The 41,792-nt window shown below is 62.5% G+C and carries 36 protein-coding genes and 2 riboswitches; of the genes, 9 read left to right on the top strand and 27 right to left on the bottom strand.

Annotated features, from left to right (window positions below):
* The first annotated feature begins 69 nt into the window (after nt 1–69).
* Nucleotides 70–921, top strand: coding sequence for a KPN_02809 family neutral zinc metallopeptidase (gene ypfJ / locus OB03_RS12315; RefSeq protein WP_461344342.1), 852 nt, complete (start codon nt 70–72; stop codon nt 919–921).
* A 4-nt stretch (nt 922–925) separates the two neighbouring features.
* On the opposite strand, the gene OB03_RS12310 is transcribed toward ypfJ, so the two are convergent.
* The gene (locus OB03_RS12310; RefSeq protein ID WP_461344341.1) at nt 926–1,861 is read right to left on the bottom strand and encodes an aspartyl protease family protein; all 936 of its coding nucleotides are present in this window, start codon (nt 1,859–1,861) and stop codon (nt 926–928) included.
* A gap of 143 nt (nt 1,862–2,004) precedes the next feature.
* Between OB03_RS12310 and thrC the strand changes: the two genes are divergently transcribed.
* Nucleotides 2,005–3,387, top strand: coding sequence for a threonine synthase (gene thrC / locus OB03_RS12305; protein ID WP_461344340.1), 1,383 nt, complete (start codon nt 2,005–2,007; stop codon nt 3,385–3,387).
* A gap of 3 nt (nt 3,388–3,390) precedes the next feature.
* Here thrC and OB03_RS12300 read toward each other — a convergent pair whose 3' ends face one another.
* Genes OB03_RS12300 through OB03_RS12290 form a run of 3 tightly spaced genes read right to left on the bottom strand, consistent with a single transcriptional unit; the run spans nt 3,391 to nt 5,273 of the window.
* Complete coding sequence (locus tag OB03_RS12300; protein WP_461344339.1) at nt 3,391–3,885, bottom strand: NUDIX hydrolase; 495 nt, start codon at nt 3,883–3,885, stop codon at nt 3,391–3,393.
* Nucleotides 3,882–4,826, bottom strand: a complete 945-nt coding sequence (locus tag OB03_RS12295; RefSeq protein ID WP_461344338.1) for a hypothetical protein — start codon at nt 4,824–4,826, stop codon at nt 3,882–3,884. The genes OB03_RS12300 and OB03_RS12295 overlap by 4 nt, the downstream gene beginning before the upstream one ends.
* Before the next feature lie 51 nt (nt 4,827–4,877).
* Nucleotides 4,878–5,273, bottom strand: a complete 396-nt coding sequence (locus OB03_RS12290) for a MerR family transcriptional regulator (RefSeq protein WP_461344337.1) — start codon at nt 5,271–5,273, stop codon at nt 4,878–4,880.
* Between the two features lie 72 nt (nt 5,274–5,345).
* Here OB03_RS12290 and OB03_RS12285 point away from each other — a divergent pair, with 72 nt between their 5' ends.
* Nucleotides 5,346–6,089 (top strand): MauE/DoxX family redox-associated membrane protein, encoded by a 744-nt coding sequence (locus tag OB03_RS12285; protein ID WP_461344336.1) that lies wholly within the window; start codon nt 5,346–5,348, stop codon nt 6,087–6,089.
* A gap of 12 nt (nt 6,090–6,101) precedes the next feature.
* Here OB03_RS12285 and OB03_RS12280 read toward each other — a convergent pair whose 3' ends face one another.
* From OB03_RS12280 to OB03_RS12270, 3 genes are all read right to left on the bottom strand, one after another.
* Nucleotides 6,102–7,049, bottom strand: a complete 948-nt coding sequence (locus OB03_RS12280; protein ID WP_461344335.1) for a homoserine kinase — start codon at nt 7,047–7,049, stop codon at nt 6,102–6,104.
* Between the two features lie 5 nt (nt 7,050–7,054).
* Nucleotides 7,055–8,785 carry an amino acid kinase family protein gene (locus tag OB03_RS12275; RefSeq protein WP_461344334.1) on the bottom strand — a complete coding sequence of 577 codons (1,731 nt, stop codon included), beginning with the start codon at nt 8,783–8,785 and terminating at the stop codon, nt 7,055–7,057.
* A gap of 125 nt (nt 8,786–8,910) precedes the next feature.
* On the bottom strand, nt 8,911–9,036 hold the full coding sequence (locus OB03_RS12270; RefSeq protein ID WP_461344333.1) for a hypothetical protein: 126 nt from the start codon (nt 9,034–9,036) through the stop codon (nt 8,911–8,913).
* A gap of 196 nt (nt 9,037–9,232) precedes the next feature.
* A riboswitch (SAM riboswitch) is annotated at nt 9,233–9,349 on the top strand.
* A 153-nt stretch (nt 9,350–9,502) separates the two neighbouring features.
* On the opposite strand from OB03_RS12270, the gene metX reads away from it, so the two are divergent.
* Together metX and metB are read left to right on the top strand one after the other, a co-directional pair.
* Entirely contained in the window at nt 9,503–10,507 is a 1,005-nt protein-coding gene (metX, locus tag OB03_RS12265) for a homoserine O-succinyltransferase MetX (protein ID WP_461344332.1), read from the top strand.
* Nucleotides 10,504–11,682, top strand: a complete 1,179-nt coding sequence (metB, locus tag OB03_RS12260) for a cystathionine gamma-synthase (protein WP_461344331.1) — start codon at nt 10,504–10,506, stop codon at nt 11,680–11,682. Before metX ends, metB begins: the two co-directional genes overlap by 4 nt.
* 83 nt (nt 11,683–11,765) lie before the next feature.
* Here the strand turns inward: metB and OB03_RS12255 are convergent, their stop codons facing one another.
* The 12 genes from OB03_RS12255 to cyoA all read right to left on the bottom strand — a co-directional run bounded on the left by OB03_RS12255 (nt 11,766) and on the right by cyoA (nt 26,638).
* A complete protein-coding gene (locus OB03_RS12255) occupies nt 11,766–13,532 on the bottom strand; it encodes a methyl-accepting chemotaxis protein (protein ID WP_461344330.1) in 1,767 nt (588 codons plus the stop codon).
* Between the two features lie 216 nt (nt 13,533–13,748).
* Nucleotides 13,749–15,458 carry a methyl-accepting chemotaxis protein gene (locus OB03_RS12250; RefSeq protein WP_461344329.1) on the bottom strand — a complete coding sequence of 570 codons (1,710 nt, stop codon included), beginning with the start codon at nt 15,456–15,458 and terminating at the stop codon, nt 13,749–13,751.
* A 183-nt stretch (nt 15,459–15,641) separates the two neighbouring features.
* The gene (locus OB03_RS12245) at nt 15,642–16,469 is read right to left on the bottom strand and encodes a sulfite exporter TauE/SafE family protein (RefSeq protein WP_461344328.1); all 828 of its coding nucleotides are present in this window, start codon (nt 16,467–16,469) and stop codon (nt 15,642–15,644) included.
* Nucleotides 16,466–17,488 (bottom strand): tRNA dihydrouridine(20/20a) synthase DusA, encoded by a 1,023-nt coding sequence (gene dusA, locus OB03_RS12240; protein WP_461344327.1) that lies wholly within the window; start codon nt 17,486–17,488, stop codon nt 16,466–16,468. Before dusA ends, OB03_RS12245 begins: the two co-directional genes overlap by 4 nt.
* Nucleotides 17,489–17,572: 84 nt before the next feature.
* Complete coding sequence (gene thiC, locus OB03_RS12235; protein ID WP_461344326.1) at nt 17,573–19,381, bottom strand: phosphomethylpyrimidine synthase ThiC; 1,809 nt, start codon at nt 19,379–19,381, stop codon at nt 17,573–17,575.
* A 105-nt stretch (nt 19,382–19,486) separates the two neighbouring features.
* Nucleotides 19,487–19,606, bottom strand: a riboswitch (TPP riboswitch).
* Nucleotides 19,607–19,662: 56 nt separating this feature from the next.
* Nucleotides 19,663–20,199: a response regulator transcription factor gene (locus OB03_RS12230; protein WP_242914943.1), complete on the bottom strand. Its 537-nt coding sequence runs from the start codon at nt 20,197–20,199 to the stop codon at nt 19,663–19,665.
* Between the two features lie 5 nt (nt 20,200–20,204).
* Complete coding sequence (locus OB03_RS12225; RefSeq protein ID WP_461344325.1) at nt 20,205–21,515, bottom strand: ATP-binding protein; 1,311 nt, start codon at nt 21,513–21,515, stop codon at nt 20,205–20,207.
* A 1-nt stretch (nt 21,516) separates the two neighbouring features.
* Nucleotides 21,517–22,287 (bottom strand): SURF1 family protein, encoded by a 771-nt coding sequence (locus OB03_RS12220; RefSeq protein WP_461344324.1) that lies wholly within the window; start codon nt 22,285–22,287, stop codon nt 21,517–21,519.
* A gap of 8 nt (nt 22,288–22,295) precedes the next feature.
* Nucleotides 22,296–22,673: a cytochrome o ubiquinol oxidase subunit IV gene (cyoD, locus tag OB03_RS12215; RefSeq protein WP_461344323.1), complete on the bottom strand. Its 378-nt coding sequence runs from the start codon at nt 22,671–22,673 to the stop codon at nt 22,296–22,298.
* Entirely contained in the window at nt 22,670–23,317 is a 648-nt protein-coding gene (gene cyoC, locus OB03_RS12210) for a cytochrome o ubiquinol oxidase subunit III (RefSeq protein ID WP_242914935.1), read from the bottom strand. The genes cyoD and cyoC overlap by 4 nt, the downstream gene beginning before the upstream one ends.
* Before the next feature lie 4 nt (nt 23,318–23,321).
* Nucleotides 23,322–25,334: a cytochrome o ubiquinol oxidase subunit I gene (cyoB, locus tag OB03_RS12205; RefSeq protein ID WP_461344322.1), complete on the bottom strand. Its 2,013-nt coding sequence runs from the start codon at nt 25,332–25,334 to the stop codon at nt 23,322–23,324.
* 8 nt (nt 25,335–25,342) lie between these two features.
* Nucleotides 25,343–26,638, bottom strand: coding sequence for a ubiquinol oxidase subunit II (gene cyoA / locus OB03_RS12200; protein WP_461344321.1), 1,296 nt, complete (start codon nt 26,636–26,638; stop codon nt 25,343–25,345).
* A 148-nt stretch (nt 26,639–26,786) separates the two neighbouring features.
* Between cyoA and OB03_RS12195 the strand changes: the two genes are divergently transcribed.
* Nucleotides 26,787–28,115 carry an MFS transporter gene (locus OB03_RS12195; RefSeq protein WP_461344320.1) on the top strand — a complete coding sequence of 443 codons (1,329 nt, stop codon included), beginning with the start codon at nt 26,787–26,789 and terminating at the stop codon, nt 28,113–28,115.
* Between the two features lie 78 nt (nt 28,116–28,193).
* On the opposite strand, the gene OB03_RS12190 is transcribed toward OB03_RS12195, so the two are convergent.
* The 3 genes from OB03_RS12190 to OB03_RS12180 all read right to left on the bottom strand — a co-directional run bounded on the left by OB03_RS12190 (nt 28,194) and on the right by OB03_RS12180 (nt 31,981).
* Entirely contained in the window at nt 28,194–28,745 is a 552-nt protein-coding gene (locus OB03_RS12190; RefSeq protein WP_242914928.1) for an NADPH-dependent FMN reductase, read from the bottom strand.
* A gap of 74 nt (nt 28,746–28,819) precedes the next feature.
* Nucleotides 28,820–30,130 carry a nicotinate phosphoribosyltransferase gene (pncB, locus tag OB03_RS12185; RefSeq protein WP_461344319.1) on the bottom strand — a complete coding sequence of 437 codons (1,311 nt, stop codon included), beginning with the start codon at nt 30,128–30,130 and terminating at the stop codon, nt 28,820–28,822.
* Nucleotides 30,131–30,136: 6 nt separating this feature from the next.
* Entirely contained in the window at nt 30,137–31,981 is a 1,845-nt protein-coding gene (locus OB03_RS12180; protein WP_242914924.1) for a monovalent cation:proton antiporter-2 (CPA2) family protein, read from the bottom strand.
* Nucleotides 31,982–32,123: 142 nt separating this feature from the next.
* Between OB03_RS12180 and OB03_RS12175 the strand changes: the two genes are divergently transcribed.
* The 3 genes from OB03_RS12175 (at nt 32,124) to OB03_RS12165 (ending at nt 35,718) form a co-directional block, all read left to right on the top strand.
* On the top strand, nt 32,124–32,534 hold the full coding sequence (locus OB03_RS12175) for a CBS domain-containing protein (protein WP_242914922.1): 411 nt from the start codon (nt 32,124–32,126) through the stop codon (nt 32,532–32,534).
* A gap of 122 nt (nt 32,535–32,656) precedes the next feature.
* Nucleotides 32,657–33,247 (top strand): hypothetical protein, encoded by a 591-nt coding sequence (locus OB03_RS12170; protein WP_242915131.1) that lies wholly within the window; start codon nt 32,657–32,659, stop codon nt 33,245–33,247.
* A gap of 86 nt (nt 33,248–33,333) precedes the next feature.
* Nucleotides 33,334–35,718 (top strand): PAS domain-containing sensor histidine kinase, encoded by a 2,385-nt coding sequence (locus OB03_RS12165; RefSeq protein ID WP_461344318.1) that lies wholly within the window; start codon nt 33,334–33,336, stop codon nt 35,716–35,718.
* Between the two features lie 6 nt (nt 35,719–35,724).
* On the opposite strand, the gene OB03_RS12160 is transcribed toward OB03_RS12165, so the two are convergent.
* The 5 genes from OB03_RS12160 to OB03_RS12140 form a co-directional block, all read right to left on the bottom strand.
* Entirely contained in the window at nt 35,725–36,207 is a 483-nt protein-coding gene (locus tag OB03_RS12160) for a periplasmic heavy metal sensor (protein ID WP_461344317.1), read from the bottom strand.
* On the bottom strand, nt 36,207–36,653 hold the full coding sequence (locus OB03_RS12155; protein ID WP_461344316.1) for a hypothetical protein: 447 nt from the start codon (nt 36,651–36,653) through the stop codon (nt 36,207–36,209). The genes OB03_RS12160 and OB03_RS12155 overlap by 1 nt, the downstream gene beginning before the upstream one ends.
* Before the next feature lie 4 nt (nt 36,654–36,657).
* On the bottom strand, nt 36,658–37,233 hold the full coding sequence (locus OB03_RS12150) for an RNA polymerase sigma factor (RefSeq protein ID WP_242914915.1): 576 nt from the start codon (nt 37,231–37,233) through the stop codon (nt 36,658–36,660).
* A gap of 231 nt (nt 37,234–37,464) precedes the next feature.
* Nucleotides 37,465–40,368: a bifunctional [glutamine synthetase] adenylyltransferase/[glutamine synthetase]-adenylyl-L-tyrosine phosphorylase gene (locus tag OB03_RS12145; RefSeq protein ID WP_461344315.1), complete on the bottom strand. Its 2,904-nt coding sequence runs from the start codon at nt 40,366–40,368 to the stop codon at nt 37,465–37,467.
* Complete coding sequence (locus tag OB03_RS12140; protein ID WP_242914911.1) at nt 40,365–41,786, bottom strand: sensor histidine kinase; 1,422 nt, start codon at nt 41,784–41,786, stop codon at nt 40,365–40,367. Before OB03_RS12140 ends, OB03_RS12145 begins: the two co-directional genes overlap by 4 nt.
* Between the last annotated feature and the right edge of the window lie 6 nt (nt 41,787–41,792).

The raw sequence follows: 41,792 nt of genomic DNA, 5'->3' as shown, positions 1-41,792 counted from the left end.
AAAGCTTTGCTTGGCGAGCGGCGTTTGTCTGCCCTAGGCTAAAGCAAAGGTCGAACAGAGGACGGGCCAATGAAGTGGGAAGGCGGACGCCGCGGTGGCGGTATCGAGGATCGTCGTGGCGTGGGCGGCGGTGCCGTCGCGGGCGGCGGCATCGGGGCGCTGGTGCTAGCCGGCGTTCTATACTTCGTGTTCGGCATTGATCCGCAGACGACCCAACAGGTCGCCGGGCACCTCGGCGGTCTGGGTCAGGCAGGCTCGCAAGAAGGCCGAATGGGCACTCCGGCCGACGATGCCGGTCAGTTTGTCGACGTCATCGGCACCAACATCAACGATGTCTGGGCGCAAAAGCTGGAAGGCTATCGCCCGCCTGTGACGACCCTTTATGAGCAAGGCACCCAGACGGGCTGCGGTTATGGTCAGGCCGCCATGGGTCCGTTCTATTGCCCTGCGGACCAGAAGGTCTATCTGGACCTCGGCTTCTGGCAGGACCTGCAGCGCCTCGGCGGCTCAGGCGCTGACTTCGCCAAGGCCTATGTCATCGCCCACGAATATGGCCACCACGTCCAGCGCCTGATCGGGGCAACCGAACAGGTGCAGCGCGCCCAGCAAAACGCCCGTTCGCAAGCGGAGGGCAACCGCTATTCGGTGGCGCTAGAGCTTCAGGCCGATTGCTTTGCAGGGATGTGGGCGCGTAACGCGGGACTGGTCTCCAATGGCGAGGTGACCGTCACCGATAGCGATCTGGCCGAGGGCATGAAGACCGCTGCCGCCATCGGCGACGATGCGCTGCAGGGTCGCGGTGGTGGACGCGTTTCGCCAGAGAGCTTCACCCACGGTTCCTCGCAAGAACGTATGCAGTGGCTGCAGCGCGGCTATCAGACGGGCGATCCGGCCTCCTGCGACACCTTCGCCAACCTGTAGGCCCTTAGCCGATCGTCAGATCGAGCGGGCGGCTGAGATAAAGCTGGTTCTGACCTAGGTTCAGGGCCAGCTTTTTATCTTTGAACGCCGCCATACCCAAGAGTGCGTCCGGATAACCGGGCAGGTTCGACGCGGGGAAGACGGCAACACGCGCGTCGCGCCACTGCTCTTCGCCAAGCGCCACAGAGGCCACCCGCACCCAGCGCGCCTGCGTCACCCCGCCCAGCACGAGACTGGTCCCCGCCTCGGCTGCACGTCCGTCGTTCAAGCCCAGCGCTTGGGCGGAAGGTTCGGTCATCGAGAGCAAGGAAGACGCCCCCGTATCGACCACAGCCTTCAAGGGCCGTCCCTCGACCGAAACTATGGCGGCCATGGCATCGCCGGACAACTCGACGGGCACTGCCCAAAGCTCTGGTACAGGACGCCAAGCCGAAGGATCGGAGAACCGCACGCGCTTACGCTCCCAATCCAGTTCGATCACCGCCTCGCGCATAAGATCGCGACCGATAATCAAGCCAACGCCCAGCGCCGCATCCCGCGCCAGCGGACCAAGGTCCAGCAAGGCCGTCTTGAGCTTGGTGACGCGCACGCCCGGCAAGGCGACTTCGATGGTCATGCCCCGCCCGACCTGAGGCTGCCCCCCGACACCATAGGCAACGACCGGCATGTTGAATGGCGTACGCGATAGCCGCTGTCCCAAGGCCTGATCCAGCACCGAATATTGCGCACCGGAATCGATCAGCGCCCGCACGGGCCGTCCGTCGATCTGCACATCGATCACGGGCACATCGGCGATGGTCTGAAGCAGCGGATGCCAGACCTCGGCCCCCTCAAACGTCAGCTTGGGCCGCCCCCAGACAAACTGGTCCTTTAGCCAGTAGCCCGCGCCAACGGCACTGGCCGCAAACGCTCCACGCAACAGAAAGGACCGACGGTTCATCCCCCACACTTGGCCCGAATGTGCTGCGAAATCTACCACCGATGTCTGCGAGGCAACTTCTTGCGTCAAATCGCGATTTCGGGCCTTCGCAGCGCAACATAATCCATGACGCGCGCCTTCTATCAGTCTAGACATGCAGGGTGATGACCCAATCGCCTGACCAATATCTGTCGACGCGCGGCCACGCCGCAAACGAAACCTTTGCCGATGCGCTGCTGCGCGGGATCGCCCCGGATGGCGGTCTGTACATGCCGACCGCGTGGCCGACCCTTTCGAGCCTGAAACAGACAAAGGACGCCGACTATTCGGTCATTGCCCGCGAGGTTCTGACGCCATTCGTGGGCGACAGCCTCCCGGAAGGCGCGGTAGAACGTGCCGTGGCCCATCTGGTCAAAGGCTTTGACCACCCACTGGTCACACCGCTGGTTGAACTGGAATCCGGCCTGTTCGTGCTGGAGCTGTTCCGCGGCCCGACCGCCGCGTTCAAGGACCTGGCCATGCAGTTGGTCGCGGCCCTTTCTGACGAGGCGCTCGAAGCCTCGGGCGAGACGCTCACCCTACTGACCGCCACCAGCGGCGACACCGGAGCCGCCGCCGTTCGCGCCTTTGCTGGCAAGAAGCGCATCAAGCTGATCGTCCTGCATCCGCTGGACCGCGTGTCGCCCATCCAGCGCAAGCAGATGACGACGGTCGAGGCCGACAACGTCCTGAACCTCGCCGTGCGCGGGGACTTCGACGACTGCCAGCGACTTGTGAAACAGCTTCTGGCCGATGAGACTTTGCGCGAACGTGGCCGTCTGTCGTCGGTCAACTCCATCAACTGGGGCCGTCTTGCGGGTCAGATTCCGTACTATGTGTCGGCGACCCTGCAACTGGGTCAGGCCGCACACTTCGTGGTTCCGACCGGAAACTTCGGCGATGCCTTTGCCGGTATTGCGGCCCGCAAGATGGGCCTGCCCGTTGCGGGCATGACCGCCGCCGTCAACCAGAACGACGCTCTCGCTCGTGCCATTAACGAAGGCGTCTATGACCGTCGCCCCGCCGTCGAGAGCGCCAGCGTCTCCATGGACGTACAGGCCCCGTCGAACTTCGAGCGTCTGGTGTTCGAGGCCTCGGGTCGCGACGCCGATCAAACCCGCAAACTGTTCGAGGACTTTGCCGCCAACGGCACCGTCACTTTGCCCGACGACCTGCGCAAAGCCCTGACCGCAGAGACCCGCGCCGTGTCGGTTGATGAAGCCACCACTGCCGCCGAGATCCGTCACGTCTATCAGGCTTGGGGTCGCGTCGTCTGCCCGCACACGGCGGTCGCCCTGCATGCCGCCCGCAAGATGGATCGCAACGGTGCGCCGGTTGTGGCCCTGTCCACGGCCCACCCGTCTAAATTCGGTGGCTATGTCGAAAGCGTGTTGGGCATTGCGCCTGAACCGGCTCCGGTCATTGCCGCCCTTGGTGACAAGCCCGAGCGACTGTCGGTTATTGATAGCGACTATGCCTCGGTCCGCGATGCCGTTGGTAGCTTTTAACGCCTACCCCTCGGCTCTGGCCAGAAACAGCGCTAGGGCCGACAGGGTAAAGCCGTCCTCGATCATCCCGCTCGACAGGGCCGCGTTCAGTTGCGCGAGGGGTAAAAGCCTGCGTCCCGCAGCTTCCTGATCCGGCTCGGCATGCGGGGTATCAGGCGCAATACGCGCCACAAACAGCGCGATACGCGACGACATAATCCCCGTATTGGGCCGCACATGACCCAGGGGGCTAAAGGCCTCTAGCGGCAGGTCGTAACCGGTTTCTTCTTTCAGCTCGCGCTGTGCGCAGGTGAGGGCAACCTCGCCCGCCTCGCCAAAACCGCGCGGGATTTCGAGGGTCAGTTCACGCCCCTGCGAAGGGCGCTTCATCTCCAGAAGCAGGATGTCGTCGCCGACGAGCGGGAGCACCGCTGCCCCCTCGCCTCCCGTGTTTTCCTCAACGATGTGGAACAGCCCGTCCTTTACGACGCGGAACCACGGGTTTTCATAGACGATCATCGTATCTCTATCCCCATGGACTGGGTCAGGCGCGGATACAGGCCGAACCAGTTCCGGCGTGTCGCCCAGTTAAACGATGTATCCTGAAGTTTGTTCTCGACAAAGCTGGCGGCTTCCTCGGTCAGGAACTCCACCAACTGACCTGCGCCGAAGGCGGTAATCAGGTCAAAACCCTTGAGGGCATAGTCGAACAGCTTCTTCTGCTCGCTGAACGCCACCGCCCCGACGCCGAGGTTCAGCAAGGCGGGCGGCAACCGGTCCAGAACCCCGATCCGATCCATCACAAAAGCCTCGCCCGACGCCACGAACAGGCCGTTATAGCAGGCGTCGATCACCTCCAGCTTGAACTGGCCCGCGTCGGCACCCAATAGATCCTCGCTGGCCTGATACCAGAGCGAGCGCGAGCCCAGTTCCGGTGCCCGGTCCATCAGGCTTTGAAGTGGCTCTTCCAGCTCCACCCGCTGGGTCCGCCACTGTTCCAGCGAGGGCGAGGCCGCAACGGCATCCGACAAGGCCGCGCTGTTCAGGCTGACCGGCGAATAGGTCGGTCTGATGCGTCGTAGATTGCGATCCAGCGTATGCAGTTCAGCCTTGAAATGCGCCAGATCCAGCCCTGCCAGGTCCTGCTTGCGGCACTGGAAGCGCGTCAGATAGTGGTGCGGCGGCAGGTTGTCGAAATAGTCCTCGATAGATTCCGGTGCCGCATTGCCCGGCACACGCACGACCAGACCGCCGCGCCCTTCCTTGCTGCCCGACCACCGCTGGATCAGCGGATTGTCTAGCAGCCGTCCCATGCCCGCATTATCCAGAAGCAGGTTCGGCGTTAGGATCGCCCCCTTGGACAGGGCAATCGACATCAAGAACCGCTTTTCCAGCTCCAGAAGCGACAACCGGCGAACCGGATCGCAATTGGCCAGAAACATCTTTTCTTTGAACAGCATACTTCACCCACCTGCCCCTGTTCTAGGGACGGGCAAGGCGATGGTCCAGCCTCAGGCGGGGGCGGTTTCGAAGGCTTCCAGGATCGGACAGCACTGGCCCGCCCCGCTTTCGCAGCGGTTGGCCAGTTCACCCAGCGCGGCCTTAACGGCCTTGAGTTCGCGAAGACGTTGGTCGATTTCCGCCAGTCGTTCGCGGGCCAAATGCAGGACTTCGCTGCGATCACGTTCGGGATCGAGCGCCGTCAGTTCAGCGATCTGGGCGAGGGTAAATCCTGCCCGCTGGGCCGAGCGGATGAAGTTCAGCCGCTTCAGGTCCTCATCGCCATAAAGCCGATAGCCCTCGCCGCGCGGGGGCGTCGGCATCAGTCCGCGCCGCTGGTAAAACCGCACGGTTTCCACGCCGACATCGGCAGCGTTTGCCAGTTGGCCAATCGTCATATCGGGCATGGTTGACTCCGTACCATGGTACGGGGCGTACATAGGTCGCCGTTAAACACGTTCAAGACAGGAGCGCCGCGCATGGCTGCACCCCAAAAGACCGCCGTCCTGTATCGGATGGCCATCGGCAAGAGCATGTGTCCGTGGGGACTCCGTGCCAAATCCCTTTTGAAGTCCAAGGGTTACACGGTCGAGGACCACCTGCTGCTCACGCGCGAGGAAACCGACGCGTTCAAGGCGCAGCATGATGTTAAATCCACGCCGCAGGTGTTCATCGACGGCACCCGCATCGGCGGCTTTGATGATACGCGCCGCCATCTCAGCGTGAAAGTCGCCGATCCGAAATCGACGACCTATACGCCGGTGCTGATGGTGTTTTTGGTCACCGCGCTGATGGCGATGGCAGTCAGCTATGCGGCCTATCAGACGCCCTTTACCGTGCACGCCGCCGAGTGGTTCATCAGCCTCAGCATGTGTGCGCTGGCGATGTTGAAACTGCAGAACCTCGACGGCTTTGCCACCGGCTTTTTGAACTATGACCTGCTGGCCCGCGGCTGGGTGCCCTATGCGTGGATCTACCCGTTTGCGGAACTGGGGGCAGGCGTTCTGATGACGGCCCATGTGCTGACGTGGATTTCCGCCCCCGTCGCCCTATTCATCGCCACCATCGGCGCATGGTCGGTGTTCAAGGCCGTCTATCTGGACAAGCGCGAACTGAAATGCGCCTGCGTGGGTTCGGACAGCCGCGTGCCGCTGGGTGCCCTGTCGCTGATGGAAAACATCATGATGATCGGCATGGCCATCTGGATGCTGGCCCGCCTGTGAGGCGCTCCCCCGTCAGGCTTTGACGGGGGACTTCCACCACTGCATCCGGTTCCAGAACGGAGCCGGATCCTTTGGCGTCACAAAGTGCACCGGATCGTGGAACAGGCGATCGTGCAGACGCGTAAGCGTAAAGCGCACCACCGAGGCCTGACCCAAGAGTGGCAATAGTTCCGCCTCTAGTGCCGACAGCGGGCGAACCGATTCATAGCCCGCCCGGAAGGCCGCCAGTGCGGCCTCGTCCGGAGTGCCCTCGGCGTCAAAGCCCCATGCGCTGAGCGCAATCGCCAGATCATAGGCCAGAGCGCCGGTGCAGCCGAAGTAGAAGTCGATCACCCCACCGATATCGTCGCCATCAAACAAGACATTGTCGGGGAAGTAGTCGGCGTGGATCGCCCCTTGCGGCAGCAGGGAAGGATCGAACAGATTTTCCAACTCGGGCATCAGCCGCTCAATCTGGTCGAGCATGGCGGCATCCGCGCCCGAAGCCCGTTCGGCGCTGCGGTCGGCCAGTTCGCGCCAGCGACGCGGACCGACAGGATTATCGCGCGTCTGACCAAAGCCGCGGGCCTTCAGATGAAGGTCCGCCAGCGTCGCACCCGCCAGATGGATGTCGGCCACTTCGGGACGGCGTCTCCATGCGCCCAAGGCCCATTCCACCAGAGCGGCGGGTCGGCCTTTCAGCTCGCCCTGCAAACGCCCGTCCAGATCGGCGACCGGCGACGGCGTGGCAAAACCCGCCGCCCCCAGATGCTGCATCAGCCCGAGGCAGTAAGGCAGGCCCGCCTGCTCCTCACGCCCTTCGAACAGGGTCAGGACATAGGCGCTGTCGCGGGTCCGGACGCGATAGTTCGTGTTCTGGACACCCTCGGCAATCGGCGTGAATTCAATCACTTCCGATATAGGCCAAGCCTTGAGAAAGGCCTGGGCCTCGGCTTCCAGAACAGGCGTGAAAACTGCCATAGGGTTTAGACCAACTCTGCCGCTGCGCGTCGTGCGCGGACGATATCGGCCACATCGGCCAGAACGCTTTCCGTCGTCGCCCAGCGACCAGCCCCGCGTCCTTTGCACAGCCAAACACGACCGTCCGCGCCGTGAACCTTGAGCGCATTACGCTCGCCGTTCAAGGACTGGAACAGGGCATCTTCGAGGTTGTCGTTAAGGCGTACGCTGGCATCCAGTTGGCCATCCTTGGCGAAGCAGGCACCGATCTGGCGCACCGGTGCATGACCGACCGGGGTTGCCGCCGACAGCACATCACTGGGCACGTTTTCCGGCACGCGGCCAAAGGCTTCGTAGGACAGCAGTTTGACCTTGGCGGCGGCGTCCCGGCCCTCGAGGTCCGACGACGGATCTTCCTCGGCAAAGCCTGCGGCCCGGGCATCGGCCAGAGCGTCGGCAAAGGCAGCACCCGCGCCCAGACGCTCCAGCATAAAGTTGACCGTGCCGTTCAGAACGGCCTCGAAACCGGCGACCTCACCCGCCGCACGGGCGGCACGCAGCGTCTCGATCATGGGCGAGCCACCGCCGACCGAGGCCGACCAAGCCACGCGGGCCCCATTGGTATCGGCCAGTTTTTCCAGGCCTTCCGGATCAAGCGCAACAGCCTGTTTATTGGCGCTGACCACGTCGCAGCCCTGTTCCAGAGCACGGCGGATCAGGTCGTGTCCGGCCTGACCTTCGGATAGGGCCTCGACCACCAGATCGGGCTTCTTGGCCAACAGGGCATCGACGTCATTGCTGAAGAGTTCCTGCGGACAGTCCACATCGCGGCGCTTGAACGGATCGCGCACCAGGACGCCGACCACCTCGAAGCCGTTGTCCCATAGCAGGCGGTTCAGCAGACCACCGCCGACCACGCCGCAACCCGCGACCACCACTTTCAGCGGCTTTTCAACCGACACCGGACCCGGAGGGGCGTTGCGGTGACCCACCACCGTACCCTCGGCCCGGCCAAGCGCAGCGACTTCGATTTCCACATTGCGCTTTTCGCCAAGGTCGATGGCGTCGTGCTGGACCAGCGCGCCACCCAGTTGGCGGGCCGTCTCCCACGAGGCACGGCGGTAACGCTGTGGCGTGCCCGACGAACAGGCCGGATCGCGGTCGTACAGGCCGTCCACGTCCTTGACCAAACGCACCTTGTCCAGACCCAGTTCTGCCGCCAGAACCACCGCCGTCAGGTCCGAACCGCCACGCCCCAGCAAGGCCACACGGCCACATTCACGCACCGCGCCAAAGCCCGGAACCACCACCACTTCGTGCTGAGCCAATGCCTCGCGCAGGCTGTTGTTCTTCAAGGCCACCGGACGGGCGTGCTGCGAAGGACCTTCTGCCGAAATGCCCAGTTGCTGTACCGACAGGCCCACTGCGTCCAGACCCACACGGTCGCAGGCGATAGCCACCAAAGCTGCTGCACGCTCCTCGCCCAGAACCACATAGGCCGGCAGGAGTTCGTTGTCGTGATCCAGACCCAGAGCGCGGGCCTCGCCCAGCAGCTTGTCCGTCTCGCCTGCCAGTGCCGACACCACCGCGACGACCTTACGGCCGCGACGGACATGGCCATAGATTTCGCTGGCGACGGCGGGGGCGTCGGCCGGGCTTTTGAGGACCGATGAGCCAAATTTCAGCACCACCACATCGGCATCAAGCGCGAGCTGCGGTTTCTGGTTTTCGGCGACGAGGGCGAGGTTGGCGGACATGGGCGTTTTCCTGGGGTCGGTATTCGGTTCGGGAAGGAAGGGGGTGGGCTCGGGGCAATAAAAAACCCGCCTCGGGTGCTCCGGGCGGGGTTCGGGTTTCTTGCTTTTCGCCTGCTTGGCGCGCGTCAACCTGTTCCCGCCCGGATGGGCATGGTGGTGGTACCGATAGTGGTGGTGCCGGTCATGACGGACATGGCAATGCCCGTCGCCGAAGCGATCAGGGTCAGGCCAATCATGTCGATGAGGTTCACCACGTCAGGCGTCCAAGGTTGCGTTTAACTTCATCCTAGGTTGAGCGACGATGCTGCATTGCGTCAACCCCCTTTCAGCAAATTTTTTCAAAATCCGCCTGCCGGAGATAAGTTTGAGCGCCAGTTGGCCGCTAAGATTGCGAATGGGGTGAAATTTTTCACTTGACCGGCGGTCGCTCAGTCAGCAGTTTGACATCACTCATCAAGACCGACCGAGGGATTAGGCCCTTTGACGTCGGGGCAACCATCGGGTTCCGCCCGAAACGGTGCCAACTCCTGCGGGGTCCTTTCCAAGGGCCGCGAGAGATGGGTGGAGCGTCGAAAAGGCGGCGCGCCACGGGTCTGTCACTGCAAGTGTTTCGGGGTGAGCCGAGACTGAGACGCAGAGCAAAAGACCCCGGCAATGACCTTGGCCCTGATCCCGAATGAGACGACCAAAACCGACCCTTCCTGTCGGCAAAAACCAGTGCGTCGTCCCTCCGAGCTGCTCAGCCGTGACGGGGCCCATGACGTGTTCGTTCCGATCCCCGAGGACTTCGAACTCGATTTCGGCGGCACGCTGACCCAGAAGCAGGTTGTCGGTCGCCTGCACGGCAAGGCCAACGCCCCGCTGGTCGTCGTCGCAGGCGGCATATCGGCAGACCGCTATGTGCACCGCACCGAGACCAAGGGCCTTGGCTGGTGGTCGGGTGCCGTCGGCGTTCGCGCCCCGATCGACCTGACCCGCTATCGCGTTCTTGCTTTTGATTTTGCTCCTGAATTCGGCACTAATGTCACCGAGCCCAAGCAGCCGCTGACCATCACCACCCAGGATCAGGCCCGCCTGCTGGCGCTGTTGCTGGACCATCTGGGTGTCGAAAAGGTCGCCGCCTTCATCGGCTGTTCCTACGGCGGCATGATCGCGCTGGCCTTTGGTGAGCTTTTCCCCGACTGGGCCAACCAACTTGTGGTCGTCTCTGCTGCCCACCGCCCTCACCCGCTGGCCACCGCATGGCGCGGCATCCAGCGCCGGATCCTTGAGCTGGGCGTGGAGACGGGCCGCGTCGATCAAGCCATCGGTCTAGCTCGCGAACTGGCCATGACCACCTATCGCACCCCTGACGAATTCGGTCAGCGGTTCGACAGCGAAGCCCCCAGCCATGCGGGTCAGGCGTATCCCGTCTGCGACTATCTGAAGTCGCGCGGCAGGGCGTACCGCGACCGTACCACGCCGTCGCGCTGGCTGACGCTATCGGACTCCATCGACCGTCACCGCGTCGAGCCGGAAGCCATCACCGCCCCCGTCACCCTGATCGGTTTCAACAGCGACCGCCTGTGCCCGATCGAGGACATGGAAGAGCTGGCCAACCGCCTTCCCAACCTGTTCCGCTTTGTGAAAGCGGACTCCATTTACGGCCACGACGCCTTCCTGAAGGAAGACAAGTTCGTGGGCGAAATCCTGACCTCAGTACTGAAGGACGTAGACCAATGACCAGCGCCCGTACCGCCGATCCCCGCACCATCGCTGCCCGCACGGGCGTCGATACCGATACGGCCCACGGCTCGGTCATGCCGCCGCTCTATCTGTCGTCCAACTATTCGTTCGCAGGCTTCGACCAGAAGCGCCAGTACGACTATTCGCGCTCGGGCAACCCGACCCGAGACGTTTTGGCCGAGACGCTCGCCGAACTGGAAGGCGGCGCGGGCGCTGTCATCACCGCAACCGGCATGGCTGCTGTCGACCTGCCGCTCAGCCTGTTGTCGCCCGATGATCTGCTGATCGCTCCACACGACTGTTACGGCGGCACGCACCGCCTGCTGTCCGCCCGCGCCCGCAAAGGCCACTTCCGTGTCGCGTTCGTGAACCAGAACGATGGCGCAGCTTTGGATGCGGCATTGGCCGATGGTGCCAAGCTGGTGCTGGTGGAGACGCCCTCCAACCCGCTGCTGCGTGTGACCGACATCGCCGATGTCGCGCGCCGCGCCCATGCTGCGGGTGCCAAGGTTGTGGCGGACAACACCTTCCTGTCTCCGGCGCTGCAGAACCCGCTTTCGCTGGGCGCGGACATCGTCGTCCACTCAACCACCAAATACATCAACGGCCACTCCGATGTTGTCGGCGGTGCCGTCATCAGTGCCGATCCGGAAGTGCATCAGGAACTGGCATGGTGGGCCAACTGTCTGGGCATTACCGGCTCGCCATTCGATGCCTACCAGACCCTGCGCGGCCTGCGCACCCTGTTCACCCGCATCGAACGCCAACAGGCGACCGCGACCAAGCTGGCGAAGGTGCTCGAAGCCCACCCCGCCGTGGCCGCCGTCCACTATCCGGGCCTGAAATCGCATAGCGGCCACGAACTGGCCGCCCGCCAGCAGCGCGGCTTTGGCGCAATGCTCAGCTTTGAACTGCTGGGCGGTCAGGCGTCGGTTTGCTCCGTGATCGACGCGCTGGATATCTTCACGTTGGCCGAGTCGCTGGGCGGCGTCGAAAGCCTGATCGCCCACCCCGCCACCATGACCCACGCCGCCATGACGCCTGAAGCCCGTGTCACCGCTGGCATCACCGAAGGACTGGTGCGTATCTCGGTGGGTCTGGAGCATGAAGACGACATCATCGCCGATCTGGTCGCGGCGCTCGATTCCGTGGTGGTAAGTCAGGCGGCCTGATCCCCTTACCTGACCCGACCACGCAAAAGCCCCCTCGGATCATCACCGAGGGGGCTTTCTTATTTGCCGGTATCAATAAAGGATCAGGCGGCCAGTTGTTGCAGACGGGCGCGGTTGATCTCGAACTGCTGCATCAGACGATCCAACTCGGCAGCGTCCTGCGCCAGCGAACGGCTGGCTGCCGTCGATTCCTCGACCATGGCTGCGTTCTGCTGGGTGACCTGATCCATTTGCGACACCGCCACATTGACCTCGGCCAGACCGGTCGATTGTTCGCGCGAGGAACTTTCGATCTCGACCGCGATGCGGGTGAGATTGCCGATCTGGTCAGCAATCTTCTGCAGGGCCAAACCGGTCTCATTGACCAGATTGACGCCCTGCCCAACCTGCTGGGTAGACGCCTGGATCAAGCTCTTGATCTCCTTGGCAGCCTCGGCCGAGCGCTGCGCCAGAGCCCGCACTTCCGATGCCACGACGGCAAAACCGCGACCCGCATCGCCTGCGCGCGCAGCTTCGACACCGGCGTTCAGGGCCAGAAGGTTGGTTTGGAAGGCGATCTCGTCGATCACGCCGATGATGGCGCCGATCTGGTTCGACGACTGCTCGATCTGGTCCATAGCGGCGACAGCGCGGTTGACGACCACCTGACCGTCGTTGGCATAGGTTTGCGAGGCGCGCACCATATTACCGGCCTCGGCAGCACCCTCCGCCGATCGGGCGACGGTCGATGTGATCTGTTCGACGGCAGCGGCGGTTTCTTCCAACGAAGCAGCCTGCTGCTCGGTACGGCGCGAGAGGTCTTCGGCCGCTTCGCTGATCTGGTGCGCGGCGGCACCGATGGCCGACGAACGGTCGATGATGATGGCGACGGCGGTTTCCAGCTTTTCAGCGGCCGCGTTGAAGTCAGCCTTCAGCGGAGCGGCGTTGCCGGTGATGTTGGTGTGGATACGGTGGGACAGGTCGCCCTTGGCCAACGCTGCCAGACCATCGGCCAGAGCCTCGACTGCCACACGGGATTCTTCAGCGGCCTTGGCGCGTTCCGACTCGACACGGGCGCGTTCTTCGTCACGCGCCGCACGGGCCTGTTCGGTTTCCGCCGCCAGTTTGCGGTTCTCGATGGCCTGCTCCTTGAAGGTTAGGACAGCCGAGGCCATCTGGCCGATCTCGTCCTTGCGGCCCGTCGCCGGAATGGCGACTTCAAGGTCGCCGTGAGCCAGACGGTCCATAGCGCGGGTCATGGCCACAACCGGCTTGGACAGTGTGCCGGTCAGCCAGAAAGCCGAAAGTATGGCGATGGCGAAGGCGATCGCACCGCCGACCACGAAGGCTGTATAGGCCTGCACATAGGCGACCTTGGTGCGCTCGGCATTCTCCGCGTCGATCTCGATCAGGGCGTTCAGAACCGCACGACCGTTGCGCTTTACCTCGACGATGTCGCCGGTGCCATCGACGGTCAGTTCGTCGAGAATGACCGCACGCTGCTCAGGATCAGCAGACAGGGCCATGCGGTTGCGCGCATCGGCGATGAAGGCTTCACCATCCTTGGACAGTACAGCCTGTTGTTCCCTGAACATGCCGTCAACGTCGGCAGCGGCCAGATTGGCAACGCCGGTATTATAGGCCTGAACGTACTCGTCGAAGGCTTTGCTGAATTCGGGTTTTTGGGTCGCGATGTAGGTACGCTGGGTCAGCTGCTCGTTAAGGAGCGCAACTTGCACCTCGGTGATCGCGGCCGTGATGTCCTTGGCGCGACGCACTTGGTCTTGGGCGTGTTGGATCGCCAGCACGGCCCAAAGCACGACGAGCGTGGCTGCGCCACAAGCGGCAATAACCGCCGCAAAAGAGAGCACCAATTTCTTTGGCACTGACAAATTTTGAATGAACATCGATCGGTTACTTGTACAACAAAGTTACGATCGGCGTTCCTAGAACGGATGTCTATTTCAAAGCTTAGCAGTAATATACGTGTATTTACATAGGCGTTTGAATAGTGCGGTTATCAAAATAACAAAACTATCTCGATAACCGCACTATTTCATTTCCGCCAACCAGCCAGTTTGCTGCCGTTAGGCCGCTGCAGCAGCGCGTTGATGGCGGGAAATCTGGAACTGACCCATCAGTCGATCCAGATCGGATGCGTCTTGAGCCAACGAACGGCTTGCGGCAGTTGCTTCTTCAACCATAGCGGCGTTTTGCTGGGTGACCTGATCCATCTGGCTGACGGCCACGTTAACCTCTGCCAGTCCGGTCGCCTGCTCCTTCGAGGACGACTCGATCTCGACGGCGATGGTGGTTAGATTGGTAATCTGGACAGCGATACGTTCCAGCGCCTTGCCGGTCTCGTTGACCAGATCCACGCCTTGCCCGACTTGTTGGCCCGACGCCTGGATGAGCGTTTTAATTTCTTTCGCAGCTTCCGCAGAACGCTGGGCCAGAGCGCGGACTTCCGATGCGACGACCGCGAAGCCACGCCCGGCATCACCGGCACGCGCCGCTTCGACACCGGCGTTCAGTGCCAGCAGGTTGGTCTGGAAGGCGATTTCATCGATCACGCCGATGATCGCGCCGATCCGGTTGGACGATTCCTCGATCTGGCCCATCGCCGAGACGGCGCGGTTCACGACGGTCTGACCCTCGGTGGCGTATTGCTGCGATGAGCGCACCATCGAACCGGCTTCCAGAGCGCCTTCGGCAGAGCGGGCGACGGTTGAAGTGATCTGTTCGACAGCGGCAGCCGTTTCCTCCAGCGAGGCGGCCTGCTGTTCGGTACGGCGCGACAGGTCGTCAGCGGCTTCGCTGATTTGATGCGCAGCAGCACCGATGGCCGACGCGCGGTCGATGATGATGGAGACGGCGGTTTCCAGTTTCTCGGCCGAAGCGTTGAAGTCGGCCTTCAGGACAGCGGCATTACCGGTGATGTTGGCGGTAATGCGGTGGGTCAGATCGCCCCGCGCCAGCGCCGCCAGACCTTCGGCCATGGCTTCGACGGCCACGCGGGCCTCTTCGGCCGCCTTGGCGCGCTCGGTCTCGACCTTGGTGCGTTCTTCTTCGCGGGCGGCCCGGGCCTGCTCGGTTTCCGCAGCCAGACGACGGTTTTCCTGTGCCTGTTCCTTGAAGGTCAAAACTGCATCGGCCATCTGGCCAATCTCGTCCTTGCGACCCACTGCTGGAATGGCGACTTCCAGATCCCCATGCGACAGACGATCCATAGCGCGGGTCATGGAGACGACCGGCTTGGACAGGGCCGAAATCAGCCAAAGAGCCGAAGCCACGGCAATCGCCAGCGCCAGAGTACCCCCGGCAACGAAGGTCACAAACGCCTGACGGAAGGCTGCATCGCGAGCCTTTTCCGCCTTAGTGTCGATCGCCTCGACGCCGCGCAGGACCGCAGCGCCCGGTGCGCGCACGGCCGTGATACGGCCCTTGGCCGCAAGGCTGGCCACGCTCGCCGCGTGCTGTTCAGGGTCGCTCGCTTGAGCCATCATCTGGCGGGCTTCGTCGGTGAAGGCCTTGCCAGCTTCGGCCAGCGCCTTCTGCTCTTCGACAAACTGGCCGTTGACGTCGGCGACCGCAAAATCGGCCAGCGCCGCCGTAAAGGCGGTGGTGTGCTCTTCAAACCCTTCTTTGAAGTCTTCGTTCGGGACCGCCACATAGCCGCGGAGGTTCAACTGCTGGTTCAGCAGCGCGACCTGCACCTGCTGGATGCGGTCCGAAATCTCGCGAGCCTCGGACTGACGCTGGTCAGCATTCTGGATGGCAAGGAGAGCGAAGAACACAAGCGAGGTCGCAAGCCCGCAGGCCGCTATGACGGCGGCGAACGAGAGAACCAATTTCTTGGGTACTGAGAGGTTTTGTAGCACGGGGGAGTGACTCGGAAACGCAAATCTGACTGCGCTCCCGATACCGCTATCCGTCTGTTCTAAAGCTTAGCAATAGGGCTGGGTAATCTACTTACGACTTTAGGCTAATGCTTTGAATACAACTAAAAAAGCCGTGCCTGCCAGATAAAGCGCAAAGGCGCGTCGAAGTTTCTTACGATCCAGCCTGTGCGCCAGTCGCGCACCGTAGGGCGCTGTCCATCCGGTCAGCAAACCCATGATGATTGCCGCCGGAATATTGACGTATCCCAGCGTCAGCGGCGGAACTCCGCTGCCCCCCCAGCCGAACACCAGATAGCCGAAGGATGCTGCCGCACCGATAGCCAGACCAAATCCCGACGAGGTCGCCACCGCTTGATGGATCGGCCTGCCGCACAGGGTCATGGTCAGGCCACCGAAGCTGCCCCCGCCAATCCCCATCATGGCGCTAAGCGTGCCGATGACACTGGCAACAACTCGGCGTCCCCAACCTGTGGGCAGGTCCTTGCGCACGGTGATGTGTTCTGGAAGCAGCCCCATCTGCACCGCAATGGCGATCAGACATACGCCATAAACAATCGCCAGTGCCGACATCGGCGAACCACCGGCGATGAAGGCACCTACCAGACCGCCAAACGCCACCCAAGGGGTCCAGGTCTTGAGCACTACCTCGTCGACTGCACCGTGTTTGCGGTGCGTGGCCAATGATCTCACGGACGTGGCGACAATGGTCAAAAGGCTGGTGCCGATGGCGACGTGCAGATTGTGCTCTCCGCCGACGCCCAGAACGCTGAAGGCATAGAAGAGCGCAGGCACCAGAACCGTGCCGCCACCCACGCCGAACAGCCCCCCGATGACACCGGCAATGGCTCCTGCCCCGACAAGGGCAGCCAGCATCATCACCAGTTCCATCGCGGAGACGTCGGTCACGCGGCTTCGTCGTCCTGAGCGCGGCGGGCTTCGGCTTCGCGGACGGCGTCGATGGCGCGATCCAGCACGTCGAGGCCTGCGCCCGACTTAACACCTTCAACCGTCAGGATACGGCGGAAGGCCCGCGCGCCCGGGCGACCATGCATGGAGCCCAGCATGTGGCGGGTCATCGACACGAGGCTGGCACCCTTGGCCAGTTGCTCGGCCATGTAGGATTTATAAGCTTCGAAAGCGTCGAAAATGTCGGTATCGGCAACGTCCTCGCCATAGATCAGGCGGTCGGCCTGACCCAGCAGCGATGGCTCGTGATAGGCGGCACGGCCGATCATCACGCCGTCCAGTTGCACACCGTCATAGGGTTGCAGCAGTTGCAGCGCCTGTTCCAGTGTGGCGATGCCACCATTGATGCCGATGGTCAGGTGCGGGCGCTCCTTCTTGAGGCGCTTCACCAGATCATAATCGAGCGGAGGAATGTCGCGGTTTTCTTTGGGCGACAGGCCCTTCAGCCACGCCTTGCGGGCGTGGACGGTAAAGTCGGTAATGCCGACCTTGGCGCATTCATCGACCGTGGCGAACAGGCTCTCGTTCGGGTCTTGCTCATCGACGCCAATGCGGCATTTGACCGTGGCCGGCACCGAGACGGCAGCCTTGATGGCGGTCATGCACTCGGCCACCAGTTCCGGCTCCTTCATCAGGCAGGCACCGAACCGGCCCGACTGTACGCGGTCCGACGGGCAGCCGACATTCAGGTTGATCTCGTCATAGCCGTAGTCCTCGCCAATCTTGGCGGCCTCGGCCAACTGTTTGGGATCAGACCCGCCCAGTTGCAGCGAGATCGGATGTTCAACATCCGAGAACCCCAGCAGATAGTCGCGGTCGCCGTGGATGACGGCGGGCGCGGTGACCATCTCGGTATAGAGCAGCGTCCGTTTCGACAGCGCACGGTGAAACGCCCGGCAATGCCGGTCGGTCCAGTCCATCATCGGGGCGACGGACAATCTGTGCGCGGGATAGATCATAAACTTGGATGTACGCTGGGGAAGTTACGGCGACCCTATACGCGAGCGGGCCGCCGTAACCAAGCCAGCGGTTAGGCTAGCTCCTTAGGCGGGCTCGCGCACACTGACATACAGGTCGCCGCCATCGCGGTATTTGGCGGACATTTCGGCCATGCCTTCTTCGGCCTTGGCGGCATCGCGGATGTCGTGGCTGATCTTCATGGAACAGAATTTCGGCCCGCACATGGAGCAGAAATGCGCCACCTTGTGCGCCTCTTTCGGCAGGGTCTGGTCGTGGAAGGACCGCGCCGTGTCGGGGTCCAGCGACAGATTGAACTGGTCCTCCCAGCGGAACTCGAAGCGCGCGCGGGACAGGGCATCGTCGCGCAGCTTGGCCGCCGGATGGCCCTTGGCGAGATCGGCCGCGTGGGCGGCGATCTTATAGGTGATGACCCCGACCTTCACATCGTCGCGGTCTGGCAAACCAAGGTGCTCCTTAGGGGTGACGTAGCAAAGCATCGCCGTGCCGAACCAGCCGATCATGGCCGCACCTATCCCTGATGTGATGTGGTCATAGCCCGGCGCAATGTCGGTCGTCAGTGGGCCAAGCGTATAGAAGGGAGCTTCTCCGCAGACCTGAAGTTGCTTGTCCATGTTCTCCTTGATCTTGTGCATTGGCACATGGCCCGGCCCCTCGATCATGACCTGACAGTCGTGCTTCCACGCGATTTGCGTCAACTCGCCCAGCGTCTCGAGCTCGGCAAACTGGGCGGCGTCATTGGCATCGGCAATCGAGCCGGGGCGAAGGCCATCGCCAAGCGAGAAGGACACGTCATAGGCGCGCATGATCTCGCAGATTTCCTCGAAATGCTCGTAGAGGAAGCTCTCGCGGTGATGGTGCAGGCACCACTTGGCCATGATCGAGCCGCCGCGCGAAACGATGCCGGTCACGCGATTGGCAGTCAGGTGGATGTGCTTTAGACGCACGCCCGCATGGATGGTGAAATAGTCCACGCCCTGCTCGGCCTGTTCGATCAGGGTGTCGCGGAACACCTCCCACGTCAGATCCTCGGCAATGCCGTTCACCTTCTCCAGAGCCTGATACAGTGGCACCGTGCCGATGGGCACAGGGGCGTTGCGGATGATCCATTCGCGGATGTTGTGGATGTTACGGCCCGTCGACAGGTCCATCACCGTGTCCGCGCCCCAGCGGATGGACCAGACCATCTTGTCCACTTCCTCGGCCATAGATGAGGTCACAGCCGAGTTGCCGATATTGGCATTGATCTTCACGAGGAAGTTTCGGCCAATCGCCATCGGCTCCAGTTCGGGGTGGTTGATGTTGGCGGGGATAATGGCGCGGCCACGGGCGATCTCGTCGCGCACGAACTCCGGCGTCACGAAGTCGGGGATGGCGGCACCGAAGCTCTCGCCGTCGCGCTGCATCTGCTCGCGCATCTGCTGGCGGCCGAGGTTTTCGCGGATGGCGACGAACTCCATCTCGGGCGTGATGATGCCTGCGCGCGCATAGGCCAGTTGCGTCACCGCCTTGCCCGTTTTGGCTCGGCGCGGCGCGTTCTTCAGCGGAAACTCCGGCGTCATCTTCTCGGGCGAGACAAAGCCGTTGTCGGCGGGCTGGATGGTTCGGCCCTCGTAGAGTTCGGTGTCGCCCCGCGCCTCGATCCAGCTTTCGCGCAGACGTTTCAGACCGCGTTCGATGCTGATGCGCTCAGCAGGATCGGTATAGGGGCCGGACGCGTCATAAACCGTCACTGGCGGCTCGTTGGCGGTGGGGTGGACGGAAATCTCGCGCAAGGGCACGCGGATGTCGGGGTGCAGCACGCCGGCCTTGAACACCTTGGTGGAGGCGGGCAGCGGTCCGGTCGTTACGGTCAGTTGGGTTTGGGTCGTCATGTCAGGCTCCTTGCCCGAAGGCGTTGGAGACCCAGCACGAACTGGAAGGGGGAATGGGCGTATCGGGACGCAACTGTCGCCGGAATCGCGCCGGACCTGTCGCGCCAAAAGGCACCCGCACCGTCCCTACGCCAGTGTGAACTGGATCAGGTTCATAGGGTCCCTGCGCTGCCGGTTGGCGTAGCAGTATCTCAGCCCCTTTGCGGGACACCCCTGGTGAGGCCTGATGTGTGGGATGGATTGCCCGCCCTGTCAACGCGGGGTATGCGAGCGCCGTTCGCTTAGGTGACGCGGCGCTTTTCCAGCTTTCGAGCAAGAGTACGGCGGTGCATGCCGAGACGCCGCGCCGCCTCGGAGATGTTGAAGTCGGTTTCCACCAGCGTCTCGTGGATACGCTCCCATTCCAGCGTCTTGATCGATGTCGGGCGGGCCGTCAGCGGGGCCGAGGCATCACCGCTTTCCTTGGTGAAGGCAGCCTCGATTTCATCGGTGCCTGCGGGCTTGGCCAGATAGTGACGCGCGCCCAGTTTGATCGCCTCGACCGCCGTGGCGATGCTGGCAAAGCCGGTCAGAACGACGATGACCATTTCCGGATCAAAGGCGTGCAATTCCTGAACACAGGTCAGCCCCGAGGAGGTGCCTAGCTTGAGATCGACTACGGCATACTGCGGGCTCTGGTTGGCCAGAACGAGGCGCATGTCCTCGGGATTGCGGGCCGACAGCACCTGATAGCCCCGCCGCTCGAACGAACGACGCAGGGTGCGCGCGAAGGACTCGTCATCCTCGACAATCAGCAGGCTGCGGGTCTCGGGGGTCATGGTTGTCATTTCGGGGCCAGTGCCTCGGTCGGCAAGCGGAGTTGAACACTAGCACCGCCCTCGCGACGGTTCGAGGCGACAACTTCGCCTCCCAGAGTGCGCATGGTGTTGACCAGCAGGAACAGACCGAGGCCCGCCCCCGCCCTTCCCTTGGTGCTCTGATAGGGTTGGCCCAGCTTGGACAGGATATCCTGCGGTATGCCAGGACCATCATCGAGGAAGCTGAGAATGATCTGTTCGCTATCGGCCACAGCGTTCAAAGACAGGCTACCCGCATCGGCCTCGGAGGCATTGTCGATGAGCGCGCTCAGAACCTGACGGAAGGCCTCGTCGGCAATGATGTGCGGATCATGCGGGCTGGGACCCAGCACCTGCACCTTCATCTGGCCCTGACCCCGCTCGCGCCATTCCTGCACCACTTCGGCAAGGAACTGGGACAGTCGCATGACGCGGGGAGCCTGCCCCCGCGCCGCGCCCGCGGCCATCAGGATGTTGGTGACGATGGATTTACAGCGATCCACCTCGGCCTGCATCTGGATGACGTCCGTGGCCAGATCATCGTCATCGGCAATGGCGGGGATATGTCTCCAGTCTCCGAGGATCACGCTCAGGGATGCCAGAGGCGTCCCCAGTTCGTGCGCCGCGCCGGAAGCCAGAAGGCCCATGCGGACAATGTGTTCCTGCTCGGCAGCCTGTTGTTTGCTCTCAGCCATCCATGCGTCGCGGGCGCGGACGTTGCGGATGGTGCGGCTGACGAAGGCGGCCAACAGCACGGCGATCAGCATGAAGTTTATCAGCGAGCCCTGAACAAGCAGTCCAAGACGTTCATCAGCACCGTCGGGGAGCAACAGCGGCTGATGGAACAGCGTCAGGGCGGCCAGAATGGCACTCGTGCCCAGTACGAACGCCCATACATAGCGACGGCGCAAGAGCACCGCGGCCAGCACAATCTGCATCACGAACAGCGCCGAGAACGGGTTGGTCGCCCCGCCGCTGAAATAGAGCAGCCACGTCAGGGCACCGGCGTCGATACACAGGGCCGTAAAGATCTCGCCGTCGGTGATGGCTTTGCGGCGCTTCACCAGAGGCAGGCTGACCAGATTGAGTACCACCAGCGCCGCCGGAGCCAGCAACAGCCAGCCCAGCGGCAGGGTAATGCCATAGCCCCAGTGCACGATGGCAATTGTCAGAGCCTGACCAAACACCGCCAGCCAGCGCAGCTGGATCAGCAACAGCATGTTGCGACGGCCCGCAGCACCCGGAGCCATCGGCGTGTCGTCTGTCTGTCCTGTCAGGAGGTCAAACAGTGACCCCATATCAAACCTCGGCCCGTTGCTTGCGGCGACGCTCGCGCAGCACAAGGACCATGCCGACCAGAGAGCCCACTGCCAAGCCGAACCACGTCAGGGCATAGACAAGGTGGCTGTTGGCGAACTTTACCACCGTCATACCCGCGCGCGGGAAATCGGCGGGTTGCTGTGGTCGGGCGGGTTGGGCATCGATGAAATAGGGCGCAAGCGGCGCGGTTAGCGCCTTGGCTTCGCCGATGGCCGCGACATCGCGCGAGAACCACTGACCGCCCGCCGCATCATTTTCACGCAGGAAGCCCCCCTTGGGTTCGCTGAGGCGCAGAAGGCCGACCACCTCGCCCGCGTCCGGGCCAGCCGGAGGGTTGTCCTTCATCTCGGGCGGGACGAAGCCACGGTTCACCAGCACGGTGAAGCCGCGCGAGGTTTCCAGCGGGGTCAGCACCCACCAGCCACCGCCCAGTTCGGTCACAGCCTTTACGGTGACTTCCTGATCATAGCGGAAGCGGCCCGATGCTTTGACCCGCAGGTATTCATGGTCGTCTCGCGTGATGGTCACATCCGGTGCGGGAGCATCGACGGGCGCGGCGTGGATGCGCGTCTCGACCCTTTCGATCAGGGCCAACTTCCAGCCCAGTCGCTGCACCTGCCAGATACCCAGCGCCATGAACCCTGCAAACAGCAGCAGGAAAACCGTGACCACCATAACGCGCCAAAGGCGGCCACCTTCACGGTGACCGCCTTCGTTATGCGCAGAATGGGAAAACTTCCCGTCTGTCATGCTGAACCTCAGCCCATGCCCGTCATGTTGTGAACAGGCATCATATTGGTGTTCAGGTGCCACATGACCCAGACCGAGCCGGCCACTGCGATCACCACCACAACGATGGTGAAGATGAAGGCCAGCATGTTCCAGCCCCCTTCCGACTTCGGATGCAGGTGCAGGAAGTAGATCATGTGAACGACCATCTGAACCATGGCGAAGGCCACGATCAGGATGGCCGTGGTCTGGACGGGCAGGACGCCGGTCATAACCAGAGCGAACGGTATAGCCGTCAGGATCACCGAGGCGATGAAGCCGATCAGGTAATCACGGTACGAGCCGTGATAGCCGACTTCGTCGTGGTGCTCGTCGTGGTGTTCGTTGTGGGTGTCGTGTCCGCTCATCGCAGCATCCCCATCAGATAGACAAAGGTGAAGACGCCGATCCAGATCACGTCAAGGAAGTGCCAGAACATCGAAAGGCACATCAGGCGACGTTTGTTAGCCGGGATCAGACCCTTCATTTTCACCTGCACCATCAGCGTCACCAGCCAGATGATACCGAAGGTAACGTGCAGGCCGTGGGTGCCGACCAGCAGGAAGAAGGCCGACAGGAAGCCGCTGCGTTGCGGCGTCGCGCCCAGATGGATCAGGTGGTTGAACTCGTAAAGTTCGATACCGAGGAAGGCCAGACCGAACAGCCCGGTCACACCCAGCCACACCAGCGTCTGGGTGATCTTGCCCTTCATCATCGCCAGCATGGCGAAGCCGTAGGTGATCGACGAGAACAGCAGCATGGCCGTGTTCACGGCAATCAGGTTCAGGTCGAACAGGTGGTGCGGGCCAACCGCACCGGCATAGTTGCCACCGATTACGGCATAGACGGCGAACAGCATCGCAAAGATGAGGCAGTCGCTCATCAGATACATCCAGAATCCCAGCATGGTGCTGGAGCCTTCGGGATGATGCGGCTCGCTGACCGGATGCCAGAGGGGTTTGCCCTCGGCATCCACGTAGTCGGGGTTGATGGGAGCTTGAACAGCGCTCATCGGATCAGCCCTTCGCTTGCAGTTGGGCCAGGGCGACAGTCCGAGCTTCCTCGGTCGCCTCAACCTCTTCCACCGGGATGTAGTAATCGCGGCGGTAGTTAAACGTATGTGCGATCGCTACGACGATGATCGCCAGGAAGCTCGCGGCAGCCAGCCACCAGATGTACCAGATCAGTGCCAGACCGCAGACCATGCTGAGGGCCGACAGGATCACGCCGGTGCCGGTGTTCGAAGGCATGTGAATGGCTTCGAAACCCTTGGTCGGACGCACATAGCCGCGCGACTTCATGTCGGCCCAGCTATCGGAGTCGTGGATGACCGGGGTCTTGGCGAAGTTGTAGGCCGGCGGCGGCGACGAGGTCGCCCATTCCAGCGTACGGCCGTTCCACGGGTCACCCGTCACGTCACGCAGCTTGTCGCGGTTGATGATCGATACAGCGAACTGCACCAGCATGGCGAAGATGCCGACGGCGATGATGGCCACGCCGATGGCGGCGATGACGAACCAGATCTGGTACGACGGGTCATCGAAGACACGCATACGACGGGTCACGCCCATGAAGCCCAGTACATAGAGCGGGGCGAAGGCGACCCAGAAGCCGACCACCCAGCACCAGAAGCTGACGAGGCCCCACTTCTTGTCCAGCTTGAAGCCGAAGGCCTTGGGCCACCAGTAGTTGATGGCAGCGAACAGGCCGAACAGCACACCGCCGATGATTACGTTGTGGAAGTGGGCGATCAGGAACAGCGAGTTGTGCAGCACGAAGTCTGCCGGCGGGACGGCCAGCATGACGCCGGTCATGCCGCCGATGACGAAGGTCAGCATGAAGGCGATCAGCCACATCATCGGCAGTTCGAATTTGATGCGGCCACGATACATCGTGAACAGCCAGTTGAAGATCTTCGCCCCTGTCGGGATCGAGATGATCATCGTGGTGATGCCGAAGAACGAGTTCACCGACGCACCCGAGCCCATGGTGAAGAAGTGGTGCAGCCACACCAGATACGACAGGATGGTGATGCAGACGGTCGCGTAGACCATCGAGGTGTAGCCAAACAGGCGCTTGCCCGAGAAGGTCGAGGCGACCTCCGAGAAGACGCCAAACAGCGGCAGGATCAGGATGTAAACTTCCGGGTGACCCCAGATCCAGATCAGGTTCACGTACATCATCGGGTTGCCACCGAAGTCGTTCGTGAAGAAGTTGGTGCCCACGTAGCGGTCAGCCGACAAAAGAACCAGCGTCGCGGTCAGGATCGGGAAGGACGCGACGATCAGGACGTTGGCGCACAGCGAGGTCCAGGTGAACACCGGCATCTTCATCATGCCCATGCCCGGAGCGCGCATCTTCACGATGGTCGCGATCAGGTTGATACCGGACAAGGTTGTCCCCACGCCCGCCACCTGTAGCGCCCAGATGTAATAGTCGACGCCGACGCCGGGGCTGTAGGCAATGCCCGACAGCGGCGGATAGGCCAGCCAGCCGGTGCGTGCGAACTCACCCACAAACAGCGATGCCATGACCATGATGGCACCGCCGGTCGTCATCCAGAACGAGAAGTTGTTCAGGAAGGGGAACGACACGTCGCGCGCGCCAATCTGGAGCGGGACCAGATAGTTCATCAGGCCCGTGATCATCGGCATAGCCACGAAGAAGATCATGATCACGCCGTGGGCAGTGAAGATCTGGTCGTAGTGATGCGCGTTCAGATAGCCCTCGGACCCGCCGAACGCCATGGCTTGTTGCAGACGCATCATGACCGCATCGGCAAAGCCGCGCAGGAACATGATCAGACCCAGGATCATGTACATGATCCCGATCTTCTTGTGATCGACCGTGGTGAACCACTCTTTCCAGAGATAGCCCCACATCTTGTATTTGGTCAGCAGCGCCAACACGCCCAACCCGCCCAGCACGACCACCGCAAAGGTGACCAATACGATCGGCTCGGTCGGTATTGCCGCCCAGCTCAGACGCCCTAGCAGGGGCGACGTTTCTACAATGGTTTCAGAAGCCATGACGGCACTCAGGATTGCGAGACGGACGCACGCGCCGCCCCGACAGTAAGAGGTTGGAAGCCGACCTGTTCGGCCTTGACGGTCGAACCTTGCGGAACACCGGAGCGTGTGCCAGGGGCAGCCAGAGCGGCTCCGGTCAGACGGTTGAACGGATTGGCGCGGTCCAGCACCTCGGCATTGGCCTGACGGCGCATGCTGGCTTCGACAGCAGCGCGCTCCGCTTCAAGCGGGGTGCAGACCTGCATGACGTAGCTCTCGCCCGATCCGAAGACCGCGGTGCCGCGACGGTGATACTTGTCATAGACTAGCGGCAAGGTGTTGCGGATCGCATCCACACCAAGGCCACCCTTGCGGTCGATGTCCATCATCTCGCCCATGCACATCTTGCCAGGCTGGACGCACATGTTGACCACAGCGTCGAACAGTTGGGGTTCAATGCCGCTGTAATACGTGACGGGCACCTTCTCGCTGGGACGTTCCAGCTCCAGATAGGCGTCACGGTCCAGCGCCGAACCACCGGCACGCACCTTGGCGACCCACTGGTTAAAGGCTTCGTCGTCCATACCATGGAAGGCGAAGCGCATGTTCGAGAAGCCGTCGCCCGAATAGTTGGCCGAGAAGCCGGTGTATTCGCCCGGACGGTTGATCACGGCGTGCAGCTTGGTCTCCATGCCGGGCATGGCGTAGATCTGGCCAGCCAGCGCAGGGACATAGAAGCTGTTCATCACGCCCGAAGAGGTGATGTGGAAGCGGATCGGGCGATCAACCGGTGCCGCCAGTTCATTGACGGTGGCAATGCCGTATTCCGGATAGATAAACAGCCATTTCCAATCGAGGGCGACCACTTCGACCTGAAGCGGCGTGTGAGCCTCGGAGACGGCTTCACCATCCTTGATGCGATCCAGCGGACGGTACGGGTCCAGCAGGTGGGTACCTGTCCAGGTCACGGCGCCAAGGCAGATGATGATCAGCAGCGGAACGGCCCAGATCACCAGCTCCAGATGGGTCGAGTGATCCCAGTCGGGCGAGTATTCTTCTTCGGTCTGCTTGTTCGAGGCGCGGTACTTCCATGCGAAATAGACCGTCAGCGCCATGACAGGCACTATGACGAGCAGCATCAGAAGCACCGAGAACACCAGAAGGTCGCGCTGCTGAATGGCGATATCGCCGGCCGGAGCCAGGACAATCGCCTCACAGCCCGACAAGGCGGCCATCAATGGCGCAAGGGCGAGCGGCCGCAGCAGACGCGATCTTAGCGCGCGGCGGACCGGATTGGCGGGGGTTGCGGGCAAGGTTTCGGTCATTGCCATGGCCCCGTATGCCTAAAGACAAACAACGGACATTGGACAATCCGTCCTATCCCGCGCACGGGCTGCGCGGAGCAAAGGAGCGGCTCATTCATTCTATCAATATGGGCGCTTTGACGCCCGGTCGCAGAGAACGGCATCTGTCATGAACGCTTCAGGCGCGCCTTCTTCCGAGTCCCTCGAACGGGACGCCAGCCAGATCAACGCGCGACATGGCAAAATCGACGCGGGTGAAATTGCTGTTGGCGTAATTATTGGCCGTACGTCGGAGTTTTTTGACTTCTTCGTCTATGCCATCGCCTCGGTCGTGGTGTTTCCGCAATTGGTCTTTCCGTATGCAGGACCTCTGGGCGGTACCCTCCTTTCCTTCGCTGTTTTCGCGCTGGCCTTTATTGCCCGCCCGATCGGCTCCTCCCTGTTTATTGCTATCGACCGCAAGTTCGGCCGCGGCACCAAGCTGACCATCGCCCTGTTCCTGCTGGGCATTTCGACGGTATGCCTCGGCTTCCTGCCCAGCTACGAGACGGCGGGCCATTGGGCCGCTGTCATGCTGATCGTGCTGCGTCTGGGTCAGGGCATCGCTCTGGGCGGTACGTGGGACGGTCTGGCTTCGCTGCTGGCCGTATCCGCACCGGCGAATAAAAAGGGCTGGTACGCCATGGTGCCGCAACTGGGTGCCCCGTTCGGCCTGATCGTGGCCAGCGCCCTGTTCGCCTATTTCACCGCCAAGCTGACACCGGCAGACTTCTTTGCCTGGGGCTGGCGCTATCCGTTCTTCGTGGCCTTTGCCATCAACGTGGTCGCCCTGTTCGCCCGTCTGCGCATCGTTGTGACTCCGACCTTCCAGTCGGCCTTCCACTCCTCGGAACTGAAGCCAACCTCGATTGGCTCGACCCTTAAGGAAGAAGGCACCCGCATCCTGATCGGCAGCTTCGCACCGCTGGCCGCCTTCGCCATGTTCCACATGGTGACTGTGTATCCGCTGTCGTGGGTCTATCTGTTCACGGACGAAACCCCGACCCGCTTCCTCGTCGTCGAGATGATCGGTGCCTGCTTCGGTGCAGTAGCTATCGCGCTGTCGGGCTGGCTGGCTGACAGGTTCGGACGCCGCAAACTTCTGGGCGGTACGGCAGCGGCTATCGCCGTCTTCTCGGGCTTTGCGCCGCAACTGCTGGATGGCGGTTTCGCAGGCGAGCTGACCTATATGATCCTCGGCTTCATCCTGCTGGGTCTTGCCTTTGGTCAGGCCTCGGGCGTCATCGCCTCGGCCTATACCCCGCGTAACCGCTATACGGCTTCGGCTCTCACGTCGGATCTGGCGTGGCTGTTCGGTGCAGGCTTCGCACCGATGGCGGCCCTCTGGCTGGCATCGAAGTTTGGTGCACCAGCCGGCGGCCTGTATCTGCTGTCGGGTGCGCTGATCACCCTTTTGGCCCTGTGGCTGAACCGCAGCATGGGTCTGGCCCGCGACTAACGGGTCCGATATCCCAAAATCGAAGGGCGCGGTCAGCGATGACCGCGCCCTTTTTGCTGCCCGATACCAATGGGCAAATTAATCTTTGTGCTGGGAAGTAAACTCTACGAAGCTCTCGACCCAACCGCGCAGGAACTTTTCGGTATCGGCGTTGGTGACCTTGCCCTGCTCGTCCAGCAGGTCCGACTTGAACTGGATATAGGCCTCGGGCTGGTTCATCTGGGCGACGTTCAGGAAGCCTAGCACCGGACGAAGCGCCGCTTGGGCGACTGCCGTTCCGATTGCTCCGGGGGAAGTTCCGATCACGGCCAGAGGTTTGCCATTAAAGCTGTTCTGCCCCCAAGGGCGGCTGGCCCAGTCTAGAGCGTTCTTCAAACCACCGGGGATGGAGCGATTATATTCTGGCGTCACGATGATGATGCCGTCTGCGCCCTCGATGGCTGCCTTCAGGTCCTTGCCCGCCTGCGGATAATCGGCGTCGTAGTCATAGGAATAGAGCGGCAGGTCGATACTGATGTCGAAGAACTCGACACCCTCGGGGGCAAGCCCTGTCAGAGCCTGCGCCAATTTACGGTTGATAGAGGCCTTGGCCAGACTGCCGACAATGACGCCGATCTTGAGTGCGGACATGGGATACAGGCTCCGTTCGCGGTGAAAGTCACCTTCATCAATGCCTGCTGGCTGTCCGGTGTTCCGGTGACGGCCTAAACGCGCACCTCGCGCTGGTCGCGACCGACCTCGCCGAATACGCGCTGGTAGCGGACGACCTCATCGGCATCGCCGGTCGCCTTGGCACGGTTGTCGGACAGTTTGACAGCGGGACGACCTGCCGCCTCCGTCACCTTGCACACCAGCGAGATGGGCGTCAGTTCGGGCGCGTCGATGGGTGCGCAGTCACGGAAGTCATTGGTCAGATTGGTGCCCCAGCCAAAGCTGGTACGGACGCGGCCTTTGAAATGGGCGTGGGCCTGTTCGATGGTGTCCACGTCCAGCCCGTCAGCCAGGACCAGCAGACGATCGCGCGGATCAACGCCCTTGGACTTCCACCAGTCCATGATGATCTCGCCGCCCTCGATGGGCGGGGCGCTGTCGGGGCGGAAGCCCTTCCAGTCGGCAAGCCAGTCCGGCGCATCGTCAAGAAACGCCTTGGTACCGAACGCGTCCGGCAGAACAATCAGCAGATTGCCGTGATAGGTCTGGCGCCACTCCTCCAGCACCCGATAGGGCGCATTGCGCAGGGCATTGTCGTCTTCGCCCGCCATGGCCGCCACCACCATCGGCAGTTCGTGCCCGTTGGTGCCGATGGCTTCCATGTCGTTGTTCATAGCCAACAGGACGTTGGACGTGCCGATGAAGGACTGGCCCAGCCCCGCCTTCATGGCCGCTACGCACCAGTCCTGCCACAGGAAGCCGTGGCGGCGGCGGGTACCGAAGTCCGAAATCACCAGACCGTCCAGCTTGCGCAAGCGCTCGATCTTCTCCCACAGCTTGGTCTTGGCGCGCGAATAGAGGATATCCAGCTCGAACCGACCCATGCGGCGTAGCGCCTTGCGGGCCCGTAGTTCGTTGATGATCGAAAGCGCCGGGATTTCCCACAGCGTGACATCCGCCCACGTACCGCTGAAGGTCAGTGAAAACTGACCGTCTTCGGTCTTGGACAGGTCATATTCGGGCAGTTGATAGGTCGCCAGCCACGCCAGAAAGTCCGGCGTGAAAATCTGCTTCACACCGTAGAAAGTGTTACCACCCAGCCAGATCAGTTCCTTGTTGCTGAACCGCAGGGTGCGCACGTGATCCAGTTGCGCGCGCAGTTCCGCCTCGTCGATCTCGTCGGCAAGACGCACCGTCTTGGTACGGTTGATGACCGTGAACGTCACCGGCACGTCGCGGAAACGACGCCAGATCAGTTGCAGCATCAACAGCTTGTAGAAGTCGGTATCCAGCAGACTGCGCACAATGGGGTCCAGCCGCCAGCTATGATCATAGGCGCGCTTGGCGATATCGACGTTGACCATAGGCGGTTAGCTTCCCGAAGCGTCAGACGAGGCAGGATCGACAGTGATAACCTGCCCTTCCCGTACCGGCTTGATATAGGGCGAGGGCTGGGGCGTTGTCATGTTCCCGCGCATCAAAACGCGTCCGGCCTCGAGGCCTCCGGCCAGTTCCAGATCAACGCGCTGGGCGTCGCGGTTCCGGACGTCCTCAAGCGTTTCCTCGATCTCGACATCGGGCGTACCGAGTTCGCGCAAGACTTCGCCGCCAAAGACGAGGGCCGACTCGAAGGTTTCGCGGATTTGATAATCGACGCCCGCCTTGAGCAGTCGCAGGGTCGCGCCGCGGTCATAGGCGCGGGCGAAGACCTTGGTGCCGGGGAATTCGTGGATGACCAGTTCGACAATCCGGTCGGTGGCTTCCTGATCGTCGACACAGATCAGAACGGCCTCGGCCTTTTCGACGCCCGACGCACGCAAGGTGTCCAGCCTTGTGCCGTCGCCGTAATAGACCTTGAAGCCGAAATTGGCGGCCGCCTGAATCATCTCCACATCCTTTTCGATGATGGAAACATCCACGCCCTGCGCCAACAGAGGTTGCGAGGCGACCTGGGCGAAGCGGCCAAAGCCGATGATCAGAACGCGCCCGACAAGGTCCTTGGCGGATTCAACATCGTCGGCATCCTCCACCCGCAAACCTTGCTCCTTGGGTAACAGGCGGCTGGTCGCCAAAGTCGTCAGCGGAGTAAGGGCCATAGAGAGGATGACAATGGCAGACAAGGTAGCGCTTGCGTTGCCGTCGATCACACCCGCCGCCACGGCCGCGCTGTAAAGGACGAAGGCGAACTCGCCGCCTTGCGCGAACAAGGTGGCCCGCTCCATCGCCTCGCGGTGGTTATGGCGGAACAGGCGTCCGACTGCATAGATGACCACGGCCTTGGCAACCATGAAGGCCGCCAGACCGGCCAGCACCAACTGCCACTGATCGGCCACCACCGACAGGTCCAGCGCCATACCGACCGACAGGAAAAACAGCCCCAGCAGGATGGCCCTGAAGGGCTCTACATCGGCTTCAAGCTGGTGACGGAAGGTGGAATCCGACAGCAGTACACCGGCGAGGAAGGCCCCCATCGCCATCGACAAGCCCACAGCATCCAACAGCCACGCCGTGCCTGCCACCACCAGAAGGGCCGCCGCCGTCATGACTTCGCGCCCGCCATTTCGGGCAAGGAAGCCGAATACCGGATTGACCAGATAGCGGCCTGCCACCAGCACGCCGACAACCGCCAACACAGCCAGACCTGCCGTCATCCACAGCGGTGAGCCGGTTTCGTGCACCGGCGCAACCCGCGCACCTATCAGGGCCACAATGGCCAAAAGCGGCACGATGGCGAGGTCTTCAAACAACAGGATCGAGACGGCACGGCGGCCTCCGGCGCTGGCCATCTGCCCGCGCTCTTCCAGCATCTGCATGATGACGGCTGTCGACGACATGACAAAGCCCATGGCCCCGACAAACGCCACCGCCAGCGGCACTCCCGACGCATAGGCGATCAGGGTCAGAACCAGACCGCTCAACAGGACCTGCGCGGTGCCAAGACCGAATATCTCGCCCTTCATGGCCCAAAGCCGCGTCGGCCTCATCTCCAGACCTATGATGAACAGGAAGATCACCACGCCGAACTCGGCGACGTGCAGAATGACCTGCGGCTCCTTGACCACCGCCAGTCCAAACGGCCCCAGAGCAACGCCGGCCAGCAGATAGCCCAGCACCGAGCCGAGGCCGATCTTGCGTGCCACCGACACCGCTACCACGCCCGCAGCCAACAGGGCGGTGACGTGGCCCAATCCCAATGCAGCAGTTTCAGAGGCCATCGGCACCATCCTGATCTCGGTTCACAACTAAGGAGATAGCGACGTTTCCCCGAACCTCCTAGCGTTGCACTAAGGAACAGTTTCCCCTGCCCCCGTCTTTATTCTGGGAGGCCGCTCGGCCGATCCGCTTCAGGAGCAGGAAATGAAGATCAAAGACCTGATGAGCCGCGACGTCGAAGTCGCGCGCCCGGAGGATACCCTCCAACACATCGCCAGCCGGATGGCGCAGGGCGATTTCGGCTTTATGCCGGTGGTCGAGGAAGACCGCGTGATCGGCACTATCACCGACCGGGACCTGACTGTGCGCGCGCTTGCCAAGGGTGCCAGTGCCGGAGATGCGGTGGGTCAATACCTGTCGCGCGACGCCATCACCGCGCTGGATACGGACGAGTTGAAAACCGCTCTGGACCTCATGAGCCGTGCGCGTATCCGTCGTCTGCCCGTCACGGACAAACATGGTCGATTGGTCGGCGTGGTCTCGCTGGGCGACCTGTCTGTAAAGGTTAAGGAACGCTATGCAGGCGAGGCTCTGGAAAGCATATCGCAGCCATAAGTGGTTGTTTGACCTAATTAGTAATGGTCACGGTTAAGGGTCTCCGGTAACCATCTCTCCCAAGGTGTCGCTAACGGCTTATAGCTATGGTTAGCGACGACGAGTGGTACGGGGCTTATGCAATGGCGCGCGCGCAGTTTCAAAAAGGTCAGAAGGTCTGGGTCGAAAGCGTTGGACTTTGGGCTGACGTCGAACGGGTAATTCCTGTTTGGGCCAAGGGCTTCGACGAACCTGTGCGCGTGACCTATGACGTAGGTCTGGGACGCGAGTTTCAAGGCAGCGAACTGCAACTGCCTGAAAGCGAGGGCCTCAAGAACCTTGGAAACTGGCGCGTGCTGCGTGCCCGTAACAAATGGCAGGACCAGAACGACTGCGCCCACCACCCCTTCCCCGGAAGTTATCCGGTGGTTGTCACCGACGAGGCGGACTGGGGTGGATGGCGCGTGCCGGGTGCCGAATATGACCGGCTTCCCGAGGTGATCGAGCAGCAGGCCCGCATCATTGCCGCCGCGCCCGACATGCTCAGCATCCTGAACCAGATCATCGAGGCGGTGGACGAAAGCCCCATGGATGCCCCGCCCGAAGCCCGCCGACTGGCCGAGGCCAGCAAGGCCATCCTGCGCCGGATTCATAGCCTGCCGATGCCCGCATCACGCCCGGCTCTGACCGACCGCACGGACACGCCGACAAATATGGGCGATGAAGCGGCCTGAAACCCGCGCCCCATAGCCAAGCTCTCGACACAGACTGACAAAACAGCCTAGTTTAGCCCTTCACGAACGCAGGGAGGGGCCTCTTCGTGCGCGGGATCGAGCGACGCAGCGAAGGACGGGGACGCCGCGCCACAGACCATCCCGGTCTATGGGGACGGCCCTATGAACGCGCCCTGATTCTGGCGGCGCTGCTGATCCTGTCCATGGCTTTGCTGCTGGTTGCCCGCGACCAGTCCCGCCCCGAGCGCGAAGTCGATGCTCTGATGCGCGAAACCCTGTCGCTCGACGCACACGTTTTCGCTCAGACGGTCGCTGCTCAACTTGGCGATATGGATCGCCTGCTAACCACAGCCGAAGCCGGATATGCCGCCCAACCCGAGCGCGCGTTGTCGGCAATGGAACTGGCCGCCCGCAATCTGTCCGGCAGCGCCCTTTTGCTGACGACCGCGCAGGGGACACCCCTAGTCGCGGTCGGCAAGAATACACGCGCCGTCGAAGGCATTAGCTACGAGGAAGGCCGTCTTCATCTTGCGCGCAAGACGCGTGACGGGAAGCTTCTGGCCGTCAGCGCGCCCGCACCTGCACCCACGCCAACTGTTGCAGACACGCGTTTGGAACTGCACCCCAAATCCCAACTGCCCCCAACCCTGTTCGGCGACGGCGCTATCCTGCCGGACCCACAAGGTAAGGGCCGCATGACCAAGGCAAGGCTTGTCGGAGACAGCGGTTTAGCGGTGGTGGCGGATCGCCCTGCCCCGACCGTCTTCGAACGCTGGCGTGACGATGCCCGATTGCTGGTCATCCCGCTCGCTGCCGGGGTAGCCCTGTTGTTGTTCTTTGCGCTGCAGATCTTCCGGCAGGATCGTCGTCGTCGCGAGTGGGGCGAAACCGAGCGCCGCTTCCGTATCGCCGTAGAGGCCGCGCAGTGCGGGGTCTGGGACTGGGATATGGAGAAGGGGCATATCACCTTTTCCGACTATATGACGGCCCTTTTCGAGGTGCCGACAGGCTCCGTTCTCACCCATACCGAGATCATCGACCGCATCCATCCGCACTATCGTGACGGCTTCGTCGCGGCCATGGCCGAGGCGAGGCTGACCGGTCATTTCGATCTCGCATTCCCTCTGCCACTGGCCGATGGGGGCGTGCGCTGGATCGACGTGCGCGGCCGTGCGCGTCTCAATCCGCGTCGGGGCGAGTTCAGCCATCTCATGGGTATCGCGCTGGACGTCACCGAAGCGCGCCGCATCAAGGCCAAGGCACAGGCGGCGGAGAACCGGCTCATCGACGGCATCCAGAGCGTCTCGGATGCCTTTGTCCTGTTTGACCGTCAGGGTCATCTGGTGATGTGGAACCAAGCATTCCAGGACGCTTTCGACTTCCCCAAGGGCGCGCTCTATCGCGGGGCTTTAAAGAACGACCTGAACCGGATCGCCGCACAAGCCATTCGATCGGAGCAAAAATCCGAGCAGCGCCGCGCAGGCGTGCGCGAAGTGGAACTCAAGGACGGCCGCTGGCTGCAGATGACCGAGCGGTTTACCGGCGATGGCGGCACGGTGGTGATCGCCGCCGATGTGACCCTCATCCGCCAGCAGGAAAACGAGCGTCGCCGGGCGGCAGAGGAACTCCAGCGCACTGTAAATGCCTTGGAGCGCAGCCGCGCCAGTCTGGCGACACTGGCCAAGGAGTATGAGGCCGCAATGACGCGGGCCGAGGCTGCCAGCCAGTCCAAGTCGGAGTTTCTGGCCAATATGAGCCATGAACTGCGCACGCCGCTGAATGCCATCAACGGCTTCTCCGAGATCATGGCGCAGGAGATGTTCGGCCCGTTGGGGGATCGTCGCTACAAGGGCTATGCCGTCGACATCCACACCTCGGGCAAGCACCTGCTGAGCCTGATCAACGACATCCTCGACATGGCCAAGATCGAGGCCGGCAAGCTGAACCTCTATTACGAGCGCACGGACATGGCTGCGCTTGGTCGGGAAGTAGTGCATCTGATGAGGGGCCGCGCCGAAGAAGCGGGTCTGGCCCTGACGCTGGATGCACCGGATGTGGTCGAGGCCGAAGTCGATTTGCGTGGCATGAAACAGGTGCTGCTGAACCTTGTGTCCAACGCCATCAAATTCACGCCGCGCGCCGGTCGCGTCATGCTGGAATTGACCCCGTTGATGGAGCGTCCGGGTGTGGTGCGTGTGGCCATTCGCGATACCGGTATCGGCATTGCCGCCGAGGATATCAAGCGACTGGCCCAGCCGTTTGTGCAGGTCGAGAACCAACACGCCAAGACGACACAGGGCACCGGGCTTGGCCTAGCCCTGACCAAGTCGCTGATCGAGATTCACGGCTCGGAAATGACGATCGAAAGCGAACTGGGCACCGGAACGACCGTGTGGTTCGACATACCCGTAAAGTCGGTCAAGACCGCGCAGGGGCTTCACCCTGCCCCGCGCCTGCATACCGCCGCTTAAAGCGGTTTATTTCTCTGCCGGTTTCTCGGCCTTGGCCTTGCTGGTGCGGTGACGGGCGAGAATGCGGGCCAGTGCCTTGCGATCATCAGGCTGCTGCTCCGCGAGCACGCGAACGGCACCCGATTCCAGAACCGCACGCCCTCGTGCCTCGGCGGCACGCGAGGTTGCCAGCAAGGCGTCGACTTTCTCGGCGTCGAAATCATCCGAGGCAGTGATGTTGATGGCCTCGCGGCGGGCGGCACGCGCCTGCTCGAAATCGGGACGAGCCATCAGCGCAATCGCCCGCAGCTTTTCTTTCAGCGGTTCTGCGACAGCGGGGGAGCGGGCGTTCACCAGTTCCATCACCGTTTCAGTGCGGCTGGAGCGGCTGGACTGCTCTGCACGGGCGGCGTCGCGGGTCTTGACCCAGACCGCGGCACCGCCTGCCACCAGAAACACGTTCAGGGCGACCGATACCGCCAGCGCGGTTTTAAGAGTGCGCGAGGTCATCAGCGTTTCACGTCCAGAGATGCCATTTCGACGCCCAGCAAGTCGGTATCGTCTGCGCCCTGAAGGCTGGCCTGATAAAAGACAGTGTCTGCGCGCATCGGGGCCGACAACTGGTGGGCGATAATGATGCCGAGCGCAGCGCCCGCTACGGCCGTAGCTGCGACGCCTGCACCCGACCAGACAGCCAGCAAGGCGCGACGAATGCGGCGCGCGCGCAGACCGGCCTTGGTGGCCGATGCAATGATTTGATCGCGCAATGCGGCGGAGGGCACCAGATTGGGCAACCGGATCATATCGTCCAGTGCAGCGGCTTTAGCCCACGCAACCTGAAGCTGCGGATCGCTGTGCAGTGCCGCGCGACCAGCGTCACGCGCATCGGCGGGCCAGCGCGCAAAGTCTGCACCATAGGCATCAAGGAGGTACTCAAACCGGTCTTTGGTCATCATGATCTCAATTCCCCCTCCGATTGGTACGCGGCCGGGTGGCCAGATCTTCCAGTGACGCACGCAAGGTGCGGCGGGCGCGAGACAGAAGGCTTTCCAAGGCCTCGACGCTGATCCCCATCAGCTGCGCGGCTTCGATATTGCCCAGTTCCTGATAGTGGCACAGCACGATCGCCTCGCGCTGTCTTTGCGGCAGACGCATAAGCACCTGCTGTACCCGCGCGCCCGTCTCGGCAGCCAACAAGCCCCGATCCGGTGCCGGACCGTCGTCCACCATTTCGGGGAAGGTCTCGACCGGCGTCTCGCGACGACGGCGCAGACGATCGTAGCAAAGGTTCAGACCCACACGATAAATCCAGGTGTCGAACTTGGCCTGCCCCGGCTTCCACTTGGCGGACTGTTTCCAGACGCGCAGCATGGTCTCCTGCGCCACATCCTCGGCTTCGATCGGATCGCCAAGAAGGCGCGCGGCAAGGTTCAGGATGCGCGGAAGTTTGCGCGCGACCATGGCCTGGATTGCAGCAGGGTCCCCCTTCGCCACACGGCCAAGCAGCTCTTCGTCTGGATCGTCGATCCGTGCCAAGGTCGTTTCGTGCCTGTGTGGAGACGTGTCGCGCCCCCCCAAGGGACGCAAGCACAGCTGGGTCATCCCCTTTGCCGCACATTCGGCCCAGCGCCAAGGGGCGGCCCGGCGCAAGTCGCCGTAATCTTCCCTTTGTCGCCAGCATGATCTGTTCCGAAACGCCTTTTACACTGTGTGAACCCTTAGGGTTACACGCGCGGCATCGGAAGTTCCGTCGATAGTGCTGTTCGCCTAATGGCTTTCCGGTTCTTTGACCTCGGGCAGGACCTGATCGAACGCAACGCGGGCCGATTGGCGCAGTCGCACCAGGGCGGCCTTCAAGGCCTCGAAGTCTTCTTCGCCCGCCGACTTTGCCAGCGCCTGCTGGAAACCGGCCGGCTCCTGATCAGGGTCTCCGCGCCCATCGAAGGCACAGGCCATGATCTGCGCTAGATGCTGGTGGTAGCGCCAGGATTCCGCCAGCAGCGGATCGTCCGTCAGCGCCTCTAGGGTCGATACTGTCAGCGCTCCGCCATTGGCGGCATGCATCAGCTGGCGGTACTGGCCGACGAACTCTGCGTCCACCTGCGCGCCCGGGGTCAGCTTCATGTCCCAGAAGCCCTTGGGCCTGCGCTCGCGGTCCATCAGGTCGCGCATCTTGCGGACATCAGCCCCCACATCGACACCCGGTCTCGGACGCCGCAAGACGGCCTCGAGCGTATCGGCGACCTGTTTGGCGAAACGGTCGCTGGTCGCCCACACGACGCGGGCGCGCGTCAGGGCCATGAACTCCCATGTGTCGGCTTCCTGCGCGTAGTATTCTACGAAGCTGTTCAGCCGCACCGACACCGGTCCCTTCGACCCCGTGGGGCGCAGGCGCATGTCGACCTCGTAAAGCCCGCCCTCGGCGGTATGGGCCGACAGGGCCGCGATCAACCGCTGGGTAAAGCGTCCGAAAAAGGTCTCCGCCCCCCAACCCTTGGCATCTGTGACCGCATCGGCGGGTGCGTTGTAAATGGTCATCAGGTCCAGATCGGACCCTGCCGTCATCTCACGCGAGCCGGCCTTGCCCAGCGCCACGACGGCCACTTCGCCGCCCGCAAGCTTGCCGCCCATGCGCTCGGCCTCGGCCAGTGCAGCAGGCGACAGGGCTTTCATACAGCCGTCGGCCAGGGAGGTATTGGTCAGCCCCGCCTGAACCGCCGACGCCCGTCCGGTAATCACGTTCATGCCGATGCGGAACGCCTGCTCGCGTTGCAGGCGGCGCACCACATTCATCGCGTTTTCAAAATCGCCCGCCTCTGCGGCCTCGGCGATCAACTGGTCCACCACGCCCGTGTCCTCGCCCAGTGGGATGAGGAAGCGGGCATCCAGCACGCCATCCAGCGCTTGCGGCTGGCGGCCCAGAATACGCGCCAGACGCGGCGCAAAGGCCATGACGCCCACGACCATCTCGAACAATCGCGGCTGGTTCAGGAACAACGCCTGCACCTGCACGCCTGCCTTCAGTCCAGAGAAGAAGGTGGCAAAGCGACGGAAGGCGGCATCGGGCGCACCGGTTGCGGCCACCGCTTCGAGCAGCCTTGGAGCCAGTCGGGTAAACAGTTCGCGCCCACGCGCCGAGCGGGTGGCGTTGATGTGGCCATGATGCCAGTTTCGGATAGTCTCCGACACGCTGGCGGCCTCGGTAAAGCCCATGCGGGCGAGGGTTTCCAGCGTGCCCGGATCGTTTTCCACGCCGGTGAAAACCAGACTGCCGAAGTCGGACGAAAGCTGCTCGCCTTCACTGAACAGTTCGCCATAGATGCCGTTGACGCTGACCAGCAGTTCTTCGATCCGGCGATCAAACTCGGCTAGATCATCTTCGCCATAAAGGGCGGCCACCTTGGCGCGGGTCTCCGGATCGGCTGGCAGGGCGTGCGTCTGCTCGTCCTGGAGCATTTGCACGCGGTGTTCGAGGTCGCGCAGGACCCGATAGGCCGCCTTCAACTGGTCGCAGGTTTGGGGCGTGATGTGACCCGCCTCGGTCAGGGCCTCCAAAGCATCCAGTGTACGGGGCGAGCGCAGTTGAGGGTTACGACCGCCGAGGATCAACTGCTGTGTCTGAACGAAGAACTCGATCTCGCGGATGCCGCCGCGCCCAAGCTTGAGGTTCGCCCCTGCAGCTTCAAGGCCTTCGCCGGTCTTATAGGTATGGATCTGTTTCTTGATCGACTGGATATCCAGCACCGCCTGATAATCCAGACTGCGGCGCCAGATGAAGGGCTTGAGCGCCTTGAGGAACTCGGTGCCTTCGGCCTGGTCGCCTGCACAGACCCGCGCCTTGATAAAGGCCGCACGCTCCCAGTTCTGGCCGACGCCTTCGTAGTAGGTCAGGGCCATCGGTGCCGCGACCACCGGCGGCGTTGAGGACGGATCCGGACGCAGGCGCAGGTCCACGCGGAAGACATAGCCATCGGCCGTCCGTTCCGTCAGCAGGGTCGCCAGACCTTGAGCCAAACGGTTGCAGAAATTCTGCGGCTCGACGCTGTCGTCCAGCACACTGGCGACGACTTCGGGATCGTAGAACAGGCTGAGGTCGATGTCGGACGAATAGTTCAACTCGAACGCCCCGCCCTTGCCCATGGCCAGGACAAACAGGCCGGGCACAGGTCCGCGCGGATCATCGGCCGCCGACGTTAGTTTCCCACGGCGACGCCAGCCGGAGGCTGCAGACGCAAGGGCCGCCTGCGCGGCTGCATCAGCAAAGCGGGCAATCGCGCCTGTGACCTGGTCCAATGACCATGCACCGCCAAGATCGGACAGGGCGGTCATCAAATGCAATTCGGCCTTCAGAAGGCGCAGAGGCGATTTGGTCTCGTCGGGCGGCCCGTCCAGAGCTTCGGTTTCAGCCAGAAGCGCTGCAAGCCTCTCATCCGGCGGGGTCGTCAGCACGCGATGCAAAATAGCGGGCCAGCGACGGGCAATCCCGCCCAAATACTGCGAGGCCGCAAATACCGGAGCCAGTGAGGGCCACGCCGCCTCCAAATCGTCACGCCAGCCAGCCTCGTCGGCCGCTTCCGACAATCTCTCATAGAGGCGCTGGGCGGCGTCCTGATCGGTGACCGGCCCGCAAGGGCTGATGAGATCTATCAGGCGGGAGGCTGTTTCAGTCATTCGGCTTCGGCAGTGTCTTCGGGCGGAGATGCGGGAGGCAGGACCAACGCAACACGAAGTCCCGGCCCGCGTCCATCAAATGCGCCGGGCCCCTCGTCCAGTTCGATCCGGCCACCGTGCGCCTCGGCGACAGCGGTCACCAGCGACAGGCCCAGGCCCGAGCCCGCTTCCGTGCGGCTGCTGTCCAGGCGCACGAACCGTTGCAGCACCCGCTCGCGGTCTTCCTCGGGGATGCCCGGTCCATTGTCGGTGACCGAATATTCGATGGCCCCATCGGAGCGTCGGCGCGCGCGGAACATTACGGCCCCGCCTGCAGGGGTGTATTTGATAGCGTTGTCGATGAGGTTGGCCAGTGCCTGCGCGAGGAAGGGCTGGTTGCCTTCCACGAACAGGTCGCACTCGATCTCGGACTCGAACTCGATGTCCTTCTCTTCGCCCGAATATTCGTAAAGCTCGGCCATGTCGCGCGCCAGAATGGCGGCGTCAAACACCTTGGGATCAGGTGCCCCGCCGGCTTGCAAACGGGCAATCGCCAGAACGGTGTTGAAGGTTTTGAGCAGGCTGTCAGCCTCGCCAAGCGCCAGTTCAAGGGCATCGACGCCGTTGATGCGCCCCGCCTCGGCGTCGATCAGCGCAACTTCCATCTTGGCGCGCATGCGCGTGAGCGGCGAGCGAAGGTCGTGGGCAATGGCATCACCGGCATGGCGGATGGAGGCCATCGAGCCTTCCAGCCGGTCGAGCATGGTGTTCAAGCCTTGGGACAGTTCGTCCAGTTCGTCACCGGAGTTGCGTACAGGAACACGGACCTTCAGGTCGCCCTCCTGCACCGCCGAGACCACGCGGTTCAGGCGGCCCATCGCTCTTTCAACGCGGCGGCTAACGATCAGGCCGCCGCCGATGCCCAAGACCAGCACAAGGATCATGGCCATCCACAGCGCCTGCGTGAGGCGCTCCAGATAGGCTTCAATGTCGCCGATGTCTTCGCCGACAAACAGGTGTTCGCCGCCCGATAGAGGGGTGTCGATGCCGATAGACTGGCGGCGCTGGACGCGCCCCTCGTCATCGGTGACGGTGAGGCGGAAGGTTTCCCACTCGCCGCTGTCCACTCCCGAGGGGATGTCCGAGATATTGGCGGTTACGACCTGGCCCGTCTCGTCGCGCAAACGGTAGAGATATTTGTCACCGCGCAGCGTGCGGTCGATCAGCGTCTGGTTCAGCGCCGTCCGGCCCCGTGTCCGGTAGATACCGATCAGGGTCTCGACCTCGGCGCGGACGCTGGCCTCGGCGCGAGAGCGGGCTTCGGCTGCCGAAGCCATATAGACATAGCTCATCACTGCGCTGGCCGTTGCCACGAACAGGGCAAGGAACAACAGCGTCAGACGGAAGGGCGTTCGCCTGAAGAGTGAGGGCAGCCGCATGGGAGG

The organism is Brevundimonas sp. GN22 (assembly GCF_054824005.1).
The sequence above is the reverse complement of the archived record's forward strand: the minus strand, read 5'-3'. Positions and strand labels throughout refer to the sequence as shown.

Bases quoted from the DNA above. Each gene is read 5' to 3' on its own strand.
- OB03_RS12285 (WP_461344336.1), top strand. From the start codon at position 5,346: ATGGCTGCACCCCAAAAGACCGCCGTCCTGTATCGGATGGCCATCGGC.
- OB03_RS12140 (WP_242914911.1), bottom strand. From the start codon at position 41,786: ATGCGGCTGCCCTCACTCTTCAGGCGAACGCCCTTCCGTCTGACGCTG.
- OB03_RS12145 (WP_461344315.1), bottom strand. From the start codon at position 40,368: ATGACTGAAACAGCCTCCCGCCTGATAGATCTCATCAGCCCTTGCGGG.
- OB03_RS12170 (WP_242915131.1), top strand. From the start codon at position 32,657: ATGGCGCGCGCGCAGTTTCAAAAAGGTCAGAAGGTCTGGGTCGAAAGC.
- pncB (WP_461344319.1), bottom strand. From the start codon at position 30,130: ATGGTCAACGTCGATATCGCCAAGCGCGCCTATGATCATAGCTGGCGG.
- OB03_RS12190 (WP_242914928.1), bottom strand. From the start codon at position 28,745: ATGTCCGCACTCAAGATCGGCGTCATTGTCGGCAGTCTGGCCAAGGCC.
- OB03_RS12155 (WP_461344316.1), bottom strand. From the start codon at position 36,653: ATGATGACCAAAGACCGGTTTGAGTACCTCCTTGATGCCTATGGTGCA.
- OB03_RS12225 (WP_461344325.1), bottom strand. From the start codon at position 21,515: ATGGGGTCACTGTTTGACCTCCTGACAGGACAGACAGACGACACGCCG.
- thiC (WP_461344326.1), bottom strand. From the start codon at position 19,381: ATGACGACCCAAACCCAACTGACCGTAACGACCGGACCGCTGCCCGCC.
- OB03_RS12300 (WP_461344339.1), bottom strand. From the start codon at position 3,885: ATGATCGTCTATGAAAACCCGTGGTTCCGCGTCGTAAAGGACGGGCTG.
- OB03_RS12220 (WP_461344324.1), bottom strand. From the start codon at position 22,287: ATGACAGACGGGAAGTTTTCCCATTCTGCGCATAACGAAGGCGGTCAC.
- dusA (WP_461344327.1), bottom strand. From the start codon at position 17,488: ATGATCTATCCCGCGCACAGATTGTCCGTCGCCCCGATGATGGACTGG.
- cyoA (WP_461344321.1), bottom strand. From the start codon at position 26,638: ATGACCGAAACCTTGCCCGCAACCCCCGCCAATCCGGTCCGCCGCGCG.
- OB03_RS12275 (WP_461344334.1), bottom strand. From the start codon at position 8,785: ATGTCCGCCAACCTCGCCCTCGTCGCCGAAAACCAGAAACCGCAGCTC.
- OB03_RS12280 (WP_461344335.1), bottom strand. From the start codon at position 7,049: ATGGCAGTTTTCACGCCTGTTCTGGAAGCCGAGGCCCAGGCCTTTCTC.
- OB03_RS12230 (WP_242914943.1), bottom strand. From the start codon at position 20,199: ATGACCCCCGAGACCCGCAGCCTGCTGATTGTCGAGGATGACGAGTCC.
- thrC (WP_461344340.1), top strand. From the start codon at position 2,005: ATGACCCAATCGCCTGACCAATATCTGTCGACGCGCGGCCACGCCGCA.
- cyoB (WP_461344322.1), bottom strand. From the start codon at position 25,334: ATGGCTTCTGAAACCATTGTAGAAACGTCGCCCCTGCTAGGGCGTCTG.
- cyoC (WP_242914935.1), bottom strand. From the start codon at position 23,317: ATGAGCGCTGTTCAAGCTCCCATCAACCCCGACTACGTGGATGCCGAG.
- OB03_RS12310 (WP_461344341.1), bottom strand. From the start codon at position 1,861: ATGAACCGTCGGTCCTTTCTGTTGCGTGGAGCGTTTGCGGCCAGTGCC.
- cyoD (WP_461344323.1), bottom strand. From the start codon at position 22,673: ATGAGCGGACACGACACCCACAACGAACACCACGACGAGCACCACGAC.
- metB (WP_461344331.1), top strand. From the start codon at position 10,504: ATGACCAGCGCCCGTACCGCCGATCCCCGCACCATCGCTGCCCGCACG.
- OB03_RS12180 (WP_242914924.1), bottom strand. From the start codon at position 31,981: ATGGCCTCTGAAACTGCTGCATTGGGATTGGGCCACGTCACCGCCCTG.
- OB03_RS12175 (WP_242914922.1), top strand. From the start codon at position 32,124: ATGAAGATCAAAGACCTGATGAGCCGCGACGTCGAAGTCGCGCGCCCG.
- OB03_RS12295 (WP_461344338.1), bottom strand. From the start codon at position 4,826: ATGCTGTTCAAAGAAAAGATGTTTCTGGCCAATTGCGATCCGGTTCGC.
- ypfJ (WP_461344342.1), top strand. From the start codon at position 70: ATGAAGTGGGAAGGCGGACGCCGCGGTGGCGGTATCGAGGATCGTCGT.
- OB03_RS12160 (WP_461344317.1), bottom strand. From the start codon at position 36,207: ATGACCTCGCGCACTCTTAAAACCGCGCTGGCGGTATCGGTCGCCCTG.
- OB03_RS12195 (WP_461344320.1), top strand. From the start codon at position 26,787: ATGAACGCTTCAGGCGCGCCTTCTTCCGAGTCCCTCGAACGGGACGCC.
- OB03_RS12290 (WP_461344337.1), bottom strand. From the start codon at position 5,273: ATGCCCGATATGACGATTGGCCAACTGGCAAACGCTGCCGATGTCGGC.